Raw genomic sequence first — 57,671 nt, 5'->3', positions numbered from 1 at the left:
AAGCGCGCGGTCGCGTCGAGCAGTTCACCAACGAGCAGCTCGCTGAGTTCTACAAGCTGTACGAGAAGGAAGAAATTCGCGGCTCGAACAAGCGCTACTGGGATGACGTGAAGGAAGGCGAGCAGCTGCCCCGTATGATGAAGGGGCCGATGACGGTTACTGGCTTTATCTGCTACGCGCAAGGCTGGGGCGGCCTCTACATTCGCGCCAACAAGCTCGCGTGGAAGATGCAGAGCAAGCATCCGGGCCTCGGCATCAAGAACCGTTTCAACGTGCCTGACTGTCCGGAGCGCGTGCATTGGGATGAAGCGTTTGCGCTCGAGGTCGGCGCGCCCGGTGCTTACGATTACGGTCCGGAGCGTTGTTCGTGGCTCACGCATCAAGTGACCAACTGGATTGGCGATGACGGTTTCCTGCGCAAGGCCAAGTGCCAGATTCGCCGTCACAATCCCGATGGCGATGTCGTCTTCATCGACGGCGTGGTCAGCCGCAAGTTCGTGGAAGGCGGCAAGCATCTGGTGGAGATTTCGCAGAACGCGCAGACGCATCGTGGCGAGGTGTCGGCGCACGGGTCGGCGATCGTTGAGTTGCCGACGCGCGGAGCGCGCTGAGCTAGGATGACGGTCCAACGGGAGGTGCGACCATGAGCGCTGCCAATTGGGCCGGACCGCTGCAAGGCGTTCGCGTCCTCGACTTCACTCGCGTCCTGGCGGGGCCGGCGGCTGCGCTGGCCCTGGCCGATCTGGGCGCGGAGGTGTGGAAGGTCGAGCCGCCGGGGACAGGCGATGACACTCGCCTGTTTCCTCCCTTTCGCGACGATGTGAGCCATTATTTCTTGAGCGTGAATCGCGGCAAGAAAAGCATCGTCATCGATCTGAAGACTGAAGCAGGCGTCGCACTGGCCAAAGACCTGGCCGCGAAGTGCGACATCCTCATCGAGAACTATCGCCCCGGTGTCATGGATCGATTGGGCCTGGGCTACGAAGCGCTGTCCGCGATCAATCCGCGACTGATCTACTGCGCGATCTCCGGGTTCGGCATGACCGGGCCGCTGCGCGATCGACCGTCGTTCGACATCGTTTTGCAGGCGATGTCAGGGGCGATGAGCGTCAATGGGGAGATGGGCGGCGCGCCGATGAAGCTGGGCATTCCGCTCGGAGATCTGGTGGGCGGCGTCAACGGTCCGATCGGAATTCTCGCGGCGCTGTACGAGCGTAGCGTGACGGGGCGCGGCCGGCTGATCGATGTGAGTCTGCTCGACGGTATGTTTGGAATGCTCGGCTATCTCGCGCAGCTGGCGTTTTTCACGGGTCAAGATCCGAAGCCTCAGGGATCACAGCATCCGAATCTCGTGCCGTATGGAACGTTCCCAGCGCGCGACGGTTCGATCATTATCGCGTGCCTGACAAACAGCTTCTGGGGACGAATCTGCGCTGCGCTCGACATGCCGCAGTTCATTAACGACCCGCGCTTCGACACGCTCGAACGGCGTCGTGATAACCGGAACCAGGTCAATGAGCTGATCGCGACGTTTACCCGGCACAGGACCGTGCAAGAGTTGGTCGATCTGCTGACTGAGCATGAAGTGCCGCACGCGCCGATTCTCGGCATCAAGGATGCGCTGGCGCAGCCGCAAGCGGTGGCACGAGAGATGGTGGTCGAGACCGAGCATGAAGTGCTGGGCAAGATTCCCATCGTCAACCGACCGATCAAGTTTCCCGGTGACGCGCAGCCCGTGCCCGAGGCGCCGCCGGTGCTGGGCCAGCACACTGACGAGATTCTGCGCAGCGTGCTTGGCTTGACCTCGGAACAGATCGACCAGTTGCGAAGTGCGAAAGTCGTCGCCTGAGGTCGGGATGCGACGGCGGCGGTGACGATAGCATCGAAGCGATAGCTCGAATCGCCTGAGCGGCGTTACAAAGCTTGCCCTTATCGACATAAGGCCCTAGTTGCGGGGATCTCTCCATGTCAGAACTCCGATTCGACGATCGCGTCGCTGTCATCACGGGCGCCGGTAGAGGCCTGGGCCGCGCTTACGCGTTGCTGCTCGCCGCGCGAGGCGCGAAGGTCGTCGTCAACGATCCGGGCGCCAGTCTGAAGGGCGATGGCGTCGACGGCGGTCCGGCACAGCAGGTCGTCCAGGAAATCCGGGCCGCTGGCGGCGAGGCAGTCGCGTGCACGAACTCGGTGGCGACGGTCGAGGGCGGTAAAGCCATCATCGGTACGGCGCTGGATCACTTCGGTCGCATCGATATCCTCATTCACAACGCGGGCATCGTTCGTCGCGCGTCGCTCAAAGAAATCACCTACGACGATTTTGAGCAGGTGCTCGACGTTCATCTACGCGGCGCATTTCACGTCGTCCGGCCCGCGTTTCCGTTGATGTGCAAGGCTGGCTACGGCCGCATCGTGCTTACGTCGTCGATCAACGGTCTGTACGGCAACAAGAACGTCGTGAACTACTGCGTGGCCAAGGCCGGCATCATCGGGCTGTCGAATGTCGCTGCATTGGAAGGCGCGGATGAAGGCGTGAAGTGCAATGTGATTTTGCCAGGCGCCGTGACGCGCATGGCTGAAGGCTTGGATACGAGCGCGTATCCGCCGATGGAGCCGGAGATGGTCGCGCCTGTCGTGGGTTGGCTGTCGCACGAATCGTGTTCCATCACCGGCGAGATCCTCAGCTCGATGGCGGGCCGCGCCGCACGAGCTTATGTCGCCGAATCGCCCGGTGTGTATCGCCCGACCTGGACGATCGAACAAGTCGCCGACAACATCGATGCCATCCGTAGCACCGATGCGCCGTTAGTATTTCCGCCGGTGCCCGCCGGCCATCTCGATCACATTCGTTACAGCTTCGGGATGGCCAAGGGCGCGAAATAATCAGGCCGGGCGCAGCGCCAGCACGCTGCCTTCAGCGTCCGCCGAAATATACAACGTGCCATCCGCGCCGGCGGCGATGCCGGCGAACGGGCCCATCGGCCCCGACAACGTGCCGACTGCTTTGAGCACCTTCGGCGTGACTCCATGCGGAGGGCCGACGGGCAGATCGTAGGCGAGCGTGCGACGATTGCCCGTGGCGAGGTTGTATTCGATCAATTCTTTGAGACCGGCATCAACGATGTAGAGCGAGTCGCCGCGCGCCAGGATGCCTTGCGGCTGGCGCAGATCGTCGAGTACGGTCACGGCGCGACCAGCGGACACCTTCACGACGCGACCGCCTGCGGATTCCGTGACGAAGCATGTGCCGTCGTTACTGACGGCTACGCCGGATGGGAGTTTCAATCCCGTCGCGAGTGTTTCAACGTTACCGGATTGCACCGAGAGCACGCGCCCCGTGCCTTGCTCGACAAAAATCACTGCACCTTTGGGCGCGATCGCCACACCGTAGAGCTGATCGAAGCCGCTGGCGAGTATTTGGTTCTCATGTTTCGCGGGCCAATGGCGCGCGACCTCGCCATTCGCGGTGGTGACGACGAACTCGCCGGGGCCGGCTGCAGCCACGCCGCGCGAGTAGCCGGGATATCCCGGCGTGAACAGGAAGCCGACCTGCTGTCGCGGCTGGCCCGGGCGAAGCGTGTAAGAGAACGGGCCATCGGCGACGTACACCGAGCCATCGGCATCCACTGCGAGCCCGAGCGGCCAGTTGAAGCCATCGGGCACGAGGTCGCGCGTTTGGCCGCCGTCAAGAATCTCGGTGACGTAGCCGGAGATGTTGGAAACAAACGTGCGCTTGCCGACGAAAGTAACGTTGTCGAGGCCGGGCGTGAGACTCGCCAGGACCGTCTTATCGCTGGTGCGCGGATCGACGCGTAGCACCTGGCCGCTGTGAACTTGCGTTGAAACGATTTGTCCCTGCGAGTCGAACTTCACCGAGTCGGGCACGCCAAGATCGCGCGCGACGATTTCAAACGCGCCGCCGTCGAGGCCGACGCGCCAGATTTCATTCGTGCCCATCACGGGGATGTACAGCTTGCCGTCCGGGCCCACGTCGAACGCGTTGGGCATCGGCACGTTGTCGAGAATCACGCGCGGCGCGCCGCCGTTCAGATCGAGCTCCATGATGCGGCCACCGACGCGACACTCGCCGGCGATGAGGCGACCGTTGTGGAAGGTAATGGGATTCGCGACCGGCATGTCGCCGGCGATGACGCGCGTCGTGCCATTGGGCGAGCGCATGCTGACCCGACCTTCGGTGATTTCGGTGGCGTACAGATTGCCCGCCGGATCGAACACCAGATCGTCTGGCGCGACGATGTCGCCGCCTTTGGGGCTGATCGCTTCCATGGCGCCCGTGGCGACATCGATCGCAGTGATCTGACTTCCGGATACCTGCGCAACGTAGATGCGCCCATCGGGCCCCGTGCGCAGTCCATTGGCACCGAACAGTCGGCTCGGCGGCGTGAGTCGTTGCAACGTCCAACCGCCGGCGGCGCGAGCGGGTTGCGAGGTCGTGTAGCGTCCGATTTGTGGCGACATGGGATTCGATAGGTGCAATGAGGGTGCGGCGAAAAAACCTATCTTTCCCGCGTTTTTCCGCAGTTTCAACACGTCGTTGCGGTCGGTTTTCGTGTCGTCCGGAGTCAAGAATGGGGTTCGGTGGCGGTGCTAACCTGAGAGTCTCGCGGCATGCCGCGGTCCAGATCAAACCCACGAGAGGTTTGCATGATGAAGCGGGGGAAGAGTGCGCGTGAGATGGACTCTCTGCGCGCGTTGATTCATGGCACCGCCATGGTGCGCGTTGGCGCGTTACGCGGCTTCAGAGAAGTCGTGAGCAGCCTGGGCGGCGATGCGGCGACGCTGTTCGCACAGGTCGGCATCGACCCGTCGTTGCTCGAGCAAGGCGACGCCGAAATTCAATACCGACAAATGATCGAGTTGTTCGAGGCGGCCGCGACTCAGCTGGCGTGCCCGGACTTCGGCATGCGGCTCGCAGCGGTTCAGGCGGCGCAGGGCGCGACGAAGGTGCTCGGTCCGCTCGAGGTGGCGATGCGCAATTCGCCGACGCTCGGGCATGCGTATCGATATTGCGCTGAGCATATTCATGCGTACAGCAGCGCGGCGCAGATTTGCTTCGAAAAGCTGACGGACGATTCCCGGATTTTCATGTTGTTCGAGGCGCTGCTGGTGGGCGGCGCGCATCAGCGGCAGTCCATCGAGCAGGCGTTGGCGCTGACTCAGCATGGGATTCATGCGACGAGCCGGGGTCATGCTCGTGCACGAGAGGTTTGGTTCACCCACGAGCCGCTGGCGCCGCTCGCGACGTATCGAGCGCACTTCAATGCGACGGTGCGGTTTGGGCAGAGCATGAATGGGCTGGTGTTCGACGAGCGGGATTTCAATATGCCGCTGCCGGATTCGGATCCACAGCTGTATGAGATGGCCACGAGTTTCATCGATCATCGGTTTCCGAGTTCTTCGATGCCGCTTCGAACTCGCGTTCGGATCAATATCGCCAGGTCGCTGGTCGAGGGGAATTGCACGCAGGAACACGTGGCGTCGGCGCTCGGCTTGCATCCTCGGACTCTTCAACGGCGGTTGCGTGAAGAGGGCGAGTCGTTTGAGTCCATCAAAGATTCGGTACGGCGGGATGTGGCGCTTCGTTACTTGCAGCAGCCCGATGTTTCTCTTGTGCGCGTGACTGAGATCCTTGGCTACTCAGAAACCTCTGTCCTTTCGCGCAGCTGCTTGCGTTGGTTCTGCGCCTCTCCTCGGGAACTGCGGGCGGAATTGAGCCGCTGACCTCTTACGCGCTCTCTTTCGTCTGCTCGTCACCACCGCCGTTGGGCAGGGCGCCCGAGCGAATCTGCCGAGGCGACACTCCAAACCAGCGATAACAGCTGCGCGACAGTGCCGACGTCTCCGAGTACCCGAGCAACTTTGCAATCCGACTCAGCGGCATCGTCGACTGCTTCAAGTGTCGAAGGGCCAGCTCCCTGCGCACCCGATCCTTAATCGATTCAACAGACGAACCCTCCAACCTCAACCGACGTTGAAGCGTACGCGGATGCATTCCAAGCAGCGTCGCAACGCCAGCGTGCGTGCAATCACCCTCGGCAAGTAAACGTTCGACAATGGTCCGTACCCGCGGCTCCAGCACAGCATCAGCGGAAGGAAACCGCTGCTCGATAAAATCCGTACTGAGCGCGTAAATCTGCGCATCAGGATTCGGAATCTCAACGTCGAGGTCAGACTCAGTGAACACGAGCCCATCCGCCGCCTGACCAAACCGCACATCCGCCCCGAAGTACTCTCGATACTTCGCGACCGAAGACAGCGGCTGATGCGCCATCCAAACCTCACGAGGCCGCACACGACCCTGTGTGATCTCGGCAGCAATGTCCTGAACCAACAGCAAAGCCCGCTCGACGCTTTGTGGATGCTGGGGCAGGCGAGGGAGCGAGATCTCGAGTTGGAAGAACAGCGAATCAGGCACCAGGTCCCGCCGGATTCGCATCTGAGAGGCGGTGCTGTAAACGTGCACGTGCTCGGCGCAGTAGCGAAACGCTTCGCGCAAGGTTCGCGAGTTGCGCATGGCGAACTCCAGCGGGCCGAGCACTTTGATACCACCCTGGGTGGTAGCGAGGCGCATGCCGAAGTCAGGACAGCGCAACTCCGCAGCCGCGTGTTCGAGGATCAGGACCAGCGAGCGGTAGGGCATCACCGCGTGGCGGTGATTCAGGATGGCAGGGTCGATCTGGACTTTCGCCAGCAGACTCTTGGGATCGCCGCCGAGCTTGAGCACAACGTCGACGAATTTGCGGAGCGCGTCGACGCGCACCATGGCGGTCCCGGTGTCGGGAAATTCGGCATCCATTGCAGCGTCGAGCTTTCTGTCCACGACTGTCCGCCCCTGTTCGGCAATCTCGACTGAGCATAGCCACGCGCCCGCGCCCGGACAATGCGACGCTGGAGCGCGACGGGCGATTTTGTCGTTCTGGGTGAGCGCGTTGCCGTGTGGAGTCAAGATATTGCGCGCGGCCAGCGGGTAACGTGGCCGATCATCAACCGTGACGAGCTCGAGACGGGATGGACTTCTCCTGGGACGATGAGCAGCGTGCTTTCCGCGCGACTGTTCGCGAATTTCTTGCGGCCCACCTGCCTGGCGATTGGGAGTCGTTGGCGCACGGTCCTGGCACCGACTGGCAGAGCACGTTCTCCAAGAAGTTCTGTGGCGAGTTGGCGGCCGCAGGCCTGCTGGTTCCGCATTGGCCGAAGCGCTGGGGCGGGCGCGAGGCCGATCCGTGGACGGCGTTCATTCTGGCCGAAGAAATGTGGGAGGCGGGCGAGCCGCGAGGCGGCCAGTACATGAATGTGAACTGGATCGGCCCGACATTGATGCGCTTCGGTTCCGAGGAGCAGCAACAGCGTTACATCCCGCCGATGGCTCAGGGTCAGACGCTGTGGTGCCAGGGATTTTCGGAGCCGGAAGCGGGCTCGGATCTCGCGTCATTGCGGACTCGCGCGGAGAAGGACGGCTCGACGTATCGAATCAACGGCCAGAAGATCTGGACGTCGTACGCAGGCCACGCGGATACGTGCTTCCTGCTCGCGCGAACATCGCCGGGCCGCAATGGCATTTCCATTTTCCTCCTGCCTATGGATACGCCGGGCATCACGGTGCGACAGATTCCGAGCGTGATCGGCGAGGGAGACATTCACGAAGTGTTCTTCGATGACGCGACCGTGCCGGCCACTTCGATGCTCGGCGAAGAGGGCAAAGGTTGGGAGGTCGTTCGCACGGCGCTGTCGCTCGAGCGCGTCGGCATTCCTCGCTTCGCGTTGGCCACACGCATGCTCCATCGCGCGGTCGATAAGTTGAAGCAAGCGGGGCGGTTCGGTGTTGGCGCGGTCGAGCAGGCGGCACGTGCGCGAGCGGCATGCGAATCTGCGCGTCTCTACAGTTACAGCATCGTCGATCAGAGACGACATGGGATCACGGTCGGGCCCGAAGCGAGCGTGGCTCGGTATGCAACGGTGCTGGCCGAACGATTGGTCGGCGATTTCGTTGTCGAGCATGTGCCCGAAGCGCTGGCCGGCGCGGATCAGCTGCTGCTCTCTCATCATCAGCGCGCCATCGTGGCGGGCATTGCGTCCGGGGCTGCGGAGATTCAGTTGAATTTGATTGCCAGCGATTTTCTCGGTTTGCCCAAGGAACCGCGCTGATGGATTTCCGACTCACATCCGATCAGGAATCGCTGGTCGAAGCGGTCGACAAACTGGCGCTGCAGTTCCAGCAGAAGCCCACCGAGTTTCATGGCTTCGCGCTGGTGGGCGATGAGCTCGACAGCGAGCTGCAGCAGGGCGAGTACTTCGATATCGCGCAGGTGCCCGAGTTCGGGCCGCTGACCGCTGCCATGGCGGTGGAACGGCTCGCGCGCCTGCCGTTTACGGCGGAGATCGCGCTGTCAATGCTCGTGCGGCCGCATCTTCCTGGTGACTTGCCGCGTCCGTTGGCGGTGATTGAGAACGGTCGGCCGGGGCGCTTTGTTACTACGGCCAAGACGTTGCTGGTGATTGAAGGCGAGCGGATCAGTGTCGCTCGGCCTTCGGCCGATGACGTTGAGCCGGTGGAATCGTTGTTTGCTTATCCCATGGGACGGCTGAAACGAACCATCGATCTGGAGCGTCTGTCGGATGCGGATGCGTATGCGGCTCGGAAGTGGTTGCGGGTCGCGCTTGCCGCGGAGATGAGTGGTTTGTTGAAAGCATCCATCGATTCGACGGTCGAGCATCTCACGTTGCGCAAACAGTTCGGTCGTCCGCTGGGCTCGTTCCAGGCGCTGAGACATCGAATGGCGGAGTGCGCTGTGATGGCAGGCGGTGTTCGGTGGCTCATGCTTAAAGCGGCCGGCACAGGCGATGACGGTGATGCGGCGTTGGCGGCTTCGCACGCGCAAGAGAGCGCGACACGCATTGTGTATGAGGTTCATCAGATGCTCGGGGCCATGGGCATGACGCTCGAGCATTCATTGCATTTGTGGACCTATCGACTGAAAGCGCTGTTGTCCGAATTGGGCGGGCGCGGCGGGCAGGCGAGTGCTGTTGCGAGACTGATGTTCTGATCTGAAATTTGAGGTGCTGAGAGGGATTATGAGAACAGCGCCCTACAAAGTCGTGCAGTGGGCCACCGGTAACATCGGGACGCGCTCGCTGCGATCGGTGATCGAGCATCCGAACATGCGGCTCGTCGGGCTGTATGTTCATTCCAAGGAAAAGGCGGGTCGCGACGCGGGCGAGCTGTGCGGGCTCGCGCCGGTCGGCGTCAAGGCCACGAACTCTATCGATGACGTTCTTGCGCTCAAGCCGGACTGCGTGCTCTACATGCAGCAGGGCGCCAACATCGATGATCTTTGTCGATTGCTGGCCTCTGGGGCGAATGTGGTCACTACGCGGGTGGAGTTTCATGATCCGCTCACGCTCGACTTGGGTGTCAGGCAGCGGCTTGAAGAGGCTTGCAAGATTGGTGGTACGTCCTTGCACAGCACGGGTAGCAGCCCGGGATTCATTACCGAGGCGCTGCCGATTGTGTTGTTGTCGCTGCAGCGGAGGCTCGATGGATTGACCATCAACGAGTTTGCTGATGTGTCGAGTCGCAACTCGCCGGATATGTTGTTCAAGGTCATGGGCTTCGGGCAGCCGCCCGCCGTGCTCAACCAGCACATCCTTGCTGAAGTGAAAGTCGGATTCGCGAATTCGTTTCGCGCGCTGGCCAATGCGATTGCGATGCCGCTCGATAGTGTGGAGATCGAGGGTGAGTGCGCGACGGTGCGGAATTCGACGCGTATCGCGGCGGGCGTGATTGAGAAGGGAACGGTCGGTGCGCTGAGAATCACGGTGTCGGGGATGAGGCAGGGGCGTGCGTTGATGCGCATGCGGCTGAATTGGTACTGCAGCCGAGATATCGAGGAGTCTTGGGATCTGCGCGAGAGCGGGTGGCATGTGGTGGTGGAAGGGGATGTGCCGCTGGATGTGTCGATTCGCTATCCGATCGCGATCGAGAAGTACGCGCAGATGACGCCGGGTTTGACTGCGCATCGCGCGGTGAACGCGGTGCCGGTTGTGTGTGAGGCTCTGCCAGGAATTCGAACGACGGCGGAGTTGTCACAGGTCGTTACGCAGCTCGGATGAGTAAGGAGCCCGACGCCGCCGTGCGTGCAGCCTCGCCGCCTTCGGCGGCGGCTGCGGACAGTTCTGCGCTGTCCGAGTGGCGCGAGCATTGGCCAATGGTCATTGCCGCCATGGCCGGGCTCTCGTTCGCGACGGTCGCGGTCTACTCCATGGGCTTGTTCATGGAACCGCTCAGCCACGAATTCGGCTGGACCCGCGCGCAAATGTCGCTGGGCCTCTCCATCGTCGCGCTATTCGCCGTGCCTTTGTCCCCGTTCGCCGGCGCATTGATCGACCGCTGGGGATCGCGGCGGCTGGGCATTCCGGGAATCATCCTCAGTGCAATCGCATTCGCCGGCTTCAGCCTGGCGACGGGGTCGCTCACGCAGTGGTATGTGCTGTGGGTGTGCTATGCCATCGTTGCTATCGCCATCAAGACGACGGTGTGGACCGCCGCCGTCTCAAGCGTATTTCAATCGAGCCGTGCATTGGCACTAGCCGTCGTACTCAGTGGCGCGGCCATTTCGCAAACGATCACGCCGCTGATCGCGCAGTGGCTCATCGATGGTTACGGTTGGCGGCAGGCGTTTCTGTGGATGGGGCTCGGATGGGGCAGTGTCGTGCTCATTCTGCTGCTACCGTTCTTCTTCGACGCGCGCGATCACGAACGCCGCACTCCGTCCGCATCAAACAATCGAGCCGCACTCAGCGGTCTCACATTGGCCGAAGGCATACGCGACCCGGCCCTGCTGAGAATCGCCGCCGCGTTGTTCATCACATCGTTCCTCGGCGTCGCAGTGACTGTGCACAAGGTCCCGATCCTCACGCAGACCGGCCTGACGCGTGAAGTCGCCGCGCAGATCGCGGCATCGGCGGGAATCGCGGGTATCACAGGCAAGCTGCTCACCGGCTGGATGATGGACCGATGGCAGAGCGGATGGATCGGCGGCATCTGCCTGTCGCTGCCTGCGCTCGCATGTTTGCTATTGCTGGATCCGATTCGCACACCGACGCTCATCGTCGCGTCGATGATGATCTTCGGCTACTCCGCGGGCGCGTATCTGCAAATCTGCACGTATCTCACGACGCGTTACGGCGGCTTGCGTCACTTTGGCAAGATCTTCGGCATCATGGCCGGCCTGATGGCGCTCGCGACCGGCGTCGGGCCCATCGTGGCGGGCGCGCTGTACGATCACTTTGGTAACTACACCGTGCTGCTGCTCGCGGGCATTCCCATCGGGCTGCTCAGCGGCTGGCTGGTGGCCGGCCTCGGGCCGTATCCGACGTGGCAACCCGTTGATATCGCGGGCTGTCGTGCGGTGTCAAAGCCCCGTCCTGACTGATCAATACACCCCGGGCCTCGCACGATAGCTTCACGCCATCTCATGGCGAGGCAGATCTGTGGAGGCTGAGTCCCGCTATCACCCCGGCGCCGATGTGTTGGCGCTCGTCGCGAGCCTCGAGGACATCGGCATGGTCGGGATGGGCGTCAGTGGAGCGCGATGTGGCAGCGGTTTCGGAGCCGCCGAGGAGGCGTTGATCGTCGTCGGGTTGGGACGACGGTTGGCGGCACCGGCGCTGCTCGCGACCATCGGCGCACTGCATGCTCGCATCGACTTGAATGAGCGACGAGTCGCGGCCGCGTACCGTCGTGGCGAGCGCATCGTCATTGTCGAAGATCCGCTCGCCGATCTGGTCCTGGTGCGCGATCGCGATTTCGCCGCGCTGTACGAGTTGAAAGATCCCAGCGCCAGCGTCGATCACCATCTGTGGCTCGCGCATCTGCGTAGCACGACCAACTTGGGTGAGCCCCTGGCGCGTTTCGATTCAGCCCAGCAGCTTCGATTGCGTCTCATCGATGCCGCCGCATTGGCAGGCATCGCCGAAGCGACGCTCGATATGAGCGTTGCGCGAGTCGGCAGCTTCGAGACAGTCAGGCAGCACTGCACGAACATGGCGATCGCCGCGCGCTGTGCTCGCGATCAAGTGAGCTTCGCGGCCGTGGCGATCGACGAAGAACGAGAAGACGCGGCGTTACAAGTCGACAGCGCGCTGTTTGTTGCCGGCTCGGCCGCGCTGGAGAACGCGGCGAAGAATGTTCAGATCCACGGCGGCGCGCCGGTCGGAGCTCAGCCTGATCCGCAACTTTATTTAGAGCGTGCGCAACTGTTGGTAGCCATCGCCGGCGGGCTGGATGCCACCGATCGACGCGTCGCGAACACGAAGGTCAGCGATTGATATGCAAGTGGCGATTGTCACAGGTGCGAGTAGCGGCATCGGTTTTGGTACAGCAGTGAAGTTGGCCGAGATGGGCATGGCTGTGCTCGGCGTCGGGCGCGACGAGAAGAAGCTGGAGCAACTGGCCCAGGCGATCAACGCACCGGATCGCGTCGCGACGCTCGCGGTGGATCTCACGCAGGACGATGCGCCCAAGCGAGTCGTCGAGATGGCGCTAGCTCGGTGGGGACAGATCGACTTCCTGATCAACAACGCCGGCGTCGGCAGTCCCAAGCCTCTGCACGAAACCGATGACGCCTCGCTCGACTATTTTCTCGGGCTGATGCTGCGTGCACCGTTTCGTCTGGCGCGCGACGTGTTGCCTCACATGAAGCCGGGCTCGGCGATCATCAATGTAACATCGACGTTCGCCATGATCGGCGGCCGACGAGGCGGCGCGTATTCGGCGGCGAAAGGCGGCTTGACTGCGCTGACCATGCACATCGCCTGTCAGTACGGAGCGCAGGGCATTCGTTGCAATGCTGTGGCTCCGGGCGTAACGGTGACGCCGATGACCGAAGGCCGTCTCGACGATCCGGTGTTCAAGCGGATCAATGTGGAGATGACGCCGCATCAGCGCCTCGGCCGGGTCGAAGACATCGCCAGCACCATCGCCTTTCTGTGCTCGCCAGGCGGCAGTTTCATCAACGGCCAGACCATCGTCGTCGACGGCGGCTGGAGCTCGACCAAATATCTGTCCGAGTTCGCTCTCACTTCGCAGTGGCTACCGGGGAAAGCACAATGAGTGTCGCACCGCTGAGCAAACCATCGACGTCGAGCGGCAGCACGGAGTGGCCGCCGAGCTGGCGGACCATGCCTCACGGCATCAGCGTCGGTCGCTACATCGATCCTGGCTTTCTGAAGCTGGAGTTCGATAAGTTGTGGAGCCGCACGTGGCAGGCTGCCGCGCGACTCGATGAGCTTCCGGAAACGGGCGACTTCACCGTCTACAACATCGGCGATCAGTCGGTGCTGTTGGTGCGCGCCGACGAGTCCACCGTGAAGGCGTATCACAACGTTTGTCCGCATCGAGGCACGGCGCTCGGCGAGGGCTGCGGCAAGCTCGAGCACTCACAGATCATTTGCCCGTTCCACGGCTGGCGCTGGAACCTGCAGGGTGAGAACCAGTTCGTGCTGGAGCGCCAGGAGTTTCGCGGCGGTCAGCTGCAGAACAGCGATGTCGCGCTCAAGCAGGTGAAGGTCGCGGTGTGGGCCGGGTTCGTGTTCATCAACTTCGATCGTAACGCTCAGCCGTTCGAAGAGTTCATCGCGCCGGTGAAGGACATCGTCGAAGGGCTCGCGATCAAGGACATGCACCACTACTGGTGGAAGTCGATTCCGGTGCCGGCCAATTGGAAGGTGGCGCAGGAAGCGTTCTTCGAAGCGTTCCACGTGCCGATGACCCATCCGCAGCTGGAGAAGGGCGGAGCGGAAGTGGTGCGCGGTCTGCGCGATCAGGCTGAGTTCACGCATAGTTACGTCGCGTATGAAACCTATTCGCACGGACACGGTCGCTTCTACGGCGGCAAGAAGACGCCGATGGCCGGTCACATCAACAAGCAGCAACAGCAGGGCGATCCGCTGGAGGACATGGCCAATCGGTTGATGCTGCTGGTCGATGGCATGGACGCGATGGTGTTGAAGGAGGATGTCGAAGTGCTCCGGTCTTTGCGCGGCAAGCCGATTCCGGAAGGCTCATCGCTCGGCGGCGAGTATGTGAAGGCGCTTTATACGAAGGCTGCGATGGAACAGCGGCCGATGCCCAAGCCTGTGCCCGAAATTCTCGGCATGTGGGGCGGCGAAGTATTTATCTTTCCGAATCTGATGATCCTGCCGCAGGCGGGCAACGCGATGATCTATCGCGTGCTGCCGGACCCGGTCGATCCGGACCTGTGCACGTTCGAGATTTATTCAACCAAAACATATCCAGCGGCGGCCAAGCTGACGCGTCCGTCGGTCGATCCTGTCACCGATCTGCACGATCCGGAGCAGCTGCGACTCATCCCGCGTCAGGATCTCGGCAACATTCCTCGCATCCAGAAGGGATTGCACTCGCGCGCCATGCGACAGACCTGGCTGGCGGTGGAGCAGGAGAAGTTGATCCTGAACATGCATCAGGAGCTGGATCGGTATCTGACCGCGGAATGATAAGGGCCTGTGAACACTCATTGGATGGGCTGCGTTGCGCCTCCAATCGCCTGCAGCAAGGCGCAAAGCGCAGCCCATATGTTGATATGGGCAAGCTTTGTAACGCAGCGGCAGGCGATTCGAGGCGCAACCCATACAATGAATAAATATCCTCATATGGGACGAGCTATTGCGGTTCAGGACGTCGTTGCTCCTCCCTTATGTACTGCAGAGTACACGGCGGTCGTCCCGCCTAGCCCTGAACCGCAATAGCTCGTCGCAGCCCATCCAATGAGTGTTCACAGGCCCTTATGAAACAAACTCAGTTGACTCCTCGTGTCGCGCCGGTTCTGCCGCCCGATTGGAATGCCACCGTGCTCGATGCGGTGGGCGCGTTTCCTCACGGCCGGGACTTCGTGCTGTCCACCTACAAGCAGGGCGGTGCCCGCGGGATGCATGGACTGGGGGTGATCCTTTCACATCCGGCACTGGCCAAGGCGTTTCTGACTTTCAACAATCACGTCGCGAGTGCGAGCAGTGTGTCCCGACGCATTCGGGAGATTCTGATCCTGCGCATCAGCTGGCTGCGGCGCGCCGAGTATGAGTTCGTTCAGCACGTCGTGCTGGGATTGCGAGCCGGTCTCACCAATGAAGAGATCGAGCGCATTCAGCAAGGGCCGGATGCGTCGGGTTGGGATGCGGGCGATGCGGACTTGGTTCGTGCCGTCGATGAGTTGCACACGGACGCGTGCATCAGCGACGAGACGTATGCGCGACTGTCGGCGATCTTCACGCCGACGCAGCTGATGGACATCGTCTTTTGTGTCGGCTGTTACGATTTGCTGGCGATGGTGTTCAAGACGTTTGGCGCACAGGTGGAGCCGGGCGTCGAACCGGTCGATCCCGCAGTCCTGGCGCGCATGCACGCGCAGAAGCCAGCATCATGACCGACTCTACAGTTCGCGGCCCCGCGTTAGCCGATGCATCGTTTGGCCCGCTGACGTTGGGAGGATTCTTCCGTGAGGTGTGTCGTCGCAATGGCGACAAGGAAGTCATGGTGTTCCACTCGGCCGGCCAACCGGTTGTGCGGTACACGTATGCTCAGCTGTGGAGCGAGGCGTTTGCGATTGCTCAGGCGCTCGTGGCTCGTGGGGTAACCAAAGAGACGCGCGTCGGCTTGCTGGCGACGAATCGCCCCGAGTGGGTGAGTGCGGCGTTCGGAATCGCGCTGGCCGGTGGCACTTGTGTCGCTTTGAGCACGTTCGCGAAGAGCGAGGAGTTCGAATATCAACTGCGCATTGGCGATGTCTCGCTGCTGATCTTCGAGCGTTCCATTCTGAGTCGTGACTTTGGCGCTGATTTGATCGCATTGTGCCCGGAGCTGTCGACGAGCGATGGCATCGCGCACTCGACGCGGCTGCCGTTCCTGCGCCGGGCGGTGTGCATCGATGGGACGATCACGAAGGGCGCGATCGAGTCCTGGAAGGATTTCGTGCACGGGGATTTGCGGGCGTCAGTCGCCGTGGTCAATGCGCTCGATGCCGAGGTCGCGCCGACGGATCGTTCGATGGTGTTCTTCTCGTCCGGGTCCACCGCGAAGCCCAAGGCGGTGCTGCACACTCATCGAGCCGCTGCGATTCAATGCTGGCGATGGAGTCGGGTCACGGCGGTTGATTCCGAAGTCCGCACGTGGTCGGCGAACGGCTTCTTCTGGTCCGGCAACTTCACCCAGGCCATCGGCTCGACGTTGTCGGCCGGCGGGTGCCTGATCTTGCAGCGATACTTCGATCCCACCGAAGCGCTCAAGCTCATGCAGATCGAGCGCGTGACTTATCCAGTCGCGTGGCCTCATCAGTGGGCGCGGCTGGCGGACGATCCCACGTATGCCGACACGGACCTGAGCTCTCTGCGATATGTCGGTGAGACCTCGCCGCTGCGTTCGCATCCCACGGTGAAGGCCAATTGGCAGGAGCCGATGGCGTGCTATGGAAACACCGAGACGCTGACGGTTTGTACTTCGCACTTCAGCGGCACGGATCCAGCCATCGCTGATGGCAATCACGGCTTTCCGCTCGACGGCAACACCGTGCGCATCGTCGATCCGCTGAGCGGCAAGGTGCTGGGGCGGAATGAGAATGGTGAGATTGCGGTGAAGGGCCCGACGCTCATGCTCGGCTACCTGCGCGTTCCCGCCGAAGAAACATTCGACGCGGAAGGGTTCTTCCGTACCGGCGATGGCGGCTTCGTCGACGATCAAGGTCGGTTGCACTGGCAGGGGCGGCTCAACGACATCATCAAGACCGGTGGCGCGAACGTGTCGCCGCTCGAAATCGATGCCGTGTTGGCCGAGTGTCCCGGCGTCAAGGTGGCTGCAACGGTCGGCGTGCCGCACGACAAGCTCGGTGAAATGGTAGTCGCGTGCGTGGTGGCTGATCCCGGCGCGGCTATCGATGAGGCGTCGGTGCGAGCATTCGTGTCGAAGCGTTTGTCGAGCTACAAGGTGCCGCGTCGTGTGCTGTTCTTGCAGGAGTCGGACCTGTCGCTCACCGCCTCGAACAAGGTGAAGACGGCGCCACTGCGCGAGCTGGCTGCGCGCAGGCTCGCTGAAACTCCGGCTTGAGATGAGCGAGCTTCAGCAACTCACACAGCAGGCGTTGGCGCGAGAGGCCTCGCGACCGGCCATTGAGTTCGAGAAGCGCTGGATCACCTGGGGTGACTTGCGGCAGGTCGCCGATCAGTTGAGTGTGTTGCTCGATGCAAGTGGTGTCGATTCAGGTGCGCCCATCGCGTTCGTACCTCGGAATCGGCCGTCTGCGATTGGCGCGCTGCTTGGGTTGATTGCGAAGGATCGTTCGATTCGGATGCTCTACGCATTTCAGTCGGCGACTGCCTTGGCGCGAGATGTCGAGCGGCTGAAGCCCGCGGTAATCATCGCCGCCGCTCAGGACTACTCGGCGGAGCTGGTCGCTGTGCTTCGAGCCGAGGGAACCGCGGCAATCGCGCTCGAGGAAATGAAGGCGGCGGCGGTTCCCGGCTGCGAGCGGACGAAGCGACCGGCTGATCCGTCCGCGCCGACTGCGCCTCGTATAGAAATTCTCACCAGCGGTACCACGGGACCGCCGAAGCAGTTCGCGATCAGCTACGACTTGATCGCGAAACACATGGTGGGCACGAGCGTGCTCCCGTCGAGCTCGACCGACGATGTTTTGAAGCTGGCGCCGGCCTTGTTCCTGATGCCGCTGGGAAATATCTCGGGCGTGTACTCGACGCTGCCGGCGCTGTTGAAAGGGCAGCGAGCGGTGCTGATGGAAAGGTTCACGGTGTCCGGATGGCACGATCACGCCGTCCGTCATCGGCCACAGGTGAGCGGTTTGCCGCCCGCGGGTGTGCAGATGGTGCTCGATGCAAACATTCCCCGCGAGGACCTGTCGAGTATCCGCGCGATCGGGACCGGTGCGGCGGCGCTGGATCCGAGCGCTCACAAGGCATTCGAGGAGCGTTACGGCATTCCCATTCTGCTGTCGTATGGCGCCACGGAGTTCGGTGGCCCGGTGACTGCGATGAGCGCCGACTTGCACGCGACTTGGGGCAAGCAGAAGTTCGGCAGCGTCGGGCGTGCGCTGCCGGGCGTGCAATTGCGAGTGATCGATCCAGACACTGGCGCGACTTTGGCGGCGGGAGAGGAAGGCATTCTCGAAGTCGTCTCACCTCGCATCGGGCCTGAGTGGATTCGCACTTCCGATATCGCGGTGATCGATCAGGATGGATTCCTGTTTCATCGCGGCCGCGCTGACGGGGCGATCATGCGGGGTGGCTTCAAGCTGCTGCCCGAGACGATCGAGCGAGCGCTGATGCTTCACGAGAGGGTTTCAGCGGCGGCCGTCGTTGGGTTGGCGGACAAGCGCCTTGGTCAGGTGCCCGCGGTCGCGATTCAACTCAAGCCCGGTGCGGAGCAGCCGAGCGTCGCTGATTTGGAAGCGCATCTGCGCGATCACATTCTTTCGACGCACATTCCGGTCGAGTGGCGATTCGTCGACATGCTGCCGACGACGCCTTCATTAAAGACGGATAGGCCTGCAGTCCGGCGCCTATTCGAAGCAGGATAGAACCCCCACGGGCACAGAGGCCCGGCGGTGTCTTTCAGCGGAGCACTGCTTCGCTCCGACGAGCGGGTGTACATGGAGGTACACCCTGAGCTTGCGCGTAGCAGGACAGCGTAGCGCAACGGGCCTATTCTTTTTTCAACCCGGCGCGGGCCGAGACAGGAGGTCTCGACCCGCGCTGTTTTTCTAAAAGTTGTAGCGAAGCTCCACGCCGTACGTGCGCGGTTCGCCGTACGCCTTGGTGACGATGCCGAACGGCCGGATGTCCGGACGGGCCGATTCGTACAGCTGAATGCCGCCGAGGGAATATTCCTTGTCGGTGACGTTCTTGACGTAGGCGCCGATGTCGAATTTGCTGCCCATCACGCCGGTCCACCCCGCTGACAGATCGAGCAGCGTGTAAGCGTCCTGCTGCATATACGGCAGGATTTCCGCCGGCGTGCGCCGGATGGCCTGGATGGTTTGCAGCGAATTGATCCATACGTGACTGCGATAAGACGCGCTGGCCGAGAATCGCAGTTCGCCGGCGCTCTGCATCGGCACCGTGTACGTCAGCGACGCGGCCGCCGAATGCTCGGGCGTGAAGTGGAAGGGCGTGTCAGTCAGATCGTCGCCGGTGAAGGGATCGACCCAATTGTCGTATTCAGGTTTCGTGTACGCATAGTTGATTTGCAACGACAGGTGGTCGGTCGGCGCGATCGTCTGCTCGACTTCGATGCCGAACACCTTTGCCTTCGCCGCATTCTGAATCGCGGAGCCGGGCACGCCGATGGGATTGGTGACGCCGACGGTGCGTTGAATGTCGTCGTACCACTGGTTGTACGCCGCGACGTTGCTACGCATCCGCCAGGCGCCGACAAACCAGTCGGCTTTGACACCGAGCTCCAGGTCGATGACGGTCTCGGGATCGAACGGCGCATATTCCACCGGCGTTGTCGCGCGCAAGTTGAAACCGCCTGAACGATAGCCGAGTCGGCTGGCCGCATAGATCAGTACGTCATTGCGAAACTTGTAGTCCAGTGAGAGCGTGCCGGTGGGCTGCGAGAACGAGTCGGACAGCGTGACGGAGCACTGATCCGAAGGCAGCAGCGCGCCAGTGTTCAGATCGCGCAGCGAGCACGCGGCGGGCGTCTTGCTGCTCAATTTCATTTCCTTCTCGTCGTCGTTCCAGCGCACGCCGGCGGTGAGTGATAAGGCATCCGTCAGCCGGAAAATGCCTTGAGCGAAGAACGAGTAGCTGTTGTTGTGAACAGCGCCGAGCTGCATGAACGGATTGTTTGGATTGACACCCGCGAGCACGTCGCCTGGCGAGTTCTGCACGCCGTCCTCGTAGTACCAATACAAACCGGTGACCCAGTCGAAGCGTCCGTTGAACGCCGAGCCCAACAGCTGCAGTTCATAGCTCGCATGCTCGAGCGTCGCAGTCTGCACCGAAGTGAGAATGCCGGGGATCGCCGAGGCGTCGATGTCGTAGACGGAGAACGTCTCGAAATCGCGATAGCCGGCGATGCTCTTCAGAGTCAGCGTGTCGCTGAGCGAGACCGTCGTCGTGTTGACGATGCCCCACACTTCGGTCTCGTCGCGCTGTCGCATGTCGCTCTCGACATCGTTCACATCGCGGCTGCGGGCGCGCTCCAGAGCATCGAAGTAGGACGGCAAGGTGTCGCCGACGAAGCAAGCGCCGTTGGGATTGGTCGGGCCGTCGTAGCAACGCAGTGACGTGGCGGGATTGATCGCCTGCAAGACGCTGCCGCGACCGTTGGTGTCTTTGCGGTCCCAGCTGACGATAGTGTAGTTCTCGATGTTATCTGTCACATCCCACACCGCCGACAGACGCACTGACCGCGTGCTTTCTCCGCCGAGCTTGGAGCCGTTCATCGGCCCCGGCGCGACGTTGGTTTGATAGCCGTCGCTGTCGATGGTGCGACCGGACAGGCGCATCGTGAAGCTGTCGGCGAACGGCATGTCGAGGCCGAGCTCGGTTTCGTTGCGGCCGTAATTCCCAAAGCCGATTTTCACATTGCCGCCGAATTCACGACCCGGACGCTTCGGCGTGAGCAGCACGGCGCCGCCTGTCGTGTTGCGGCCGAAAAGTGTGCCTTGCGGGCCTTTCAATACTTGCAACGATGCGAGGTCGTACATGCCGAGGTTGGTGCCTTCGGCGGGCGAGATCACCACGTCGGCGAAGTACACCGCGACCGTGGGATCCTGGCCATACAACGCTTCGGTAGGACGGATGCCACGCAAAGAATAAACAGGCGCATTGGGACGGCCCGACGCCGCGCTCACCGAGAGCGAGGGCACGACGGTCTGCAGATTTTCGAGACTCGAGACGCGATGATTTTCCAGATCGGCCGTGCTCAACGCGGTCACGGCGATGGGCACGGATTGCGCGCTTTCTTCGCGACGCCGCGCGGTCACCATCACTTCTTCCAACGCCTGGCCGCCCACTTGCGGCTCGGTCGGGCTCGATTCGCCCTGCGCGTGCGCGACGCCAATGGCAAGCATGGTTGTCGCGGACAGCATCGCCGCCGTGCGACGCGCGTTGTTCCTCGTCATGCGAAATCCCCCTGATGATTGTCGTGCGGCTGTTTCTTTGGAAACATCCCTGGCCGCATCACATCGGGAAAGGCGGAAGAGGTCTTGATGTCGGGCGACGAACAAAGCCGCTTTCGCGACACTGCTCAGCCGGCGGAAGCGAGCTTGCTGAATTTGGCGCGCAGCTCTGGAAATTTTTCCGCTCGCAGGTTGCCGTAGAGTGCGAGCCGCAGCATTTCATGAGTGAAACGTTCGCTCATTTCTTGACGTTCCTTCGCAGTGCGCGCCTGCGCACGAATCCATACCGGCCAGAGGAACATGCCAGACAGCACCAGCACCGAATGCACCTCGACGTCGATATCCTTTTGGGCGTAATCGGTCTCGGCGAAGCGCGCCATGATCTCTTTGTAATAACGCCAGAACTTATCTTTGGTGGGCCGCCTGGAGGCCAGCAGCTCGTACAGCCAGATGCGTCCGAGCTCGAAATTTTCCATGGCGAACGAGCACAGGCCCGAGATCACTTTTTCCACGTTCTCGCTCGACACCGGCCCGGTGCTGGTGATGCCTTCGTCGCCGAACGCGGCTCGATACATCTTGTCGCTGACCCACTCCGTGGTCGCTTCGATCAGTTGCTCGCGCGTTTGAAAGTGCTGATAGGCGGTGCCGCGATTGACTTTGGCCAGGTTGGCGACCTGCGCCACGCTCAAACCTTCCTTGCCGTCGCGTGCGAGCACGTGGCGTGCGGCATCCAGGATGGCGTCGCGAGTGCCTTCCGGATCGCGCTTACGCGGACCGCCTCGACGCACGCTGTTCATGGTGTAGCCGCCATGGATTCATCGTAATCCATTCATGTTGGCGATAACAGGATGTTGACGACCACGCGGTGTCGCGTGGTGCCAATGTTTCAAGGCTCAGGGATTGGAGATGGGCGCGGGCGGCGTGGAGGCCGTCACGGGTTCTTGCGTCGGTACTGGAGCTGGCGTGGCATCCGCTGGCGCAGGAGGAGGCGGTTCATCTACCACCAACGCCGCGAGATTGACGACGCTCGGATCGTCACGAAGCTTGAGATAAAGCCCGCTCTTGCTCGGACGCGGCACCGGCAGCGCGCGGCCGGGAAAGCCGACGGGCACGGCAACGGGTTCTTTGAATTCGGCATTGCTGGCGACCGAGTCCACGAGGAACAGATTGGCGCCAGTGAGCTTGCAGGACTGCGCGGGATCGGCCGGGCATTCCAGGTCCTTCAGCACGGGCAATCGAACCAGAGTCACCAGCGGCTGCCAGTCCCCCGCGACCCCTTTGTTCACGACGCGATATTTCAGCGGTCCGAACGCCGAGAAGCCGAATGCTTTGGTGGGATCGAACGTGGCGACCGCGACCTTGCTGTCGGCCAGCGTGAGCGTGCGATTGGCAAAGCTCAGCGTGGTCGAGAGTGCTTCATCGGAGCTGGCCACTTCGATGTTTGCTTCACGACTGAAAATGGCGGGCGACTTTGCGCGGACAGAAAAGATGAGCTGCGCGTCTTGCGGCAGCTGGTTCTCGCTCGCGAGCTGGATGTTGCTCGAGTTGCCGCCTGACGCGATCTGCACGCTCTTGCCGACCAACTCGACCCGCGGGCGCGGCGCGGCCACTGCGACATTGACGTTGTAGCTGCGGCCGTCATGCAATGTGACTTTCGCTTTGGCGGTATCGCCCTGCTGCAAGCTGGGCGCCGGCGTATTCGACGCGTCAGTTGTTTCGGGCGGCTTCACTTCCATGCGCAGCTGATCGCTCTCCGGATTGGAGATCGCAGCGGCGGGCACGAACTCGACGCTCTTCACCGACAGACTCGCGACGTCGGCGAGCCGGCTGCCCTTGAGCACGCCGTGAGATTCGCCCTCGTGCATGGTGAAGCTTTCGAAGCGGCCGGCTTCGGGATAGGCACGCAGCTCGACCGGATGCGGCTCGCTCGAACCGAACTGCGAAACGAATAGCGTCAACGCACCGGGCTGGGCCTGTTGCAGCGGCAGATTGATCTCGACTTCGTTCGCCTTGACCGGCGACCAATCGACCCGCAGCTCCTTGCCGGTGGGATCTTTCACCATGATGCGATCGATGCACGCGACGCTGCCGGTCTGCAAATGAATGGTGTTGGCGCGACCGACGATCAGCGAGCCGTCATCCTGCGACGCCGGGGCCCAGGCTTGCGAGTGCGTGTTGACGAGCTGGAAGCCGGGGCCGTCGAATTTGTCGAAGCCCCAATAGCCATGCAGCGAGCCGCGGAATCGATCGGCGAGACTGGCGGTGCCGAGCGATGATGTGTCGATGAGGAAGCCGCCCTGAGTGGCATCGGCCGTCGCGGGCAGCTCGATCACTTCGCCGTTCTTGCCAGCGACGCGAAGGACGGTGTTGTGCGCGTACTCGGTCGCGAACACCAGCGGTGCACCCTCGACCGGCAGCACGAGCGAATCCTTGCGGGCGCAGTAAATATCTTTCGGGCTCACTGCGTGCAGCGGCGGAGGCAGCGCTTGTTCCACCGCCGGCAAGGCCGCGACCAGCACGGACTTTGGATTCTGAAATGAGGGCGGCGTGTTGAGCGTCAGCGTGAGCTTGTTCTTGAGCGCAGTCGCGAGCGCCGGAATGTATTGATAGTTAGCGACGCGGAACGAGTCGAACAGCCTGCCCAGATCCAGCAGCGAAGAAAGATACGGGCTGTAGTAGCCGTAGTTCGCTTGCGGGGTCGAGCTTGCAGCCATGACCAGATCGCTCGCCGGTCCCGTCGTGAGCGCTTCGACGATGGACATACTGTGTCCGTCATTGAGGATCAGCGTCTCCTGTCCTTGCATGAGGCAAGGCGCCTGGAGTTGCGGCAGTCGGTCGAGACACTTCTCATCGACTTTGATGCCGAGACTGCGTGCGAGCAGGGGCGTCGTGTCTTTCAACACCGCGGGGTTCGCAGCGTTGAGATCGCGGATCGAGGCGAGATAGCGTTCGAGTCGCGAGCGATCGAGCGTGGCCTGGTTCAGATCCTGCGTCGAGCGCACGAACGCGCCCGGGCGGCCGCGAACTGCATTGACCAGGGTCTTGAAGTCACCGCCGTCTTCGGGCGCCAGGAAGATCAGCGCTTGTTGCGCGCCCTCCGGCACAGTGACGGTCATACCTTTTTCGGCGCACGCCTTCTTCCAGGTTTCGCACTTGAAGAACCAGTCCTTCGGCGGCGGATTGGTCGGGCCGCGCAGGAAGTTGAGGACCAGCAGGTAGTGCTCGGACTGCGACGCCGGGAAGTCGGCCTTGATCCAGAGCTTGTCGCCCTCGGCCAGGTGCGGCACCTGGGCGATCGGCAGCGTGGTTTTATCGCGGGAAACCGTGACCTCGAGCGTCGGTCCCTTCAGATCGAAGGGGGCCGGCGTAGCCGCCTGGGCGGAGGTGATCGAGAGAACCGCTAAGGCGGCAAGCCATCGGCAAAGTCGCAAGCTCATGGGAGCGGATCGTAGGGCAGAGCGCTGTACGCGCCAACCCGCTTGACAGCCCCCAGCTGATTATTTTGGGGGCTCGATCAGCTGCCGTTCAGCTTGGGCCGGGCTGTCGATGCCGAAGCGCTGGACCAGGGCGTCGTACTGCTTGCGGGAAATCGTGATCATGGCGCCGTGCCGGACCTTCGGCGGCAGGCTGTATTTGTCCCACGTCGAGTAGAAGGTGTATCCGGAAATCTGATACCACGGGCCGGACAGCTTGCGGGCGACCGACAGGCCGTATGACACGCCGGGGTACTGCTCATAGTAGAGGTACCAGATTTCGCCATTTGGCGACGGGATCAGCATCGGCGCTTCGCGGAAGTTCGGGCTGATCGGCGCGCTCATGTTCTCGTACGGGCCGAGCAGATGGTCGGAGCTGGCGATGCGGATGGTCTTGCCGGTGACCCAGTCGAGCGTCGGATAGGTTTCGTCCTTGAGGATCGCCCAGTACTTGCCTTCAGCCTTGCGCAGGAACACGTCGATCGTGCCCATCTCCTGCGACAGCAGTCGCTTCGGCGGCGCCGAGAAGGTCTTCATGTCCTTGGAAGTCACATACAGCGTGCGCTGACTCGCCCAGTATCGCTCGGCGTCTTCGGGCGTGCCTTCCAGGTGCGGCGTGTGCCACGTCATCACGAACTGCCTGGACGGTTCGTCGAAATAAATTTTCGGTGCGCCAATTCTTTGCAGTGCCTGCGAGTAACCAGGGGTCGCCTTCAGGTCCGGCGTGTAGGTGCTGAACCGCTTCCATTCAATCAGATCGCGCGATGACCATATGTTAATGGTCGGCGCCGAATCGCCCTCGTTGCCGGCGATGTAATACGTGCCGTCGGGGCCCCGCGCGATATCGGGGTGGCCGCGATAGTCGTCGGTGATGCGCTTGCCGTCGTTCAGCCGATACCAGTGCAGGCCGTCAAGACTCACACTGTAGTAGAGGCGGCCGTAGTCGGCATGAGTCATGTGCGCGAATAAATACGCTTCATTTACCGGCTTTTCGCCGGCGCGCACCTGGCCTGGCGGATCCGGTTGACGTGCCAATGCGGCGGCCGCGAACAGCGTGGCGCCCAGCAGGAGCAGTCGTCGCGAGATCTTCAGTGCGGTCATGTAGTCAATTCCCCCGGCTCGGTGTGGAAAGCCTATCTTGAAAGTATTTATAAGACAAATAATACTTGTCAGACTTTAGGTCGTGTGCTTCATTACGCGACCAATCGCGCGGTGCTGGATGGAGCACCCGCAAAGCAACGTCGTCTTTTTGGGGGCAGAGGCATGAGACTCAGAAATTCCTTCTTGTATTCGATGTCGGCGGTGACCTTGCTCGGCTCGGCCGGCGGTGCATTCGCGCAAGAGGCGGCAGCGCCCGCGGAAGGCACGCAGCTAGAAGAGGTCGTCGTCACCGGCATTCGTCAGAGTCTTGAGCGGGCCGCCGAGATCAAGCGCGAATCGGCGCAGGTCGTTGATTCGATCGTCGCCGAGGACATCGGCAAATTCCCGGATGCGACCACCGCGGCGGCTCTGCAGCGCGTGCCGGGCGTGCAGGTCACCGTCGGCTCCAACAACGAAATCACGGGCGTGTTGATTCGCGGTCTGGGCGACATTCTGACGACGCTCGACGGTCGTGAAATTTTCTCGACCACGGGTCGCGGCTTCGCCGTTCAGGACTTGCCGGCCGAAGCGCTCTCTCGCGTCGACGTGATCAAGAGCAGCACCGCCAATCTGATCGAAGGCGGCATTGCCGGCGTGACCGACCTGCGTCTGAACAAGCCGTTCAACTTCAAAGAGCCCACCTTCGTCGCCACCGCTCGCGCCAACTATCCGGACAACGTCGACGACGTGAACCCGCAGTTCGGCTTCCTCGCGACCGATCGCTGGCAGGTCGGCGATGGCGAAATCGGCGCATTGCTCAACGTCACCTGGTACAAGAACGATTTCAACCGTCCGGTCTCGTTCGTCGCCGAGCGTCGCAGCCTGGTCGGCGCTCCGCACGGCGTCACCGGTGTGCTCGCCCCGAACACTTTCGGCGGCTTGAACGATTACGGCTGGTACGAGCGCCCGCAGGCGAACCTGGCCATTCAATGGCAGGCGACCGATAACCTCGAGGTCTACATGGATGGCCTCTATGCCGGTTATCGCGACGAGCAGCAGTCGGCGTTCGTCGCGACGCCGTTCTTCTTCCCCGAGACGCAACTGGAGAGCCTGACGGTCGATGAGAGCCGTTGTTTCCTGTCGCGTGTGACGCCCGCGGGCTTCAATCCCAATCTGACCGACCTCAATCCCCCGAGCGGCGTGCCCAACTTTACGACCGACACGCTGTGCAATATGGAGTCCGCGCGCTTCTCCAACGTGCGCGGTCTGACCAGCACGCAGGCCAAGAAGCAGGACGTCGATAATTATCTCGGCGCCGTCGGCTTCAAGTGGAACAACGGCCCGACGAATGTGAAATTCGATACCGCGTACCAGAAGTCCAAGCGGGAGTTTTCCAACTTCATCGTCGACATCGGCAAGCACATCACCGTCGACATCGACACCGATGTGAACGAGGGCGGCATGACGTGGCACCCCGGCAATCCGCTCGGCGCGCAAGACGGCTGGTTCCTGCGCAATGGCTTGAACCAGACCTTCGAAGAATCCACCGGCGAGCTGTGGCAGACGCGGCTCGACGTGCGTCATGAGCTGGACGGTGCGTTTGGCTTCATCCGCGCCCTCGAGGCTGGCGTTCGTTACGCCGATCGCAGCGCGCTGTTCGAACAGGCGCAGCTCAACAAGGCGGCGCCGGGCGGCGACCTGGTCACTTCGCTCGACGGTCTGCCGCTGCCGGCCAACTTCCTGGTGCGCTCACCTGGCATCGACCGCATCAACGACGGCGCGTCGGTCCTCATCCCCAATCCGGACTACCTGCGCTCGACGGCGGGACGAGATGTTCTGCGCCAGATCTACGGTGTCGCGACCGGCAACCCGGCATTCCAGCCGGAGCGTCGCTTCGATGCTTCTGAAGAAACTTATGCGGCCTACTTCCAGCTGGATTATTCGGTGCCGGTTGGCGGCCTGACGATCGATGGTTTGATCGGCGCGCGTCCGACGCGTACCGAACGGCACATCGAAGGTGCCGGTCTGGTCAGCGGCGCGGTCGTGCCGCGTATTGCGGATACGACCGACACGGAAGTGCTGCCGAACGCGAGCGCTCGTATCGACTTCAACAACGGTCTGCAGGCTCGCTTCTCGTATGCGAAGACGATGCGCCGTCCGGATTTCACTGCGCTGAACCCCGGCCTGAACTACGTCGTCGCGACCAATCCCTCCGTGATCAATTCCGGCAGCTCGGGTAACCCGAACCTGAAGTCTCAGATCTCGGACAGCTACGATGCGACACTCGAGTATTACTTCGGGCCGAGCATGGTGTCGGCTGCGGTGTACTACCGCGATCTCGCCGATCGGGTGATCACCGCCGCGAACGCGGAAGAGATCGACGGCATCGTTTATAACATCAGCCGTCCGCGTAACGTCGGCGCCGCCACGTTGCAGGGTGTCGAGCTGAGCGGTCAGACGTTCTTCGACTTCCTGCCCGGTCTCTGGTCCGGCTTCGGTGCGTTCGCGAACTACACGTACGCGGACACGGAAGTGAAGGGCAACGATCCGCTGGCGGGCTATCCGTTGCAGGGGGTGTCCAAGGACAACTTCACCGTTGGCTTGCTGTACGAGAAGTTCGGCCTGTCGGGTCGTCTGGTCTACACGGCACGTTCGCGTTACTACGATCAGGATACGACGGGTCTCAACATCGCCCGTCCGATCGCGGCGGATCGCGTGAACGACCTGTCGTACATCCCGACGGCGTTGAACTATGTGCGCCCGGGCGGCCGCATGGATTTCAGCATCGGCTACGACATCACGGATGCTATCCGCGTCGATCTTGGCGGCAGCAACATCCTGAAGAATCGCTACAAGAGCTACTTCGACTACGACTATCTGAATCGCGATTTCCGTTACGACGACACGATCTACACCCTCGGCGTCCGCGTAAGGATGTAATGGATGGTCGCAACGAGCTGGCTCAAGCAGGTTGGAGCGGCGCTGACTCTCGGCGCCGCGCTCTGGGCACAGACTTCATCGGCGGCGCAAGCCGCCGGTGAGCGTCCCAACTTTCTGATCATCATGGCGGACGACCTCGGTTATTCCGATGTCGGCGCTTATGGCGGTGAGATCGATACGCCCAACATCGACCGGCTCGCATCGGGCGGCTTGCAGTTCACGAACTTCTACAACTCGGCGCGTTGTTCGCCTTCACGCGCCAACCTGCTCACCGGGCGCTACGCTCATCGCGTCGGCATGGGCGAGAACGGCGGCAGCATGTCTGTCGACGTGCGCACGGTGGCGCAGGAGTTCAAAGATGCTCATTACCGGACCGCAATGGTCGGCAAGTGGCATCTCACCCGTGCCACGCCGATTGCCGATCCGGCTGAGCATCTGAAGTGGATCGACCATCAGGCATATCTCGATCGCGACTTTGGCGATCGCTCGACCTATCCGGCCGCGCGCGGTTTCGAGACTCACTATGGTCTGATCTGGGGTGTCTCCAGCTACTTCGATCCGTTCTCGCTGGTCGAAGGGTTCGAGCCGGTACGCACCGTGCCGAAGGATTTCTACATCACCAATGCGCTGAGCGATCGCGCGGTGAGCGATATCGAATCGTTTGCCAAGGAACAGCGTCCCTTCTTCATGTACCTCGCCTACACCGCGCCGCATTGGCCGTTGCAGGCGCCCGAGAAAGAGATTGCGAAGTATCGGGGTCGATATGATGGCGGCTGGGAACAGCTGCATGACGCGCGTTACGCAAGGCAGGTGAAGCTCGGTCTCATCGATCCGAAGACGACATCGAAGACGCAACTGTCCGGCGACTGGGCCCAGAATCCGGAGAAGCCGTGGGATCAGTTGAATCCGACCGAGCGCGCTCAGGCCTCGGCGAAGATGTCGGTGCATGCGGCCATGGTCGATGTCATGGACCAGGGTATCGGTCGAGTCATCGATGCGTTGAAACGCACCGGTCAATTTGAGAACACGGTGATCGTGTTCCTCGCCGACAACGGCGCTTCGCCGGAAACGATGACCGGTACTCATGGCTATCAGCCTGGATATGACCGCCAGAGCGAGACGCGCGACGGCCGAAAGATCAATTACGGCGCCGATCAGCCGACCTTGGGATCGGACACCAGCATGGCCGGCATCGGCTCGTTCTGGGCGAATGCAGCCAACACGCCGTGGCGTTACTGGAAAGCGGAAGCCTACGACGGCGGCATCCACACGCCGTTCATCGTCAGCTGGCCGAAGGGACTGAAGCTCAAGCCGGGCACGCGGGTGGACAGCTTGGGTCACATCATGGACATCGCGCCGACGTTCTATGAGTTGGCCGGCGTGAAGCCGAAAACCGAAGGCCAGCCGCCGATCGATGGTGTCTCGTTGGTGCCGGCGATCGCGGGCAAGAAGGTGTCGCGCGGTAAGCCGCTGTTCTTCGAGCACGAAGGATCGCGGGCAGTGATTCTCGACGATTGGAAGCTGGTGGCGCGTGCGCCGGGCCCGAAGTCGAAGGTTTACGCGCCGTGGTCGCTCTACCATTTGACGACCGATCGCAGCGAGACTCGCGATCTGATCGCAGCGGAGTCGAAGCGCGCGGCGGCGATGGCGAAACAATGGAATGAATGGTCGACGTCGGTTGACGCACGTCAACGAAGCGAGCCGTAGATGGCAGGTCGGATTGGACAGGGAATTACAGCGCTGGCGGTGATGCTGGCGCTGTGCGCGTCAGCGCTCGGTGAGACGAAGCGAAAGCCGCCTGCCGACGATATCTTTCTCGATCATCCGTCGATGGATAAGAACGCGACGACGATGCCCGCGGAGAATGCGCGGCCGGTCGAATCGGTCTTTTCTTCCAGAGCGTTACTGGATGCGTCGATTGCTCGCGCCGCCAGCAACGAATGGTTTCTGACCGGTACGGTGCTGCGTGATCTGCCACGCGATGGCATTCAGCTCTGGACCTCGACGGATCGACGCAACTGGCGCTCGCTTGGCATCGTCCATGCGAAAGGTGAGCGGATCGTTGCGCCAGATGTTTCCGTTCATGGCGATACGCTGTATCTCACTTATGCGGATGCCAGCGGCTGTGCCCGCGTGGCGCGCGGGTCGGTGGCGCGTCCTGCCGAGGCGTATGCGAGTTCGCCGTGCCTCATCGAGAATGCTTCCGATGTTTCTTTGTTCGTAGACGACGATAGCGCGGCCTATCTGCTGTGGGGCGCTGGCATGATCGCGCGACTGCAGCCGGACCTGCAGCGCTTGGCAGAGGCGCCGCGGTTCTTGAAGCCGAATCCGGCGCTGTTCGCGACCAATCCTCCGCCTGGCAAAGACTGGCCGGTGCGAGCACGTGTGGGCTCGGCGGGCGCATCGATGTTCAAGGACAACGGCCGGTACGTGCTGGTGGCGAATGAAGTCACGGGCCGGATGCGCAGTCCGACCGACGACGTGTTCATGGCGGAAGCGTCGACGCCTTACGGTCCGTTCTCACTGCGCTATCTCGCCGTTCCTCACGCGGGACAGTCGTCCATCGTGCGTGACGAGCAGGGCGCGCTGTATGCGAGCTACAACCCGAAGTGTGAAGACGATTTCGCATTGTTCTGCGAGCAAGTCGGTCTCGTGCCGCTCGAACGGTCGCCCGATGGACGACTGCGTCAGTCAGCAAACATTCTCACCGAGAACAGCGCGGTTGCATCGGCGCGCCCGAAGTTGCCTGGCGAGTTCCTGCGCGATCCGTCCGTCGCGCTCGGCGGCGATGGCCAGTACTACCTGGTCGGCACGCAAGGCGGCTTTGGTCTCGTGTATCCCAACGGCGGCATTACGTTGTGGCGCTCGGCGGATTTGAAGACCTGGGAAAAGGGCGGGACGGTTTTCAACTGGCAAGGTCTGGGGCGCACGTTCAAGAACACCGCCGAGCTGTGGGCGCCAGAGATCACATGGGTGGCACGCGACAAGACCTACTACATCGCGTTCTCCATCATGGAGCGCGATGTCGGCGGCAAGACCTGGATTTATCGCTCGACCACCGGCAAAGCGGAAGGTCCGTACGAAAACGTCTCGCGTGAAAACTTCGTCACGGGCATCGACGGGTTTCTGTTCGAGGACGGCGTCGATCTGTACCTGCTCTGGGGCGGCGGCAACCTGGGCAAGCTCAACGCCAAGCGCGACGCGTTCGACGGCCCGGTGCGCCGTCTGGTCGACACCGATGGCGCGCACATCGGTTACGAAGGCAACGCCATCATCAAGATCGGCGACACCTATTTCGTCACAGGCGCCGAGTGGAACGGTCCACTGCGCACTCACGGGACTTACGACATGATGTATGGCACTTCGAAGTCGTTGTTCGGTCCGTACACGAAGCGCCGGCTCGGCGCGCCGCATGCCGGGCACGGCACGGTGTTTCGTGACAAACAGGGCCAGCACTGGTCGACGATGTTTGGCAACGATGTGACTTCGCCCTGGCGCCGGCAGTTCGGGCTCATTCCCCTCGAGCTCGGCGACGAGCGCTCGATTCGAGTGCCGGGGATTCAGCGCTAGCGACTGCTGGCGAACGCAACGACGATTTTGCTTCGCCGATACGCATGGGCATCGGCGTCAGGCGATTTATCGATTATCAGCGCGTACGAGGATGGCGAGATCTCCTCGAATCTGGCGCCACCGACGTTCTCAATTCTCCACGGCGTGTGCAGCTCGAATCGGGTGGGCTCGGAGGCCAGGTGATCGATCTCGATCGTGTACATGCGACGTTGCAGGTTCACGCCCACCACCTTCATTTCTCGACTCGTGTTGCCGATCAGCGGGCGAGGGGCCGGCGAGATGACCGAAACACCACCGCTGTAGCCGATGCGTAGCACGGCGTCTCCAGGCGGCACGTCGAACTCTGCATGCGCGTGGCTGTCTTGCGGATGAGAGGCGAGCGTGGCGGCGATTTCCTTTTCATTCAGGCGCGCACTCCGCAACTCAGCGCCCAGAGGCAACTCTGGATCGAATGACATTCGCACTGGCGCGCCTTCATTCCTGATTCGCAGCTCGATGGCGCCCGGCGATTGAGACAGATCGAACGCGACCTCGCCGTTGCCCACGCGAACCTTACGCAGCGTCACCTTGTTCCAGTCGGCAGGCAGGTGCGGGGCAAGCTCGATGCGTCGATTGGCTCCATCGACACGTAATCCCATCAAGCCCTGGACCGCCGAGCTCAGGAACGTCGCGGACGACCAGGTTTGCTCCGGAACGGATTCGACGCCGGGACGATAGGTGTCGCCGGCGAGTGTTTCATGCATGTGGCCGGGTGAGTCGAGCGTGTGCCACGTAACGAGCGTGTTCCAGATGGGAAAGGCGGTGGCGGGGCGATGCTCAGTCCAGAAAGCGCTTGCGACCGACGCAGTGCCGATGCCCCACACGGCTCCGCTCGCGTATGCGTTCGGATCGTACGTCGCGTCGCTCGGTGCTTTGCCTCGCGTGCCCCAGTCGGTTTGAAACTCGGCGGTGGCGAGTTGATCGAGCACGGCGTTGCGTTGCTCCGGTTGGAACAGGCCCAGACGAATGGTGTCCATCGGCCGGATATTCCGATCCACCTGCGGCGCTCCGGTTCGCGTGTGGCCGCTGATCCAGAACTTTCGATGCTCGTCCCAATATTTGCTGGCGATAGCGGCCCGGGCTCGCTGGTTTGCTGTCATCGCAGTTTTTGCGACCGACGTGCGGCCGGCTGCGTTGGCGAGGGCGGCATAAGCTTCTGTCGCGGCGACCCAGCCGGACGACAGCGTGAGTTCGTCGCCGAGCGGATCCTGTTCGTTGGAGCCTTGTTTGCCGGTGGGAATCAGCGGCAGGCCGAGCTTGGGATCGAGCAGCGACTGACAGTATCGATACGCGGCTTCGATCGCGTTCCAATGTTTCTTCACGAACGCCAGATCGCCGGTGGTCGAGTAGTACTCGGCGATCATGTCGAGGAAGTCGTAGCTCAGGTCCACGTGACCGAACATGTAGGGATACTTGTGCCAGTCGATGGCGCCGGCGCTTTGCGCCAGCTCGTGCCAGATCATTCCCGTTTTCTGATCCTGATACTTGAGGACGAGCTCGAGCTCTTCACGGGCACGATCGTTGCGACCCGCAGCGAGTAGCGCACGCGCGGAGATCATCCCGTCGCCGGCGAAGAACCAGTTGTATTGCGGGCGGCGCGCTTTGCGCGAAGGGCCGTAGCCCGCGACTTGCCCGCAGCCCAGATCGGGATTGCAGACCCACGCTTGATCGAGCGCGATCTGCGACCAGGTCAGCGCGCGATTGATGTCCTCGTCCGGCGTTTGGATTTGCAGTCCTTGATCGAGCATGTCTTGGTAGTGTCTGACAGCTGTCTGTTCGAGCGCCGCTCGATTGCGCAGCACCTCTTGCGCGATGGGTGTTGGATCGTCGCCTTTGAGGCCTGCAGCGATGGCGACTTCGGCAGCGTCACCTTTGCTCGTGCGAATCGTGAACGCCAGGCCCGATGCCGTGGTAATCGGTCTGTTCGCATTCGGCGTTTCGTCGTGCGCGATGAGGTCGGGTGAAGTGATGAAGGCGGAGTATCGGTGCAGCGGCTCGGTGAGCAAATAACCTGAATCCGTTGCTTTCCAACTGGCTTCCTGCCCGCCGATGCCACCGGGCCACATCAGATTCAGCACCGGATTGAAGCGCACCAGAATGTCGACAGGACGCACGCCTTCGACTTCATAAGTCACGATCGCAGCGGGCGCGTCGATGGGCACGAACAACTGTTCACGAACGACGAAGTCGGGACCGACGTAGATGCGAGTCACCGATTCAGGGCGGTATTCGATGCGTCGGAGCGCGGTTCGGCCCGGGATCTCCGTCGTGCCGTTTTGCTGACGAAAGCTGACGTGGAACGAATCGACCAGCTGCAGCGGATACGCCCAGATTTCCAGCCCGCTCTCCGAGTAACCGAAGATGCCCGCGCGCTGGCCGCGTGCCGCGATGAATCTCTCGCCTTGGGTGCTCCAGGACAAATCATCTGCACGCAAGCTTGCGGGCGCGAGCAGCTCGCAGACAAAGAGAAGTGCAATGCTTACAAGCTGATCGGCTCTCACGATGCCCAACCCACACGCCCGAGTGCACTTCAGAGTGCACTCGGGCGCGCGGGGGCGCAAGAAGATGAATCAGGATTGCGGTTGATTCAACTCGGGCAGCTGGCCCAGAAAGTCGTTGAGGCTCTGGCGGCCGTCCTGCCATTCCTCATAGCGTCGCAGGGCGTCGGGCTTGCCGCGGGCGGTGAGTTGAATCTTGCTCGACCGGGAGATGGCACGAAGATCGTCGCGGCTGATGGGGAAATAAATATGGCTCGAGCCGGGAATGGGCAGGGGTAGCTCCTCGCTGATGCCCAGCTCCGAGACTTCGCCGGTGTATGGCGTCAGCGCGACGGTGCGATCGCCCACGTTCACATCGATCTGCTGGAAAGCGCTCGCGAAGGTGTTCTGCTGATCCGACCAGATCTCGGCCGAGCTCCACAGAATCGCCACCAGATACAATTTGCGCTCGCCCATGCGATTCACTTCGATCGCGGTCAGCTGAGCGTAGTCCCGCTCGTTCATGCTGGGCGCGGGCTCGGCGCGAATCAGCACCAGAGGTTCAGTTTGCGCGGTGATGGTGACCGATGACTTCGGGTCGATCCACGACTTCACCGTCGGTTGCGTCGCGCAACCCGTCAATATCATCAACGACAGAAGTAACGCTGAATATTTCATGGGCGCTCCTCGGGCCGGTGAGGCCGGGCCCGGCCGATACTACAGGATTTTGGCCGCTGCCACGCGGGTCGTGCGCTGTCGAGAAACTTTGCATATGCTAACGGCATGGACAATCTTTCAAAAGCGGACGCGCAGCGGCGGGCTGATGACATTCGCATCTTTCGGGACGAGCTCGAACGGTTGCACGGAGCAAACGTTCTGGCGCTCACGGACGAACAACGGCAGGCGGTAGCCCTCCATCACGACGCATTGCTTGCGGGCTATGCGCAGTCGTTCGATATCGATCGGGATCGTCAGGCGAAGCAGCTGTCGCTGGGCATGCGCATCGCTTCTTTTCTCGGCGCACTGGCGCTGGCGGCCAGCGTGTTCTTCCTGTTCAACCAGTATTGGGGCCTGTTGCCCACGGCCGTGCAGGTCACGTTGTTGATCGTCGCGTCGTTGGGCTCGTTGCTCGCCGCGGTCTGGATCGGCCGGCGGGACAGCAGCGGGTACTTTGCCAAACTGGCGGCGATGGTCGCCTTCACCTGTTTCGTGCTGAACGTGTCGTTGCTCGGAGGCATGTTCAATATCGCGCCTTCGGATAAAGCTTTTCTGGCGTGGGCTGCGCTCGCGTTGCTGCTGGCTTATACATTCGATCTGCGGTTGCTGCTCGCGGCGGGCATCTTGTGCGCCATTGCGTTCATCTCCATGCGAGTCGGCACCTGGAGCGGCCTGTACTGGTTCGATTTCGGCGAGCGCCCTGAGAACTTCATTCCGGCGGGTCTCCTGCTGCTGCTGACTCCCGTGCTGATTCGACACGATCGCTTCACTGGTTTCGCCAGCATTTATCGGGTGTTCGGATTGCTCACTTCGATCCTGCCCTTGCTGGTGCTGGCCAACTGGGGAAATGGCAGCTATTTGCCGATGTCCGCGAGCACCGTGGAACATCTGTATCAGGTGCTCGGCTTCGTTGCGAGCGGCGCGGCGGTCTGGTGGGGCGTGCGTCGAGAGCATCCCGAAACGGTGAACACCGGGACGACGCTGTTCGTCATCTTCCTGTACACCAAGTTTTACGACTGGTGGTGGGAGCTGGTGCCGAAGTTCGTGTTCTTCCTGCTCATCGCGCTCACGGCGATGCTGTTTCTCGTGGTCATGAAGCGACTGCGTACCGGAGGTGCGAAATGAACTTCGTGTTGTCGCCGGTGCGGGCACTTCTGGTCGGAGTGGCGTTGATTGTCGTTACGAACGCCGTTGTCCTCGGTGGCGTGGCCTACAACAGGCGCGGCGAGCCCGAGAGCTCACTCCGGCTCACGGAGCGTGAGCTGCAGATGCGCAACTGGGGCTGGGCGGAGAACGAAAACAGCAGTATCGATCTTTATCTTCGCTGGCGCGTCTCCGAGACGGACACACTCGACAAGGATTATTACTACGGGGGCGCGTACCGCAGGAACTTTGAACTCGATGCGCAGAAGTTGCGTCGGTTCGGATTCGACGTGTCCGGTGACCTCGAATCGGAGGAGGTCCGGCGACGTTTGCAGTTTCAGCCGGCCAAGATGGCGTGGGTCGTGCTTGAACAGGATGGTCCGGCCTACCAAAAGGTCCTCGCGCGTGCCATCCAGGGGCGCGACGTGGCTGAGGTGGCAGCTGCGGCTAACGCCCACGCCGACAGTAAAGATCGATTGGAATACGCGAGTAACAACCTGGAAAACGAGCAGCGGCGCGAGAGCCGTTTATTCGTCGTCCAGATTGCCGCTGAAGAAGCGGGGCTGCGAGCGCTCTACCCGGATCGGCGGATGTACGCGATTGTTCGCGGCGCTATCAAGCTGTCGGTCGAGGGAGATGCTGGACGCAGACATTTGAGCGCATACATCGATGGTATCGATGTGGATGCGATACGGGTGCCACACACGTATCGCGAGATTGTCGAGCCGTTTGCCCAGCCCCGCGAACACAATGGATGTTGTGATCCGCGCTACATGGCGACAGTCAACTTCGGTCAGCGCCTGGAGCCGTGGATTGCGGAACTGGCGCTGATGAAGTGATGTTTGTTTTCAATCGGCCTTCGGCGCCGGCGCTCCGCACTTCTCAGGCTTGAACGGTTCACCGGTATCGAACGAGCTGATGATTTTCTCCACCCGCTTGACGTTGGCGAACGTGTCCACCAGTAGCAGCGTGTTCGTGCAGGGAAACGCCACCATGTGAGCTTGCTGGGGAAGCAGAGGGCGCAACAGCGGCACGAGCATCGCGGCCGGTACGTTCTTCACCGAGATCACACGGCTGACGTACTCGGCATCGGCATAAGAGCCGTTGCCGGTCAGCAAGGGAATGGGTTGTTGACGCGCGCTCGCATCGGGCACGACGCGAATGTATTTGCCGTCATCGAAGGCGGCGAAGCCGTGCATCTGTAGTACCGAGAGGAAGGTGGGATAGTCGAGGTTGTCGGGATCGAGACCGACCAGGGTCACCTGCGCGCGGACGCGGGGATCCACCAGAAATTTCTTGCCGGTCTTCTTGGCAGTGCCCGCAATGATTCGATCGATTTCGACGGCATCGCGTGCTGGAGGTGTCGTGGTCTGCGCGTGTGCGTGAGGCGCGGTCAACAGCGCGAGTACGGCACAGAGTGGCGGAACAATGCGAGCATGAAACTTCATTGCGAATGACTCCTTATTTGTTGTTGAGGTCGGATCCAGACAGTTTTCGCATCCGGCGGTGCAGTTGCTCTTTGTTTTCACGCTCGTCGAGCTCGACGAAGCTGCCATCCACCGCACGCAGAATTCGCAAGGTTTGCAGATCGCGCAGGACCAGAGCGGCATCGCGCGAACGGAGGACGCGTGCCTGATCCGCATAGATGTAAATGGGCCGCGCCAGCGGATAGGAACCATCGGCGAAGGTTGCGTAGGAAGGCTCGGGCCCTTCCAGGGCGCTGCCGGCGAGTTGCCCTTCATTCGCTCGATAGAACCCGATGTCCACGAGCACCAAGGGATTCGGATCGCTCCACAAATACTGCGGAATCAGCAGCGCGTTTTGTTCGACTTCCGTGTACAGGCGATCGCCCCGGAGCGAATGGCACAGCTCGGCATGGCGTTCGGGGTTGGCGGATTGCAGCGCCTTGATCGCTGGCTGAGCGTTGCAGCCGGGCTCGAGCAGCAGGATTTCGAACTGGGTGCGCCGGGGTGTGCCGCGGGCCGGCCCGAACACCAGGATCGGCCGGTACTCGAGCCGGCCGATCTGATCCCAGGTGATGTTGGGATTGGGGATGAAGCGGATGGAGTCGACGATCGGATCGGGGGTTTGTTTCGCGACCGCCAGATAGACATCGCTCATGGACAATTTGATGGGGACGCTGCCCCGGCCGCTGGTCAGGACCAGCGCTTGATAGCCGAGCTTGATCTCTTGAATGTCGGCGCCGCCATTGTCCTGACAGTTGGCGAATTCGACGCTGATCATCCGGCGTGACGTCACGATCATGTCGAACGGTCGCTCGCTGTGCGCCGTGCACAGTGCGACGAACGCGGAGTCCGCTTCCACGACCTCGATTTCGGGCGTCCGTGCGTCTGATAGCAAGGCCCCGCGCACGAGCGCTTCTGTAAGCGGCGAGGTTGCAACCCTCACGCGCGGTTGCGTCGTTCGGATCAATCCGCCGCTGACCGTTGAGCCGGTCGCATTCGTTGCGGAGCCGCCGGGATTGTTTGTCGTCGCTTCTGCTGGAGCCGAAGCACCGTTGTTTGTAGACGCAGTGGTCGCCTGCGGCGTGTTGCCGTAAGCGAAAGTGTTCGTGTCGCTGCCTTCTGGGACGAACGTGGGATTGAGCGGTCGTGCCCGATAACCCGGGGCTGTGGTCTGACTCTCCGGAGCGACCTGTGCTTGCGCTTGCGCCGAGTCTGCTTTCTCGGCGGAGCGACGTTCGACGACTAATACTCCGCCGGCGAACGCCGCCGATCCGACGATCAGAAACAGAATGGTCCGGGCCCGCACCATCCATGCGCGTCGCTTGGCCGCCGCCTCCTGCATCTCCAATTTCCGCTTCAGATCTCGCGCGAACTGCGCGGGCGGCGGGCGGCGAAGGGAAGTTAGGAATTCGTCATGCATCGTAACTTTCCTGTCGTCACCATTGCGAACGCAGCGTCTGAACGATTCGATATAACAGCGTGCCGACGTTCGATTCGCTCAACCCGGTGAGGCCCGCGATCTGGCGATTGTTGAGGGCGGCGCCGTACTTCAACGCGATCAGCTCTTGCTCACGTTCGGACAATCGGGCCGTGAGTCGGCCCAGTCGTAACAGGTCGGAATCGCGGGCCGCCTGGCTTTCCGGCGTGACCTCGGCCGCCAGATCCACGGCCACATCCAATGGCGCATGCGGGCGACGGGAGCGGAGGTGATCCGTGCCGACGTTCTGCGCGATCCGGAACAGCCAGGTCGAGAATCCGGCCAGGTCGCGGCGATAGCGCGAGCGGGCGGACCAGGCCTTTTCGAACGTGCGGGCGGTCAGATCCTCGACCTCGGCGCCGCCGCCCAACCTGAAGCGGAAATAGTTGTAAATGCGTGGCAGCTGGTCCGCGTAGATGGCGTCCCAATCCACTTTGTCCGCCGGCTCCGCAGGGCGGGCGCCGGTTATGTCCCTTTGTTCCAAGACCATGAAAGCTATATACGGCGCGGCCCGCGAAGTATCACGCCCGGCTGGCCTCGAGGGGATGATTCCGTCAACATAGTGGCATGCGATCCGCCACCCTTCTTGCCGTTCCCGTCCTCCTTGTCCTGATCGCCGGTTGCGGCGAGCAGCGCGGCCCGACCGTTTACGTGCTCGACGGGGAGCAAACCGTCGAGTTGAAAGCGTCGGTGACCCCGGCGAAGGTGGCGCCGGGCGGGCAGGTGGTGTTGCATGTCGAGCGGCGCTCAACCGGGCCGTGGAAGAAGGTCGGTCGCAACGAGCTCAAGCCGGGTCAATGCTGGGTGTATCGACCGCCGGTCGAAGTCGAGCCGGAAGTGGCGCACGACGTGCAGTGGGCGGTGCAGCCGGAGAACGCGCTCGAGTTCCATTCGGAATACCAGCTCGACCAGAGCCGCGTGGCCACGGTGCGTGCGTCGGGCAAGATCTCGGTGATTCCGGTGAGCAAAGTCAAATGTGAAGAAGGGCGCGTCGTGGAAGGCACGCCGGTCGAGATCGACGCCACCTGATCGCTGGCGGATTTCCCCGCCGGGCGCGTTCTTGATAGCTAGGGCGGGATACGCCGGTCGAGTGGAGAGTCGGGTCGAGATGGATGCGCCGGGACAGGCACGCCGTGGCGAAGGCGCGGAAGCTGAGCTGCTTGCCAGGCAGTTTCGGCCGGCACTCACGCGCTTTTTCAGCAAGCGGGTCAAGGAACAGCACGACATCGACGATCTGGTGCAGGACGTGTTCGTGCGCCTGGTTCGCAAGGTAAACACCGACGGCTCGCAGATCGTCGCCGGCTACGTCTTCCAGACCGCGCAGAGCGTGCTCAACGATTGGCTGCGTAAGCGTCAGGTGCGACAGGCGAGCGCGCATGACGAGATCGAGCCCGAGCAGCCCGACCTCAAGGACGATTCCACCCCCGAGCGTGTGTTGCTGGGTAAGCAGAGCCTGGAGAAGGCAACGTCGGCGGTGCTGGAGTTGCCCGAAGTCACGCGGACCATCTTTCTTCTGCGCCGGCTCGAGGGCATGCGTTACGCCGACATCGCGAAGCGCCTGCGCATGCCGATCAGCACGATCGAGAAGCACATGGCTCGCGCGGTCGCCCATCTCGAGTTGCGTCTGAACGGGAAGCCATGATGCGCGCTCGTCCCGTCCCCGCAGACCTGTCACTCACCGAAGCCGCCGCGCGTTGGGCTGTGCGTCTCGACGGCGACAATGTTTCGGATGAGGAGCGCTGCGCTTTCGAAGCGTGGCGGAATCAATCGACCGAGCACGATGCGGCCTATGAGCGGGCTTCGGCGGCGATGCAGGTTCTCGATGCCGCGCCCGACGATCCTCACCTCGATGCGCTACGTCGCGCGGCACTTCGTTATCAGCCCGAGCGTTCCTGGTTCGGGATGACGGGGATTGCCGCGGCCCTGGCGTTGCTGCTGGTGGGCGTGGGTGTGTTCGTCGCCGTTCGCGACAGGCCCGTCGCCTCGCTGTATGCGAAGGGCACGGCGGACTATGTCACTCGTCGCGGCGAAAAGCTCGATGTGACTTTACCCGACGGCTCCGCGATCACGCTCAACACCGAGACCGATCTCGACGTTGCCTTCGACGGCCGGCAGCGAACCGTCGAAGTCTTGCGCGGGCAGGCATTCTTCAACGTTGCCAAAGATCCGTCGCGACCGTTCGTCGTCGTTGCGGGCGGCAAGCAGATCGTCGCCGTGGGCACGGCCTTCGATGTCCGGCTCGATAAGAAACGAGTCGAGGTGATGCTGGTCGAGGGGCGCGTGGTCGTCGAGAATGTCGCGCCATCGAGCACGTTGCCGCCGGTCGCGACGCAGGCCAGGGAAAGCGTTCATCTCAATGCCGGCGAGACGCTGGTTGCGACGGACAAGGAAGTCATGCGGACCGCGGCCGAGAATCAGGCGCGGTTGCTCAAATGGCGTGACGGACTCATCGAGTTCGACAACACCACGTTGGCGGAGGCGGTCGCGGAGTTCAATCGCTACTCGGCGCAGACCATTCGTATCGACGATCCGCAGCTCGCCAAACTGCCGATCTCCGGCGTGTTCCGTACCAACAGTCAGCGCAAGTTTCTGGAGGCGGTGACCAGCCTGCATCCGGTCGTCGTCGAGTATCGCGGTCCCGATGAGTTCGCGCTGGTGGCGAGTCATCACTGACGGGCGCTGGTGGATTTTTCAGCTCGGCGCGTTCTTCGGAATATAGAGCCGCAACGGCCGTCAGCTGCGAAGGGGGAAGAGAGTGCACAGAGTTCAATGGGCCACCGGTGGAGTGTGCGCGCTCGCGCTGGCCGGCAACGCCTTCGCTCAAACGAGCGAACAAACCACCATCGAGATCGCGAGCGGCAATCTCGCTCAATCGCTGACGGCGCTCGGCCGGCAGACTCGGACCGAGCTGGTGTTCGATCCAACAGTGGTCGCGGATCGTCAGGCGCCGAGTGTGCGTGGCTCGATGACCGCGGATCAGGCGCTCGAATATTTGCTGTCTGGAACGGGGCTGCGTCACGAGCGCACGTCCTCTGACGTCGTGCTGGTGCTCGCGAGCGCTCAGCAGAGTCAACGTTCGTCGACGTCTTCTGAATCGGAGCCTGCGCCTGCGGAAGCTGGCGATGGTCAGGAGAGTGCAGCGGCGTCCGAGCCTGTGCTCGAACAAATCACGGTCGTCGGCATTCGCAGCTCTATCGCCGAAGCGATCGAGGTGAAGCGCGATGCCACCCGGATCATGGATTCGATCTCCGCCGAGGACATCGGCAAGCTGCCCGATCAAAACATCGCGGAGACGCTGAGCCGGATTCCCGGCGTGCAGGTGACACGCGTCGAGGGCGAAGGCAAATCCATCACCGTGCGCGGCCTCGGCTTGAACAAGCTGTTGCTCAATGGCAAGAGCTTCATCGGCAGCGCCCGCAACGGCGATCCCAATCTGGCGGATGTTTCGCCGGAATTGCTCGCCGGCGTGGATGTGATCAAGGCGCCGTCGGCGGATCTGGTCGAAGGCTGGCTGGGTGCCGTGATCAATCTGCGCACCAAGCGGCCACTCGATCTGGCGGATTCCGTCATCTCCGGCCGGTTGCAAACGTCGTATGCGGATCGGGCGGAAGACTGGGGCGAGAAGGTTTCGGGCTTCGTCGCGCACACCTTCGCGGATCGCAAGTTCGGCGTGCTGCTCAGCGGCTCGTATTCCAACTCGACGGGCGCGAGCGACATCTATCAATCCGGCGGCTGGACCCAGGTGTCGAACGTCGATGCGACCGGCGACGGCGTCAATGACACGTTCTTCCGGCCGCTGCGTCTGATGAGCTGGGCGAATACGTATGAAGATGAGCGTTACTCCGTGAACGCTTCGGCGCAGTGGCGTCCGATCGATGAGCTGACGTTTACGCTGGAAGGCGTGAAGTCGCGTCGAGACACGGACCGCGTGCGCTCCGTGCAGCAGACCATCCTGAACAACAGCATCAGTAACGGCGTGATCGATGCGAGCGGCACGCTGGTTTCTGGAAATTTCTCCGGTGTCACGGTGCGCCCGATGATCTACGGCGGTGACTCGTACTCCGAGAATCGGTATCTGAGCGGCAACGCCAACTGGGCCAAGGATCGTTGGACGGTGAATGTGAATGCGTCCGTCAGCAAAGGCGAAGGCGCTGGCCTCGGTGGTGACGGCGGCAACAACAACTCGGGCAACGACAACGTGCTCGTGACGCGGCAGCTCGCTGGCAATGTCGCCAATGTGGCGTACAACGCGGCGGGCTCGAATGTTTCGCCGAACTACGGTATCAGCGCGAACTACGATATTTACGATCCGTCGCAGTACGAGGTCTACTCGACGTTCGACGTCGATTACGTCGCCGAGAACAAAGGGCACGATGCCGACTTCGATGTCGAGTATCAGCTCGATGGGTTCTTCAAGTCGGTGAAGGTCGGAGCGCGCACCGAGAAGATCGAGGTGTTCGGCGGCAACCCGCTGTCGACGTATCCTTCGTTGGCCAGTCACGATCCGACGCCAGGCTCGCCGTTGCTCGCGACCGAAGTGCCGGGGTTGAATTACACCGGCGTGCGCGGCGGAATGTTTCCTGGGGAGAGCGGCAGCTTCCAGCGCCAGGTGCTCACCGGCTCGGTGGACTTCAACCGAATCCGCGGCGCGCTCGGCGCAACGCCGGTGTCTTTCGATACTCCGGGCGCTAAAGCGACCATCAATCAGGTGGAGCAGACGACCGAAGCGTTCTTCGCGATGGTGAGATTCGGTACCGATGTGTTCGGTGTGCCGATGACGGGCGATCTCGGCGTGCGTCAAGTGAATGCGGATCGCGAGTCGTTCGGGTACACCATCGTCAACAACCAGGCACTCGAGGCACGAGCCGGCAAGTCGTTCTCCGATACGCTGCCCAACCTCAATCTCATCTTCGACCTGCGCGACGATCTGCGGCTGCGTTTCGCTGCGGCGAAGGTGGTGGCGCGCCCGGATCTCACGAGCACAGGCGTCGGCATTTCGTTGCAGCCGGTGTCGATGACCGGCGGCGCGGGCAATCCCGATCTCGATCCGTTTCGTGCCACGCAGTTCGATACTACGGTTGAGTGGTATTTCTCGCAGGCCAGTTTGTTGGCGGTGGGCGCGTTCTATAAAGATGTGTCGGCGTTCACCACTTCGGTGGAAGTGGTCGAGGAACATCCGGAGGCGCCGAACAACACGCTGACCGGGCCGGCTGCGTATACCTATGTGATCGGGCGGCCGGTGAATGGCAAGGACGGCAAGATTCAGGGCGTCGAGATCAATTATCAGCACGCACTGACCATGCTGCCTGCGCCGTTCGATGGTTTCGGTTATGCGCTGACTTACACGTATGCGGACAGCGAGACCCCGGAGATCGATGAGCTGACGGGCCGGACTTTGCCGATCCCGAATTCGTCGGAGCATAGTGCGAATGCGGTTGTTTATTACGAGCGCGGGCCGTTCAGCGGGCGGGTTGCGTACAACTATCGCAGTGAGTACATGACGAACGGCGGCTCGATCGCTTCGGGCGGCAGCAATTATGCGGATGAGCGAGGGCAGGTGGATGCGTCGGCCTCGTTCCGCATCAACGATAATTTTCAGCTGACGTTCGAGGGCGTGAATCTCACGCGCGAGATCAACAGTTTCTATCGGACCAACCCCGGTCGCTTGTACAGCTCGTACCTGGACGATCGGCGCGTGTACTTTGGCGTGGCCGCCACGTTCTGAGGCGCTTCGCTTGCCGCGTGCGGGCTTACGCCCGCCGCGGCCGCCCGATAGAAGGTGAAATTGACGGTTGGTGTCGCGTCGCCCGCCGCGGCCGCCGAATAGAAGCTGAAATTGACGGTTGTTGTCGCTCGCCAACCGATTCAGAGGCGCCAATGATTCGGTGCTCGCGTGCAACTCGACCGCTTGATTCGGAGGCGCAGATGATTCATCGCTCGCGTGCAACTCGTCCATTTGATGCGGAGGCGTAGATGATTCATTGCCCGCGTGCAGCTCGTCCACTTGATGCGGAGACGTAGATGATTCATCGCTCGCGTGCAACTCGTCACTTGATGCGGAGACGCAGATGATTCATGGCGTGTCTGTTACTCGCCCGTTTGCTTCAGAAGCACGAATGACAGTTCGGCTCGCCGCACGACTCGTCATCGGCACGGCTGCGCTCGGCTTTCTCGCTGGCTGCGCGGGTTCGAGCGGAGGCGGCGATGTTGCGGGCCGCGCAGGTTCGGGCGGGCACGGCGACGAAGTCGCCAACGACGCAGCGGCTTCGACGGGCACTGACCTGGTCATCTACGGCTGCACTCCAGCGGGTCTCACCGCTGCGATCACTGCGAAATCTCGGGGGCGAAGTGTCGTCCTGCTCTGTCGCGACGGGCATGTGGGCGGGATGACGACGAACGGGCTCGGTTGGGCGGACACGGGGAATCACGCGGCGATTGGCGGCATGGCGCGACGTTTCTACAGAGAAGTGAAGGCTCACTACGAAGCCGTCGGCTTCAAGGGCGTGGCGACGTCGCAGTCGAAGACGGAAGGCGAAGAAGATGCGATGTGGGTGTTCGAGCCGAAAGTCGCCGAGGCGATCTACACACGATGGTTGAAGGACGCCAGCATCGAGCCCGTCTTCAACGCCAAGCTCCGCCTCGAAACGAGCGCAGTTCAAAAGACGAATGGAACAATAGCCTCAATCGAGATGCTCAACGGCATCCGTTACTCAGGCCGCATGTTCGTCGACGCGACCTACGAAGGCGACCTGATGGCAATGGCCGGCATCACCTTTACGACCGGCCGCGAAGCCAACTCAGTTTACGGCGAGACCTACAACGGCGTGCAGACCGCCAACGCCGATCAGCACAACTTCGAGCTCAACATCGATCCGTATGTGAAGCCGGGTGACCGTTCGAGCGGTCTGGTGCCTTTAATCGAAGCCGGTCCGCCGGCGCAGGACGGCACGGGTGACAAGCGTATTCAAGCCTACAATTTCCGACTGTGCATGACGCAGGATCCGGCGATCCGCGCGCCGCTGCCGAAGCCGGCGGATTACAACCCATGGACGTACGAGTTGCTGGGTCGTTATCTGGACGCCGGCTGGCGGCACAAATTCCGCAAGTTCGACCCCATTCCGAATCATAAGACCGACACAAACAATTACGGCGCGATCTCGACCGACTTCATCGGCGGCAACTACGACTATCCCACCGCGGGCTACGAGCGACGACAGCAGATCTTCGACGCTCACAAGAGCTACCAGGCCGGTCTGCTCTGGTTCATGCAGAACGACCCTCGCGTGCCCGCCGACGTGCGCGCGTCGATGGCCGAGTGGGGATTGTGCAAAGACGAGTTCGTCGATAACGGCAACTGGCCGCGCGAAATGTATGTACGCGAGGCGCGACGGATGGTTTCCGACTTCGTCATGACCGAACGTCATCTCGAAGGCCGGCTGCCGACGCCGCGTTCCGTCGGGCTGGGCTCATATACGATGGATTCGCACAACGTGCAGCGCTACGTGAATGCTGACGGCTTCGCTCGCAACGAGGGCGATATCCAGATCCATCTGGATCGCACCTACGAGATCAGCTACGACGCCATCGTGCCGCGCGCCACCGAGTCGACGAATCTGTTCGTGCCGGTCGCGCTGTCAGCGTCTCACATTGCGTATGGCTCGATCCGGATGGAGCCGGTGTTCATGATCCTCGGTCAGTCCGTGGGTGAGGCGGCGGTGCTGGCGATCGAGAAGAAAATCCGTGTGCAGGATGTCCCATACGACACACTGGCATCGAGGCTGCGTGCGAAAGGGCAGCTGATCGATCCGGTAGGCGGCAAATACGTCCCCAGCGGAACCTGAGCCGCGTTGTCAGAATTTGGCGGGTGTCCTCGTTCCGCCGGGGTCGATATGATCGACGCCGGAGACTCCCATGGCCAAGGCCCGCAGTCTGATTTCACGCGCCCTCATGCTCTCCGTGTTCTGTGCTCACGAAGCTGGTGCCGCCGGTGCGGGGCCGGAGGACTATGCGGCTGAGCGGGCCGAGATGGTCAGCCGGCAGATCGCGGATCGCGGGGTGAGTGACGAACGAGTGCTCGCAGCGATGCGCAAGGTGCCGCGTCATGAGTTCGTGCCCGACAGCGAGAAGCGCACCGCGTATCGAGACACGCCGCTGCCCATCGGCGAAAGCCAGACGATCTCGCAGCCCTATATCGTCGCCTTGATGACCGAGCTGGCGCGGCCCGAAAAGAATCATCGCGTGTTGGAAGTCGGCACCGGGTCGGGCTATCAAGCGGCGGTGCTCGCGGAGATCGTCGACCACGTCTACTCGATCGAGATCGAGCCGACGCTGGCGCGAACGGCCAGCGACGTTTTGCAAAGGCTCGGCTACGACAACGTGACGGTCCGATCCGGCGATGGCTATTTGGGTTGGGCGGAGCATGCACCCTTCGACGCCATTGTGATTACCGCGGCTCCCGATCATGTGCCGGAGCCGTTGATCGGCCAGCTCAAGCCCGGCGGGCGCATGGTCGTGCCGGTCGGGCCCATCGCGTCCACTCAACAGCTGCGCGTGCTGGAGAAAAACGCGGCCGGGAAGGTGACCTCGACAGTCGTGGCACCGGTGCGATTCGTGCCGCTGCGAAGACGAGACGATTAGCTGTCTTCGGGTCTAAGCGAGCCGCAACAGCATTTCGGCCACAGCCTCAGGCTCGGTGATCATCAAGTCGTGACCCGTGTCGATGTCCCAAAGCCGGCCGTTGGCGGCGGCCCGCAACTCTTCGACATTCCGATGCGCCAAGGGGGGATGAGCAAACAATGTGAGTTTGAGGAATCCTGCGTAGCGCCTTCACGATGTCGTCAATCTGAAGACTCAGATCGATCTCGCGCTCGCCGAGCTGCGTGCACCAGAACGTATGTTTTCATTGTCTTCCCGTTTTACCTAGGAAACAGCCGTGTTTTCTTAGTGACGCTCGTGTCGCTCACGAATATGCGATGTGGTTTGTTTTGTTGCGAGTGCCAGGCGTATAACGAACGGCGGTCATCGCCGAGCGTGATTTCCGGCCCGCTCTTTCATGTGCAGGGCGCACCTTGGACGTTTGCTTGCAGGAATACCCGGAGTGTATTGGCGGCGCCGCTCACGACCTCCTCCGCGTGATCCTCGTCCAATCACTCCGCAAGCGAATAAGAGGTGCAGACTCATGAACACGAACCTTCGACGATCGTGGTGCGCGGCCGCACTCGCGGTGGTCTCGATCACGGTGACCGCCGAAGCACAGACCAGCGATAACGGAAAGTGCTCGACGTTGCCATCGTACTCACAATTGAAATCCGCGTTGACCTCGGCGCGTCAGCAGAGCAACGGCGGTTTCGATCTCGACATGTGGGGCACGGTCGTCGACAGAGATGGCATCGTGTGCGCGGTGGCTTTCACCGGCGACGATCGCGGCTCGCAATGGCCGGGCAGCCGGGTCATCTCCGCGCAGAAAGCGAATACAGCGAATGCCTTCAGCCTGCCAGGGTTGGCGCTCTCCACCGCGAATTTGTACGCGGCTGTGCAGCCCGGCGGTTCGCTCTACGGTCTACAGCACAGCAATCCGGTCGAGACGCTGGTGGCCTATCGAGGCAACGCCTCGAACTTCGGTCATTCGAACGATCCGATGGTCGGCTTCCGTATCGGCGGTGTGAATGTGTTCGGCGGCGGTCTGGCGCTCTATAACAAGAATAAAGAGCTGATCGGCGCGATCGGTGTGAGCGGCGACACTTCGTGTGCCGATCACAACATCGCCTGGCGGACCCGGCACACGCTGAATCTGGATTTCGTGCCGGCCGGTGTCAGCGCGGCCGGGGATGACAATATCAACTACATCGGCCTGGTGCCGGACCCGAGCCTGGCGAATGATTTCTCACACCCGATCTGCGCCATCGCCGGCGAGGACAAGGTGTCGGACATCAGTGCCAAGCTGCCGCCGATTCAGAAGCCGGACGAACAATAAGGAGAGTAAGCGCAGGCGGCGGCCGCGCCGCTGCCTGCTGCTTGGCACAATCGAATCCGTTGCACTGCCAGGGAACCGACGGCAAGTCCGAGGATTACTGTTGAAAGCCACTCGTATGGCAGATCGGCAGCGATGGTAGCGGGTGAGGGTAAATTCGCAGACGCGGCGACCGCGTCCGGCCTGATCGAACACGAGAGCAGCTCCAGGGGTGTCAGGCCGCTCGTGAAAGTGTGGGCTGTCGTCCTGCTGTTGCATACCGGGTTGATCGCGAGTGGACTGATCGACGGCCGGATCGCGACGGTCGTCAATGACGTCCTGTGGTTGGTTTCCGCTTCAGCGGCCGCAATCAGCAGCTATCGCGCCGCCTTCTCGCTCCAGGGACGCGATCGCGTTGCCTGGCTGCTGTTCGCGTTCGCCGCCACGTCCTGGGCGGCGGGTCAGGTGGTCTGGAATTTTCTGGAGCTGTATCTCGACATCGAGTCGCCGTTTCCGAGTTACGCCGACATCGGTTATCTGTTGTTCGGCCCACTGATGCTGGTGGGTTTGTTCGTCCTGCGCGCCACTCAAGAGGAGCGTCGGATGACCTGGCTGCGGGTGGCCAACCTCGGCCTGATTCTCTGCAGCCTCACCGCCGTCCTCATCACCACGCTGGCACGACCGTTCGAAAGGATGCCGGGCTCGCTCGGCGACGCGCTGGTCGTGGTGGTCGAGAACGGCACCATCGCCATCGCGTTTATCGTGGCGGTCTATTTCCTGTGGTCCTATCGATGGGGCGATCGCCTGCTCGCGTACGGTCTGGTCACACTGTCGCTCGGCGTACAGATGGTCACCGGAATGCTGTACACACGCGCGCTGATCGGTGACAGCTACGACACGTCGAATATTTTCAATGCGGGGTGGATGCTCGCGTTCGCGCTTCATCAGTGGGGAGCGGAGGCGCAGGTGAGCGCCAAAGCGCACGGTCGCGCCGAATCGTTCGCGGTCCGGCAGAGTCAGGGCTGGGTCGAAGCGCTGGTGCCCTCGTTGCTATTGGTGTGGGTCGGTGTTTCCGCGATCTACCTCGCGGATGAATCGACCGCACGCACGGTGCATTTGAGAACGCTGGTGTTGGTGGCGTTCGCGGTGATCCTGGCTTCGCGCGAGGCCTGGTTGTATTGGCAAGGACAACAATTGCGCGTCGCGCTCGACAGCTCGGCGCACTCATTGACGCGGGCTCGCGAGCGGCTGCAAGCCGTCGATAGTCAGCGGCGCGACCTGGAACGTTTGATCGACGTGACCGCGCGTGCCGGCAGCGTCGGTCTGTGGGAATGGGAGCCCGCGACCAACGCGGTTCGCTTCTCCCGCGAATGGAAGCGGCAGCTCGGCTATGCCGAGCACGAAATCCCCGATGAATTCACGGAATGGAGCAAACGTCTGCACCCGGCTGATTACGCCAGGATCATGGGGCAGCTGGAGCGGTTCCTGCGCCATCCGGAAGCGGAGCTGAGCATCGAGCATCGCGTGCGACATCGCGACGGCACCTATCGCTGGATGCTGGCGCAAGGCTCGTCGTTGCTCGATGCCGAAGGGCGGCCGTCGCGAGTGGCGGGCTCGCTGGTCGATATCACGCCCTTCAAAGAGCTGGAGCAATCGCTTCGCGACAGCGAAGGTCGTTATCGTGAGCTCGCCGATGCGCTCGAATGCCGCGTTACTCAGCGCACGCGCGAGTTGTCCGATGCGTATCGCGAGTCCCGCAATTTCGCGCACGCGGTGGCGCACGATCTGAAAGCGCCGCTGCGTGCGATCAATGGCTTCTGCGCGCTGTTGGAACAGAGCGCGTCGAGCAAATTGAGCGAAGCGGAGCGCAGCTATCTCGATCGCGCCCGTCAAGGCTCGGTGCGCCTGGCCGGGTTGATCGACGATCTGCTCGACTACTCGCGACTCGAGCATCGCGAGCAGCGCCTGCAACCCATCGACTGCCGCGCCTTCGTGCGAGGGCTGGTCGATTCCATGAAAGAGCGTATCGAAGAGGCCCACGCGCAGGTTCATATCGATCTGGATAGCACGCCAGTGCTGGCCGATAGCGAAGGACTGCGCATCGCACTGACGAATCTGATCGAGAACGCGCTGAAGTTCTCCAAACAAACCGCCCAGCCGCGCATCAGCATCGAGTCCAGTCGGGAGTACGGTCGTTATCTGTTGAAGGTGCGCGACAACGGCATCGGCTTCGACGTGGCGTACCGGGACAAGATCTTCGAGATCTTCAATCGATTGCATGCGTCCGGTTACGAAGGCACGGGCATCGGTCTGGCGCTGGTGAGAAAAGCCGTACAACGCATGGAAGGCGAAGTGTGGGCGGAGTCGGTGCCGGGCGAAGGCGCCACATTTTCGTTGAGCCTGAAATTAGCCGAGATGTCGGAAACGGCCACGGCGACTCGCGCGTAATAATTCCTTAGGTAGACAACCTATTTCCAATGCGTTTTGTTGGTGATAGACAAAACAACATTGCCAATCGCCTGGTTACCTGTATCACGGCCGCGACATACGCGCCGATCGTGGGGGAATCATGAACAAGAATTTGCTCCGTCAACGCGCCGTCTGGGTGACTGTGGTTACCGCGTTCACCCCGGTTTTGGCTCACGCGCAACAGACACCGGCGCAACCCGAAGCACCCGCGACGGGACTCGAAACTGTAGTCGTTACAGGTAGCGCGCTCGGCGGCGTCAAGAAGCTCGAGGCCAGTTACAACATTGTCACCGCCAACGAAGAACAGATTCGCCAAGCGAATCCGAAGAGCACGGCGGACTTGTTGAAGATCTCACCGGGCATGTGGCCGGAGTCGACCGGCGGCCAGACCGGTGCAAACATCGAGATCGCCGGTTTTCCTGGCGGCGGCGACGCGCCGTATTTCACGTCGTTGCTGATGGGTTCGCCCGTGTACGGCATGCCCACTCTGTCGTTCTTCGAAACCACCAGCATCATTCGTCTCGACGACACGGTGCGCGCCGTGGAAGTCCTGCAAGGTGGACCGTCGGTGGTGTTCGCTGGCGGCCAGATCGGCGCGACCGCGAACTTTCTGTTGAAGACTGGCACCGACGAGCCGTCCGGAAGTCTGGGACTCACTTATGGAGACGAGAATCTTTGGCGTCTCGACGGCTTCACGGGTTTCAAAGTCGGCGAAGGCTGGTACGGCAGCGTCGGCGGCTTCTGGCGCACCTCCGACGGTGTGCGCGATCCGCAATTCCCGGCGGACGAAGGCGGTCAGCTGACAGCGACGCTGAAGCGCGAATCCGACAAAGGCGACTTGGTCCTGTACGCGCGCTATCTGAACGACAAGAATCAGTTCATCACGCCGATTCCGCTGATCCAGACCGGCACCGACAGCTTCCATGCGTATCCGGGCTTCGATCCGCTCACCGGTACGTATTACAGCGAAGCGATCCGGCATGTGCGTCTGCCTGGCTATCCCGGTGGCACGAACGCCGATCTTGCCGATGGCCGCGGCGCGGACATGTGGTTCGTGGGCGCGAACTACGATCATGATTTCGACAACGGTTGGTCGATCAGCAACAAATTCCTCGCCAATGCCGGTGACGTGGACACCAATGCGCTGTTCTCCGGCAGCAATCCGGCCACGTTGAACGATGAGCTGTTCACCATTTCCACCGATCTCGGCGGCTTTCAGTTGCCGGCGGGATCGGTGGTGAACGCGGCCTTCGTGGGCGGCGGCACGGTGGCGCCGACCCAGGATGTCATTCATCAAGGCTGGTGGTTCATTCACAAGGAACTGGAGAACATCAACAACGATTTCCGCCTGAGCAAGGAAGTGTTCGAGGGCAACACGCTGACCTTGGGCTTGTATCTGGCCTACTACACGATGGACGACAAGTGGGCGCAGGGCGGCAAGGGAATGTTCATGACCAACGAGCCGAACGCGCGGCCGATCACTGTGAGTTATGTTTCGGGCGGCCAGACCTTTCAGCTGACCGACGATCAAGGCTTCCTCGACTATGGCGGCTTCAACATCGCCCAGCGCGGTCATGCGTTCAACCACGCGATCTATCTGTCGGATTCATGGCGCCTCGACCGCTGGTTGCTGGATGCATCGGTGCGTTACGAGAACCAGGACGCGACCAATCGCGTGTGCAACCTGAGCAATGTGAATCTCGATGCCAACCCGTTGACGCTCTACGACAACGCCGTGCCACAGTGTAATGGCACGCTGGCGGTTACCGACTACGACGAGAACTTCACTTCGTGGACCCTGGGTGCGAACTACAGCTTCACGGACACGATGTCCGTCTACGGTCGCGTGAATCGCGGTGGACATTTCGCGGATTTCGACAACGGCATTCGCGGCAGCACCACGGGCAACACGCCGCCCGTCCAGGTCGTCAAGAACTATGAAGTGGGTTTCAAATTCCAGAACGACTTCCTCTATGCCGACCTCAGCGGCTACTACCGCGACTTCACCGGTCTGCAGTATCAACAAACCACCGCGCTGGGCGCACCGACGGGTGAGAAGCTGTTCTACGGCTCCGAGTCGAAGGGCGTGAACTTCATCGGTCAGCTCACGTTGTGGGAGAACTTCAGATTCCAGGTCGTGGCGAACTATCTCGATGGCGAGTACACGGACTACGATGCCTGTGTGCCCTTCACCAATATCGTCACCGGCAACGGCTGCGCGCGTATCGAAGGCCAGCAGCTGCAACGTCAACCCAAGCTGCGTTACATGCTCACGCCGAGTTATCGCTTCCCGTTCGGCTGGGGCGACATCGACGCTCATGTGACCTACACGCACGTCGGCGATCGCACGCAAGACCAATCCGGGCTGCAGCAGCTCGGCTCTTACTACACCTGGGATTTCGGTGTCGTCGCAAACGTCGGCGAGAACTGGCAGTTCGCGGTGCGTGGTACCAATGTGTCGGACGAGCTGGGCATTACCGAAAGCAATTCGCGCATCTTCGGCACGGCGTCCGGCACCAACGGCGTGTTGCTGGCCCGTCCGCTGGAAGGCAGCGAGATCAACTTCCAGGCCAAATATCTTTGGTAGCGATTTGTATCGCTGAGCATCGCTTCGTGTGCGAGCCCCGAGTGCCCGATGACGTACAACGTCTCGGGCACTCATTTTATGGAGCAGAGCATGCGAGCCAACCGCAGTTATGTGGCCCTCGGCCTGATCGCCACCGGCATCGGCACCTGGGCCGCGACCCACGCCTCCCCATCGTCCGAACAACTCGACGCTCCCGCCGTCGCCGCCGGGTGCGCCCGCCAGTTCGAGCGTGCACAACGCGTCGACATGGAATCCTTCCGCGACTACGACGCCGCGACGTTTAGAGCAGGCCACCATCCCGACGCCACCACCGTCTTCGCTAGCGGCGCCGTTCGCTATGGCGTCGACGCAGTGATGGAAGCGCTACGCTCCCACTTCGAAAATCGCGAAGCCGTGTGGGCCTGGACCGAGCGCTACCGCGTCGTCGACGGCTGCAAGACCGCGTTCATTCTCTACGAAACAACTTATGACATTCCCTCGAACGGCTACCACCAGCGCGCCCTCACCGGCGTGACGTACAGCTACCATCGCGGCAAGTGGCTTGCGGTGGCGGATACGGGGACGTTGCTGCCTTAGGGACTCGATCCTTGCCTGACGGGCACGACTGAGTTGCCGAGGTTGGAACGCGGGGCGGGTTCTTTCATTCTTCACCCAGAGGATTCAGCCAAATCGACCCCAGGTGCCCCATGACCGACAACGCGATCGCCGATTACACGCCCCCGACCGTCTGGACCTGGATCAAGCCGAACGGGGGTGAGTTCTCGAAGATCAATCGACCGGTTGCGGGCAAAACGCATGACAAGGAGCTGCCGGTAGGAAAGCATCCGCTGCAGCTGTACTCGCTCGCCACGCCGAACGGGCAGAAAGTCACAATCCTGTTGGAGGAACTGCTCGCGCTCGGTCACAAGGGCGCTGAGTACGATGCGTGGTTGATCAGGATCAATGAAGGCGAGCAGTTCGGTAGCGGCTTCGTGGAGGTGAATCCGAATTCGAAGATTCCCGCGCTGATGGATCGCTCGGGCTCGCAACCGATCCGCGTATTCGAGTCCGGTGCGATTCTGCTCTACCTCGCGGAGAAGTTCGGCGCGTTCCTGCCTACGCAGCCGAGCGCGCGTGCTGAAAGCCTTTCCTGGTTGTTCTGGCAAATGGGCAGCGCGCCGTTCCTCGGCGGGGGATTCGGGCACTTCTATGCTTACGCGCCCTCGAAGATCGAGTACGCGATCGATCGTTACGCCATGGAAACAAAACGTCAGCTCGACGTGCTCGATCGGCGACTCGCCCAGAGCGAGTACCTTGCGGGCGACGAATACACGATCGCCGACATCGCGGTGTTCCCGTGGTACGGCGGCATGGTCAAAGGTTGGCTGTACAACGCCGGCGAATTCCTCTCGGTGCACGAATACAAGAACGTGCTGCGTTGGGCCAACAAGCTGCTCGCTCGACCGGCCGTAGTTCGCGGGCGCATGGTGAATCGCACGAGTGGCGATCCGGCGAGCCAGTTGCACGAACGTCACGACGCGAGCGACTTTCAGACCCGGACCCAGGACAAGCTGACGGCGCAAACGTCCAAGTCGTAGCAAAGTGCTACCAGCCGCGCTTGGCGAATGCCATCATCCTTTGGAGGATGGCTGAGTCGGAGCGGTCGAATGGGTCCAGGGTTTTCTCGCGCCACACTGCTGGCATGCATTGCTGTGACGTGGGTCGCGCAAGCCGATGAGGCAACGCCGCGATACGTTTCACCGGGCACGCCGCCCATCGAGTGCGTGACCCGCGTCAATAACGACGCCAATCCGCAGCTGCCCGGCTACTTCGTCCAGGACCCGACGGGCAAAGTGTGCGTGCCGTTCTCGTATCGAACGCAGTTCCCGCCGCCGGGCTACAAGGGCGACTACTTCGTCGATGAGTTCACCGACGCGAAGATCAAAGCGAAGTATCAGGCGTGCAAGAAGGACCCCGCCTGCAATGAGAAGTTGGCCCGCATTCCTCCACTCGTCACCGTGCCCAGCGAGTTGCGGGTCACCGGGACCGTCGATGCGGCGGGCAAGATCGATCCGCATGGCGTCGTCGATCTGAAGCGAATCCGCCGCCCGGCGTACTTTGCGAAGCCGGCGTATCACGAGCCGATCGCGGAGGCAGAAGGGCGAACTTACACCGTCGAATTTCAAGTGCCGCGCGAGGCGTACGAACGGCTGCATATGAAGCGAACAGATCCCGTCGCGCTGCGCGGCTGGTATCTCGAAGGCACCGGCGTGCAGGGAGCAAATGGTCAGAAGACCCGCGCGCTGGTGATTCTGAGCGCCGGTCGCAGTGTCGAAACGACGGCCATCCGAGCAGCGGATGAGCCGCTTTATGATTACGACCAAACAAAATCAAGCTACGTGCCGAGAAAATTCCCGAACGCGACCACCGAGAAGTGGGGCTCGCGCGGCTGGCGCAATTATCTCTACGAGTTGAATCGCGCCGGCTTCGACGTCTTTACGTTCGACAAGCGAGGCCATGGCATCTCCGGCGGATACAACGACGTCAATACGCTCGAACAAGGTCGCGACATGTGGCGTGCGCTCGACGCGCTGGAGACAGGCGAGGGCGTGAGGGCGTTGTCGCCCTCAGGAGTGTTGATCGAAGGCACGGCAGTGCGCGGCCGGTTCCTGGCGGGCATGAAAGCCAAGCAAATCCCCGTTCTCATCGGCGGTTCGTCGCAGGGCTCCATCACGACGATCTGGGCCATGCATCAGAACTTCGTCGAGGACTGCACCTATGACTTGCCGGAAGTCCGCTGCTCGCCCGCGCATCGCTACAACATCAAAGGCGCGCTGCTGCTGGCCGCGTTCGACGGCGCGATCGGCAATCGTGCCGCGCCGACCGATATCGAGGCGAGTGTGCTCGACGAAGGCCGTTCCCGGGTCGAGTTGAACACGGTGATGATGCCGAGCGCCGAGCCATTAGCAAACATCGACAAGTGGCCGGCGGTGTTTTTCGGCCGAGGGCTGTGGGACTTCGCGCAGTCGTTGGAAGCGACGCTCGAGTCTTACAACCGGGTGAAAGGATTGAAAGAGATCGTCGTCGTCCGCGGTCCGCACTCGGACACCGAGTTCGGCGATCAGAACGTCGCGC

General features: G+C 61.8%; 43 protein-coding genes (2 of these 43 running past the window's edge). 31 read left to right on the top strand and 12 right to left on the bottom strand.

Annotation, left to right across the window (positions count from 1 at the left end; genetic code table 11):
- The 3 genes from ACFPN2_RS36085 to ACFPN2_RS36075 form a co-directional block, all read left to right on the top strand.
- Positions 1 to 611, top strand: the 3' portion of a protein-coding gene (locus ACFPN2_RS36085; protein ID WP_380605805.1) for an FAS1-like dehydratase domain-containing protein. It extends 541 nt beyond the left edge of the window; only the last 611 of its 1,152 coding nucleotides appear in the window; its start codon lies off the left edge, out of view; it ends in the stop codon at positions 609 to 611.
- 32 nt (positions 612 to 643) lie between these two features.
- Positions 644 to 1,849, top strand: a complete 1,206-nt coding sequence (locus ACFPN2_RS36080) for a CaiB/BaiF CoA transferase family protein (RefSeq protein ID WP_380605803.1) — start codon at positions 644 to 646, stop codon at positions 1,847 to 1,849.
- Positions 1,850 to 1,965: 116 nt separating this feature from the next.
- The gene (locus ACFPN2_RS36075; protein ID WP_380605801.1) at positions 1,966 to 2,880 is read left to right on the top strand and encodes an SDR family NAD(P)-dependent oxidoreductase; all 915 of its coding nucleotides are present in this window, start codon (positions 1,966 to 1,968) and stop codon (positions 2,878 to 2,880) included.
- On the opposite strand, the gene ACFPN2_RS36070 is transcribed toward ACFPN2_RS36075, so the two are convergent.
- A complete protein-coding gene (locus ACFPN2_RS36070) occupies positions 2,881 to 4,476 on the bottom strand; it encodes an SMP-30/gluconolactonase/LRE family protein (protein WP_380605799.1) in 1,596 nt (531 codons plus the stop codon).
- 186 nt (positions 4,477 to 4,662) lie between these two features.
- On the opposite strand from ACFPN2_RS36070, the gene ACFPN2_RS36065 reads away from it, so the two are divergent.
- On the top strand, positions 4,663 to 5,739 hold the full coding sequence (locus tag ACFPN2_RS36065; protein ID WP_380605798.1) for an AraC family transcriptional regulator: 1,077 nt from the start codon (positions 4,663 to 4,665) through the stop codon (positions 5,737 to 5,739).
- A gap of 4 nt (positions 5,740 to 5,743) precedes the next feature.
- On the opposite strand, the gene ACFPN2_RS36060 is transcribed toward ACFPN2_RS36065, so the two are convergent.
- Complete coding sequence (locus ACFPN2_RS36060) at positions 5,744 to 6,838, bottom strand: AraC family transcriptional regulator (RefSeq protein WP_380605797.1); 1,095 nt, start codon at positions 6,836 to 6,838, stop codon at positions 5,744 to 5,746.
- A 188-nt stretch (positions 6,839 to 7,026) separates the two neighbouring features.
- Here ACFPN2_RS36060 and ACFPN2_RS36055 point away from each other — a divergent pair, with 188 nt between their 5' ends.
- From ACFPN2_RS36055 to ACFPN2_RS36010, 10 genes are all read left to right on the top strand, one after another.
- Positions 7,027 to 8,163: an acyl-CoA dehydrogenase family protein gene (locus tag ACFPN2_RS36055; RefSeq protein ID WP_380605795.1), complete on the top strand. Its 1,137-nt coding sequence runs from the start codon at positions 7,027 to 7,029 to the stop codon at positions 8,161 to 8,163.
- Positions 8,163 to 9,062: an acyl-CoA dehydrogenase family protein gene (locus ACFPN2_RS36050; RefSeq protein ID WP_380605793.1), complete on the top strand. Its 900-nt coding sequence runs from the start codon at positions 8,163 to 8,165 to the stop codon at positions 9,060 to 9,062. The genes ACFPN2_RS36055 and ACFPN2_RS36050 overlap by 1 nt, the downstream gene beginning before the upstream one ends.
- 28 nt (positions 9,063 to 9,090) lie before the next feature.
- Positions 9,091 to 10,128 carry an NAD(P)H-dependent amine dehydrogenase family protein gene (locus tag ACFPN2_RS36045; RefSeq protein WP_380605791.1) on the top strand — a complete coding sequence of 346 codons (1,038 nt, stop codon included), beginning with the start codon at positions 9,091 to 9,093 and terminating at the stop codon, positions 10,126 to 10,128.
- Positions 10,125 to 11,450, top strand: a complete 1,326-nt coding sequence (locus ACFPN2_RS36040; protein WP_380605789.1) for an MFS transporter — start codon at positions 10,125 to 10,127, stop codon at positions 11,448 to 11,450. Before ACFPN2_RS36045 ends, ACFPN2_RS36040 begins: the two co-directional genes overlap by 4 nt.
- 58 nt (positions 11,451 to 11,508) lie before the next feature.
- Positions 11,509 to 12,345, top strand: a complete 837-nt coding sequence (locus ACFPN2_RS36035) for an acyl-CoA dehydrogenase family protein (RefSeq protein ID WP_380605787.1) — start codon at positions 11,509 to 11,511, stop codon at positions 12,343 to 12,345.
- A gap of 1 nt (position 12,346) precedes the next feature.
- Positions 12,347 to 13,129 carry an SDR family NAD(P)-dependent oxidoreductase gene (locus tag ACFPN2_RS36030; RefSeq protein WP_380605785.1) on the top strand — a complete coding sequence of 261 codons (783 nt, stop codon included), beginning with the start codon at positions 12,347 to 12,349 and terminating at the stop codon, positions 13,127 to 13,129.
- Positions 13,126 to 14,532: an aromatic ring-hydroxylating oxygenase subunit alpha gene (locus tag ACFPN2_RS36025; protein ID WP_380605784.1), complete on the top strand. Its 1,407-nt coding sequence runs from the start codon at positions 13,126 to 13,128 to the stop codon at positions 14,530 to 14,532. Before ACFPN2_RS36030 ends, ACFPN2_RS36025 begins: the two co-directional genes overlap by 4 nt.
- Before the next feature lie 290 nt (positions 14,533 to 14,822).
- Positions 14,823 to 15,458 (top strand): carboxymuconolactone decarboxylase family protein, encoded by a 636-nt coding sequence (locus ACFPN2_RS36020; protein WP_380605782.1) that lies wholly within the window; start codon positions 14,823 to 14,825, stop codon positions 15,456 to 15,458.
- A complete protein-coding gene (locus ACFPN2_RS36015; protein WP_380605780.1) occupies positions 15,455 to 17,131 on the top strand; it encodes a class I adenylate-forming enzyme family protein in 1,677 nt (558 codons plus the stop codon). The genes ACFPN2_RS36020 and ACFPN2_RS36015 overlap by 4 nt, the downstream gene beginning before the upstream one ends.
- Position 17,132: 1 nt before the next feature.
- On the top strand, positions 17,133 to 18,617 hold the full coding sequence (locus ACFPN2_RS36010) for a class I adenylate-forming enzyme family protein (protein ID WP_380605778.1): 1,485 nt from the start codon (positions 17,133 to 17,135) through the stop codon (positions 18,615 to 18,617).
- 183 nt (positions 18,618 to 18,800) lie between these two features.
- On the opposite strand, the gene ACFPN2_RS36005 is transcribed toward ACFPN2_RS36010, so the two are convergent.
- The 4 genes from ACFPN2_RS36005 to ACFPN2_RS35990 form a co-directional block, all read right to left on the bottom strand.
- Positions 18,801 to 21,173, bottom strand: coding sequence for a TonB-dependent receptor (locus ACFPN2_RS36005; protein ID WP_380605776.1), 2,373 nt, complete (start codon positions 21,171 to 21,173; stop codon positions 18,801 to 18,803).
- A 125-nt stretch (positions 21,174 to 21,298) separates the two neighbouring features.
- Positions 21,299 to 21,967: a TetR/AcrR family transcriptional regulator gene (locus ACFPN2_RS36000; RefSeq protein ID WP_380605774.1), complete on the bottom strand. Its 669-nt coding sequence runs from the start codon at positions 21,965 to 21,967 to the stop codon at positions 21,299 to 21,301.
- Positions 21,968 to 22,063: 96 nt separating this feature from the next.
- Positions 22,064 to 24,607 carry a hypothetical protein gene (locus ACFPN2_RS35995; RefSeq protein WP_380605772.1) on the bottom strand — a complete coding sequence of 848 codons (2,544 nt, stop codon included), beginning with the start codon at positions 24,605 to 24,607 and terminating at the stop codon, positions 22,064 to 22,066.
- 60 nt (positions 24,608 to 24,667) lie between these two features.
- Entirely contained in the window at positions 24,668 to 25,744 is a 1,077-nt protein-coding gene (locus tag ACFPN2_RS35990; RefSeq protein WP_380605770.1) for a glycoside hydrolase family protein, read from the bottom strand.
- Between the two features lie 162 nt (positions 25,745 to 25,906).
- On the opposite strand from ACFPN2_RS35990, the gene ACFPN2_RS35985 reads away from it, so the two are divergent.
- Genes ACFPN2_RS35985 through ACFPN2_RS35975 form a run of 3 tightly spaced genes read left to right on the top strand, consistent with a single transcriptional unit; the run spans position 25,907 to position 32,233 of the window.
- Positions 25,907 to 28,663: a TonB-dependent receptor gene (locus ACFPN2_RS35985; protein ID WP_380605768.1), complete on the top strand. Its 2,757-nt coding sequence runs from the start codon at positions 25,907 to 25,909 to the stop codon at positions 28,661 to 28,663.
- Positions 28,664 to 28,666: 3 nt separating this feature from the next.
- Positions 28,667 to 30,370 (top strand): arylsulfatase, encoded by a 1,704-nt coding sequence (locus tag ACFPN2_RS35980; protein ID WP_380605766.1) that lies wholly within the window; start codon positions 28,667 to 28,669, stop codon positions 30,368 to 30,370.
- The gene (locus ACFPN2_RS35975; protein WP_380605765.1) at positions 30,371 to 32,233 is read left to right on the top strand and encodes a family 43 glycosylhydrolase; all 1,863 of its coding nucleotides are present in this window, start codon (positions 30,371 to 30,373) and stop codon (positions 32,231 to 32,233) included.
- Here the strand turns inward: ACFPN2_RS35975 and ACFPN2_RS35970 are convergent.
- Positions 32,230 to 34,692: an MGH1-like glycoside hydrolase domain-containing protein gene (locus ACFPN2_RS35970; protein WP_380605763.1), complete on the bottom strand. Its 2,463-nt coding sequence runs from the start codon at positions 34,690 to 34,692 to the stop codon at positions 32,230 to 32,232. The genes ACFPN2_RS35975 and ACFPN2_RS35970 overlap by 4 nt on opposite strands.
- A 150-nt stretch (positions 34,693 to 34,842) precedes the next feature.
- Complete coding sequence (locus ACFPN2_RS35965) at positions 34,843 to 35,427, bottom strand: hypothetical protein (RefSeq protein WP_380605761.1); 585 nt, start codon at positions 35,425 to 35,427, stop codon at positions 34,843 to 34,845.
- A gap of 105 nt (positions 35,428 to 35,532) precedes the next feature.
- Here ACFPN2_RS35965 and ACFPN2_RS35960 point away from each other — a divergent pair, with 105 nt between their 5' ends.
- Both ACFPN2_RS35960 and ACFPN2_RS35955 read left to right on the top strand, forming a co-directional pair.
- Positions 35,533 to 36,591, top strand: a complete 1,059-nt coding sequence (locus ACFPN2_RS35960; protein ID WP_380605759.1) for a DUF2157 domain-containing protein — start codon at positions 35,533 to 35,535, stop codon at positions 36,589 to 36,591.
- A gap of 17 nt (positions 36,592 to 36,608) precedes the next feature.
- Positions 36,609 to 37,448 carry a DUF4824 family protein gene (locus tag ACFPN2_RS35955; protein ID WP_380606751.1) on the top strand — a complete coding sequence of 280 codons (840 nt, stop codon included), beginning with the start codon at positions 36,609 to 36,611 and terminating at the stop codon, positions 37,446 to 37,448.
- A 9-nt stretch (positions 37,449 to 37,457) separates the two neighbouring features.
- Here the strand turns inward: ACFPN2_RS35955 and ACFPN2_RS35950 are convergent, their stop codons facing one another.
- Genes ACFPN2_RS35950 through ACFPN2_RS35940 form a run of 3 tightly spaced genes read right to left on the bottom strand, consistent with a single transcriptional unit; the run spans position 37,458 to position 40,042 of the window.
- Positions 37,458 to 38,057, bottom strand: a complete 600-nt coding sequence (locus ACFPN2_RS35950; protein WP_380605757.1) for a secretin N-terminal domain-containing protein — start codon at positions 38,055 to 38,057, stop codon at positions 37,458 to 37,460.
- Between the two features lie 13 nt (positions 38,058 to 38,070).
- Positions 38,071 to 39,495 carry a substrate-binding domain-containing protein gene (locus ACFPN2_RS35945; RefSeq protein WP_380605756.1) on the bottom strand — a complete coding sequence of 475 codons (1,425 nt, stop codon included), beginning with the start codon at positions 39,493 to 39,495 and terminating at the stop codon, positions 38,071 to 38,073.
- Between the two features lie 16 nt (positions 39,496 to 39,511).
- On the bottom strand, positions 39,512 to 40,042 hold the full coding sequence (locus ACFPN2_RS35940; RefSeq protein ID WP_380605754.1) for a sigma-70 family RNA polymerase sigma factor: 531 nt from the start codon (positions 40,040 to 40,042) through the stop codon (positions 39,512 to 39,514).
- Positions 40,043 to 40,119: 77 nt separating this feature from the next.
- Here ACFPN2_RS35940 and ACFPN2_RS35935 point away from each other — a divergent pair, with 77 nt between their 5' ends.
- The 6 genes from ACFPN2_RS35935 to ACFPN2_RS35910 all read left to right on the top strand — a co-directional run bounded on the left by ACFPN2_RS35935 (position 40,120) and on the right by ACFPN2_RS35910 (position 48,189).
- Positions 40,120 to 40,581: a hypothetical protein gene (locus ACFPN2_RS35935; RefSeq protein WP_380605752.1), complete on the top strand. Its 462-nt coding sequence runs from the start codon at positions 40,120 to 40,122 to the stop codon at positions 40,579 to 40,581.
- A 61-nt stretch (positions 40,582 to 40,642) separates the two neighbouring features.
- Positions 40,643 to 41,194 (top strand): RNA polymerase sigma factor, encoded by a 552-nt coding sequence (locus ACFPN2_RS35930; RefSeq protein WP_380605750.1) that lies wholly within the window; start codon positions 40,643 to 40,645, stop codon positions 41,192 to 41,194.
- The gene (locus tag ACFPN2_RS35925; RefSeq protein ID WP_380605748.1) at positions 41,191 to 42,225 is read left to right on the top strand and encodes a FecR family protein; all 1,035 of its coding nucleotides are present in this window, start codon (positions 41,191 to 41,193) and stop codon (positions 42,223 to 42,225) included. The genes ACFPN2_RS35930 and ACFPN2_RS35925 overlap by 4 nt, the downstream gene beginning before the upstream one ends.
- Before the next feature lie 82 nt (positions 42,226 to 42,307).
- Positions 42,308 to 45,277, top strand: coding sequence for a TonB-dependent receptor (locus tag ACFPN2_RS35920; protein ID WP_380605747.1), 2,970 nt, complete (start codon positions 42,308 to 42,310; stop codon positions 45,275 to 45,277).
- Positions 45,278 to 45,668: 391 nt separating this feature from the next.
- On the top strand, positions 45,669 to 47,393 hold the full coding sequence (locus ACFPN2_RS35915) for an FAD-dependent oxidoreductase (RefSeq protein WP_380605745.1): 1,725 nt from the start codon (positions 45,669 to 45,671) through the stop codon (positions 47,391 to 47,393).
- A 70-nt stretch (positions 47,394 to 47,463) separates the two neighbouring features.
- Entirely contained in the window at positions 47,464 to 48,189 is a 726-nt protein-coding gene (locus ACFPN2_RS35910; RefSeq protein ID WP_380605743.1) for a protein-L-isoaspartate(D-aspartate) O-methyltransferase, read from the top strand.
- A 12-nt stretch (positions 48,190 to 48,201) separates the two neighbouring features.
- Here ACFPN2_RS35910 and ACFPN2_RS35905 read toward each other — a convergent pair whose 3' ends face one another.
- Complete coding sequence (locus tag ACFPN2_RS35905) at positions 48,202 to 48,348, bottom strand: hypothetical protein (protein ID WP_380605741.1); 147 nt, start codon at positions 48,346 to 48,348, stop codon at positions 48,202 to 48,204.
- 382 nt (positions 48,349 to 48,730) lie between these two features.
- Between ACFPN2_RS35905 and ACFPN2_RS35900 the strand changes: the two genes are divergently transcribed.
- From ACFPN2_RS35900 to ACFPN2_RS35875, 6 genes are all read left to right on the top strand, one after another.
- A complete protein-coding gene (locus tag ACFPN2_RS35900; RefSeq protein ID WP_380605739.1) occupies positions 48,731 to 49,525 on the top strand; it encodes a GlcG/HbpS family heme-binding protein in 795 nt (264 codons plus the stop codon).
- Positions 49,526 to 49,747: 222 nt separating this feature from the next.
- Positions 49,748 to 51,949: a sensor histidine kinase gene (locus ACFPN2_RS35895; RefSeq protein ID WP_380605737.1), complete on the top strand. Its 2,202-nt coding sequence runs from the start codon at positions 49,748 to 49,750 to the stop codon at positions 51,947 to 51,949.
- Between the two features lie 121 nt (positions 51,950 to 52,070).
- Positions 52,071 to 54,557 carry a TonB-dependent receptor gene (locus ACFPN2_RS35890; RefSeq protein ID WP_380605735.1) on the top strand — a complete coding sequence of 829 codons (2,487 nt, stop codon included), beginning with the start codon at positions 52,071 to 52,073 and terminating at the stop codon, positions 54,555 to 54,557.
- Between the two features lie 90 nt (positions 54,558 to 54,647).
- Positions 54,648 to 55,133 (top strand): DUF4440 domain-containing protein, encoded by a 486-nt coding sequence (locus ACFPN2_RS35885; RefSeq protein WP_380605733.1) that lies wholly within the window; start codon positions 54,648 to 54,650, stop codon positions 55,131 to 55,133.
- A gap of 110 nt (positions 55,134 to 55,243) precedes the next feature.
- Positions 55,244 to 56,134 (top strand): glutathione-dependent disulfide-bond oxidoreductase, encoded by an 891-nt coding sequence (yghU, locus tag ACFPN2_RS35880; RefSeq protein WP_380605731.1) that lies wholly within the window; start codon positions 55,244 to 55,246, stop codon positions 56,132 to 56,134.
- A 69-nt stretch (positions 56,135 to 56,203) separates the two neighbouring features.
- On the top strand, positions 56,204 to 57,671 hold the 5' portion of the coding sequence (locus ACFPN2_RS35875; RefSeq protein ID WP_380605729.1) for a hypothetical protein. Its footprint extends 155 nt past the window's final position; 1,468 of the gene's 1,623 nt are visible here — the first part of the coding sequence; its start codon is at positions 56,204 to 56,206; its stop codon lies off the right edge, out of view.

The organism is Steroidobacter flavus, from assembly GCF_042651805.1.
GTDB classification, from domain to species: Bacteria; Pseudomonadota; Gammaproteobacteria; order Steroidobacterales; family Steroidobacteraceae; genus Steroidobacter; species Steroidobacter flavus.
This window is presented reverse-complemented; position numbering and strand designations above follow the sequence as displayed.

What these genes read in the sequence shown, in the direction of transcription:
- ACFPN2_RS36080 (WP_380605803.1), top strand. Translation starts at nt 644, where the DNA reads ATGAGCGCTGCCAATTGGGCCGGACCGCTGCAAGGCGTTCGCGTCCTC.
- ACFPN2_RS36075 (WP_380605801.1), top strand. Translation starts at nt 1,966, where the DNA reads ATGTCAGAACTCCGATTCGACGATCGCGTCGCTGTCATCACGGGCGCC.
- ACFPN2_RS36070 (WP_380605799.1), bottom strand. Translation starts at nt 4,476, where the DNA reads ATGTCGCCACAAATCGGACGCTACACGACCTCGCAACCCGCTCGCGCC.
- ACFPN2_RS36065 (WP_380605798.1), top strand. Translation starts at nt 4,663, where the DNA reads ATGATGAAGCGGGGGAAGAGTGCGCGTGAGATGGACTCTCTGCGCGCG.
- ACFPN2_RS36055 (WP_380605795.1), top strand. Translation starts at nt 7,027, where the DNA reads ATGGACTTCTCCTGGGACGATGAGCAGCGTGCTTTCCGCGCGACTGTT.
- ACFPN2_RS36050 (WP_380605793.1), top strand. Translation starts at nt 8,163, where the DNA reads ATGGATTTCCGACTCACATCCGATCAGGAATCGCTGGTCGAAGCGGTC.
- ACFPN2_RS36045 (WP_380605791.1), top strand. Translation starts at nt 9,091, where the DNA reads ATGAGAACAGCGCCCTACAAAGTCGTGCAGTGGGCCACCGGTAACATC.
- ACFPN2_RS36040 (WP_380605789.1), top strand. Translation starts at nt 10,125, where the DNA reads ATGAGTAAGGAGCCCGACGCCGCCGTGCGTGCAGCCTCGCCGCCTTCG.
- ACFPN2_RS36030 (WP_380605785.1), top strand. Translation starts at nt 12,347, where the DNA reads ATGCAAGTGGCGATTGTCACAGGTGCGAGTAGCGGCATCGGTTTTGGT.
- ACFPN2_RS36025 (WP_380605784.1), top strand. Translation starts at nt 13,126, where the DNA reads ATGAGTGTCGCACCGCTGAGCAAACCATCGACGTCGAGCGGCAGCACG.
- ACFPN2_RS36020 (WP_380605782.1), top strand. Translation starts at nt 14,823, where the DNA reads ATGAAACAAACTCAGTTGACTCCTCGTGTCGCGCCGGTTCTGCCGCCC.
- ACFPN2_RS36015 (WP_380605780.1), top strand. Translation starts at nt 15,455, where the DNA reads ATGACCGACTCTACAGTTCGCGGCCCCGCGTTAGCCGATGCATCGTTT.
- ACFPN2_RS36010 (WP_380605778.1), top strand. Translation starts at nt 17,133, where the DNA reads ATGAGCGAGCTTCAGCAACTCACACAGCAGGCGTTGGCGCGAGAGGCC.
- ACFPN2_RS36005 (WP_380605776.1), bottom strand. Translation starts at nt 21,173, where the DNA reads ATGACGAGGAACAACGCGCGTCGCACGGCGGCGATGCTGTCCGCGACA.
- ACFPN2_RS36000 (WP_380605774.1), bottom strand. Translation starts at nt 21,967, where the DNA reads ATGAACAGCGTGCGTCGAGGCGGTCCGCGTAAGCGCGATCCGGAAGGC.
- ACFPN2_RS35995 (WP_380605772.1), bottom strand. Translation starts at nt 24,607, where the DNA reads ATGAGCTTGCGACTTTGCCGATGGCTTGCCGCCTTAGCGGTTCTCTCG.
- ACFPN2_RS35990 (WP_380605770.1), bottom strand. Translation starts at nt 25,744, where the DNA reads ATGACCGCACTGAAGATCTCGCGACGACTGCTCCTGCTGGGCGCCACG.
- ACFPN2_RS35985 (WP_380605768.1), top strand. Translation starts at nt 25,907, where the DNA reads ATGAGACTCAGAAATTCCTTCTTGTATTCGATGTCGGCGGTGACCTTG.
- ACFPN2_RS35980 (WP_380605766.1), top strand. Translation starts at nt 28,667, where the DNA reads ATGGTCGCAACGAGCTGGCTCAAGCAGGTTGGAGCGGCGCTGACTCTC.
- ACFPN2_RS35975 (WP_380605765.1), top strand. Translation starts at nt 30,371, where the DNA reads ATGGCAGGTCGGATTGGACAGGGAATTACAGCGCTGGCGGTGATGCTG.
- ACFPN2_RS35965 (WP_380605761.1), bottom strand. Translation starts at nt 35,427, where the DNA reads ATGAAATATTCAGCGTTACTTCTGTCGTTGATGATATTGACGGGTTGC.
- ACFPN2_RS35960 (WP_380605759.1), top strand. Translation starts at nt 35,533, where the DNA reads ATGGACAATCTTTCAAAAGCGGACGCGCAGCGGCGGGCTGATGACATT.
- ACFPN2_RS35950 (WP_380605757.1), bottom strand. Translation starts at nt 38,057, where the DNA reads ATGAAGTTTCATGCTCGCATTGTTCCGCCACTCTGTGCCGTACTCGCG.
- ACFPN2_RS35945 (WP_380605756.1), bottom strand. Translation starts at nt 39,495, where the DNA reads ATGCATGACGAATTCCTAACTTCCCTTCGCCGCCCGCCGCCCGCGCAG.
- ACFPN2_RS35940 (WP_380605754.1), bottom strand. Translation starts at nt 40,042, where the DNA reads ATGGTCTTGGAACAAAGGGACATAACCGGCGCCCGCCCTGCGGAGCCG.
- ACFPN2_RS35935 (WP_380605752.1), top strand. Translation starts at nt 40,120, where the DNA reads ATGCGATCCGCCACCCTTCTTGCCGTTCCCGTCCTCCTTGTCCTGATC.
- ACFPN2_RS35925 (WP_380605748.1), top strand. Translation starts at nt 41,191, where the DNA reads ATGATGCGCGCTCGTCCCGTCCCCGCAGACCTGTCACTCACCGAAGCC.
- ACFPN2_RS35915 (WP_380605745.1), top strand. Translation starts at nt 45,669, where the DNA reads ATGACAGTTCGGCTCGCCGCACGACTCGTCATCGGCACGGCTGCGCTC.
- ACFPN2_RS35910 (WP_380605743.1), top strand. Translation starts at nt 47,464, where the DNA reads ATGGCCAAGGCCCGCAGTCTGATTTCACGCGCCCTCATGCTCTCCGTG.
- ACFPN2_RS35900 (WP_380605739.1), top strand. Translation starts at nt 48,731, where the DNA reads ATGAACACGAACCTTCGACGATCGTGGTGCGCGGCCGCACTCGCGGTG.
- ACFPN2_RS35890 (WP_380605735.1), top strand. Translation starts at nt 52,071, where the DNA reads ATGAACAAGAATTTGCTCCGTCAACGCGCCGTCTGGGTGACTGTGGTT.
- ACFPN2_RS35885 (WP_380605733.1), top strand. Translation starts at nt 54,648, where the DNA reads ATGCGAGCCAACCGCAGTTATGTGGCCCTCGGCCTGATCGCCACCGGC.
- yghU (WP_380605731.1), top strand. Translation starts at nt 55,244, where the DNA reads ATGACCGACAACGCGATCGCCGATTACACGCCCCCGACCGTCTGGACC.